The organism is Mesorhizobium sp. M0189 (assembly GCF_040322135.1).
Classification (GTDB): domain Bacteria; phylum Pseudomonadota; class Alphaproteobacteria; order Rhizobiales; family Rhizobiaceae; genus Mesorhizobium.
Genome location: NZ_JAMYSW010000011.1, coordinates 1 through 57,671, shown reverse-complemented (window position 1 = coordinate 57,671; position 57,671 = coordinate 1). Strand labels below are relative to the sequence as shown.

Below are 57,671 nucleotides of genomic sequence, written 5' to 3'. Positions count from 1 at the left end.
CAGACCCGCGATTTCGAACGGGCCTACAAGGCTTTCGTCGCCAAGGAGAAGCCGGTGTTCGAGGGGGATTGAGGATGATCGCTTCCATGGGCACGCTGGCAAGACAGCACCCCCCTCTGGCCTGCCGGCCATCTCCCCCTCAAGGGGGGAGATTGGATGTCAGGCCCGCTTTCGCCAATCTCCAACATCGCCGGGAGAGCAGTGGCAGCGAAGCCGCCAATCTCCCCCTTAGAGGGGGAGATGTCCGGCAGGACAGAGGGGGGCGCCGTGGAGCGCCAGGGCCGGAGAACTGTGGAGGCAGAAATGCCTGACCGTTCCTTCCTCACCTGGCCGTTTTTCGAGGACCATCACCGCGAGTTGGCAGAGCGGCTGGAGGCATGGTGCGCCAAGAACCTGCCGGTCGCGCATGACGATGTCGACGCAGCCTGCCGCGAGCTGGTGGCCAAGCTCGGCCGGGATGGCTGGCTGAAACCGACAGCGCTCGACACCGAAAACCCTGCAGCACTCGACGTGCGCACATTGTGCCTCACGCGCGAAACGCTGGCCCGGCATGACGGGCTGGCCGATTTCGCCTTCGCCATGCAAGGGCTCGGCACCGGCGCGCTCAGCCTGTTCGGCACGCCAGACCAGCAGCACTGGCTGGGGAAGACACGGGCCGGCAAGGCGATTTCGGCTTTCGCACTGTCGGAGGCGCGTTCGGGCTCGGACGTTGCCAATATGGAAATGACGGCCACGCGTGACGGCGATAGCTATATCCTATCCGGCGAAAAAACCTGGATCTCCAACGGCGGTATCGCTGACTTTTATGTTGTCTTTGTCCGTACTGGCGAAGCGCCCGGTGCCAAGGGGCTTTCGGCGTTCATCGTGCCGGCCGAGACAAAGGGCCTGACCATCGCCGAGCGGCTGGAGGTGATCGCGCCGCACCCGCTCGCCCGGCTGTCTTTCGACAATGCCCGCGTTCCAGCCTCGGCGCTGATCGGCAAACCCGGTGATGGTTTTCGCATCGCCATGTCGGTGCTCGACGTGTTCCGTTCGACGGTCGGGGCAGCTGCGCTCGGCTTTGCCCGGCGCGCGCTGGACGAAAGCATCAAAAGAGTGGCCGAGCGCAGGCTGTTCGGTGCAGCGATGGCCGAGCTGCAGATGGTGCAGGGCCACATCGCCGAGATGGCGCTGGATGTCGATGCCGCCGCCTTGTTGGTCTACCGCGCCGCCTGGACCAAGGACATGGGCGCGGCTCGGGTTACCCGCGAAGCCGCCATGGCCAAGCTGTTCGCTACCGACAAGGCGCAGGAGGTGATCGACAGGGCTGTGCAGCTGCATGGCGGCGACGGCGTCCGCAGGGGCCATATCGTCGAAAGACTGTATCGCGAGATCCGGGCGCTGCGCATCTACGAGGGAGCGTCGGACGTGCAGAAGGTGGTGATTGCACGGCAAGTGATGGGAGCGGCCTGAGACCGGAGTTTGTGTGGAAGAATTGATCGTCTTTGAGTTTCGAGCGACCGGATTTGAGCATTGGGAGGCTTTGATATGCACACCATCCTGCAGCCGGAAGGCTGGGCGAAACCCGTCGGCTACGCCAATGGCGTCGCCGCGCGTGGGCAGCTTGTCTTCGTCGGCGGGCAGGTCGGCTGGAACGGACAGGGCCGCTTCGAGACCGACGATCTTGTCGGCCAGGTGAGACAGACGCTTGCCAATATTGTCGCCGTGCTCGCCGAGGCTGGCGCCATGCCGCAGCATATCACCTCGATGACTTGGTACTTTACCGACAAGGCGGAATATTTGGCCAACCTCAAGGGGATCGGCGAGGTCTATCGCGAGGTGATCGGCCGGCATTTTCCGGCGATGGCCGCCATGCAGGTGATGGCGCTGGTCGAAGATCGCGCCAAGGTTGAGATCCAGGCCACGGCGGTTATTCCGGACTGATGGCAACACGCGGCAATTTTTTAAGCTTAAAACTTTCGCCTTGAAAAGCGCGGTACTTTGGATAGCATCCGATGTCTTACGACTGCCGTGCCGGGAGGGCTTTCCGGCAGTCCGGTTACTTGGCGTATCAAAACCGTGCGGGGCCAAACCCGTCCGATCACAACCAGAGGGAACGAAAATGAACTTCACCCGTCGCAACCTGCTTCTTGTTGCTGCCGCCATCGGCATCGCCGGCGGCCCGGCCTATGCCGAAGGCACGCTGAATGTCGGCGCCTATCCGACCAATCCGCCTTTTGAATACAAGAACGAGAGCGGTACATTCGAGGGTTTCGAAGTCGACATCATCAACGAAGCGGCAAAGCGTATCGGCATGACCACTGACATCGCCGACCTCGGTTTCCAGGCGCTGTTCGCCGCCACCACCTCGAAGCGCATCGACGTCGCCATTTCGTCGATCACCATCACGCCGGAGCGGCTGAAGTCGCAGTCGTTCACGCAACCCTACTATGATTCCGACATGGGCATCGCCGCGAAGGCCGATAGCCCAATCAAGGCCGAGGCCGACCTCAAGGGCAAGATCGTCGGCGTGCTGTCCGGCTCGACCGGCGAAACCTGGGTCAAGGCGCACCAGGAAGCGGACGGGTTCAGTGACGTCAAGGGCTACGACACGCAGCAGAATTTGCTGCTCGATCTCAGCTCCGGCCGCGTCGATGCGGCGGTCAGCGATATTCCGGGCCTGGAATATTCTTTCACCAGGATGAAGGATCTCGCCGTAAAAGAGCGCATCAAGACCGGCGAGCAGTACGGCCTGATGATGACCAAGGACCACCCGTTGCTCGGCAAGCTGAACGACGCGCTGACCGCGATGAAGACGGATGGCACGCTGGCCGCGATCCACAAGAAGTGGTTCGGCAGCGACGCACCGGCCGATTCCTCGACCGTCAAGGAAATGCCTATGCCGAAGGCCTGAGCGGCAGTTCGCGCTTAAATGTCGTGCCGGCTTTCGATGCCGGCACGATTTCGGATTTCGGGCTCGGGCTCGAGCGTCGCGGGACGCCAAACGTTTCGGGAATGCTGCGATGTCGCTGCTGGACACCTTCTTCAACGCCGACGTCATGATCTCCAGCCTGCCGGCACTGCTGCGCGGCTTCCTGAACACGCTGCTGCTCGGAATCATGAGCATCGGCATCGGTATTCCCGTCGGCCTCGCGATCAGCCTGGTACGGCTCTATGCGCCAAAGCCGCTTCGGCTGCTGGCTGTCGGCTACATCGACATTTTCCGGGCGATGCCGGTGCTGGTCGTGCTGATCCTGATCTACTATGCGCTGCCGTTTCTCGGCATACGCCTGTCGTCTTGGACTTCCGCGGTGATGGCGTTCGCCATCATCATGGCGGCCTATTCGGCCGAGGTGTTCCGCTCCGGCATAGAAAGCATTCCGCGCGGCCAGTTCGAGGCGGCGCAGGCGCTCGGCCTGCCGTTCTTGCTGACCTTGCGCAAGGTCGTGCTGCCGCAGGCGATCCGCGTCGTCATTCCACCGATGACCAGCAACTGCGTTTCGATGTTCAAGGACACCTCGCTCGCCTCCACCGTGGCGCTGCCCGAACTGCTGAAGGAAGCGACCAACGCGCAATCGCTCTATGCCAACCCCTCACCGCTGATCGGCGCCGCGCTGGTCTATCTCATCTTTCTCTGGCCGATGGTCCGTCTCGTCAGCCTCCTTGAACGCCGATTTCAAACCGAAAAGACCCGCTGAATCTGTCAGCGCACTTCGCAGGAGACGACCTTGAACCAGCATCAGATTTCGAAAACGGGCGATGCCGCAGCTTTCCCGGTCGAGACGATCCGCGCCATGTTTCCCGCCTTGCAGCAGGCCGGCGACTTCATCTTCATGGACAATGCCGCCGGGGCGCAGATCCCGCAAAGTGTGCTCGACGCGGTCACCAACCATTTGGTCGCGCATAATGTGCAGCGCGGCGGCCGCTACGGCCGCAGCGTCACCGTCGATCAAGCCGTCGCCGGCGCGCGCGAAAGCGTGGCCTTGCTGATCAACGCCACCAACCCGGCGGAGATCTGTTTCGGCATGAACGCCACTTCGTTCATCCGCCTGGTCAGCCTCGGCATCGGCCAGATGCTTTCTGAGCGACCAAACGGGGAGCGTGACGAGATCGTCATCACCGACATGGATCACGATGCCAATATCGCGACGTGGCTGGCGCTGGCACCCGCCGGCGCCAAGTTCAAATGGTGGCGGATGCGCGAGGACGGCAATCTGCATGTCGACGATTTGCGCCCGCTGGTCTCCGAGCGCACCCGCCTCGTGGCCTGCACGGTGACGGCGCATTCGATCGGCTCGATCGTCGACGTTGCTTCAGTGGCTGGGATCGCGCATGCGGCAGGCGCCGAAGTGTTCCTCGACTGCGTGCATTACGGCCCGCACGGGCTGATCGATGTGCAGGCATGGGACTGCGACTATCTGGTCTGCTCCGGCTACAAGAATTTCTCGCCGCATATGGGCTTCCTGTGGGGCCGCTTCGAAACGCTGAAGCGTCTGCCGACCTTCCGCGAGGACTTCATTCCCGACGAGCCGCCCTACAAGATCGAGGCCGGCACCTTCATCTACGAGAACGTCTCCGGCATGGATGCCGCGGTGCGCTATCTCGAATCGATCGGCCGCAATTTCGCTCCAGCCAATAACCGATCGCGCCGCGACAACATCGTCGCCGGTATGAATGCCATTCGCGATTACGAGCAGGTGCTGGCGCGCGAAATGCTGGCGGTGCTCAAAGATTGCGGCGCGACGATCTACGGCGTGGCCGAAGAGGCACGCCTCCGCGAGCGCGTGCCGACCTTCTGCTTCAACATCGGCACGCTGTCGCCGCAGAGGATCGTCGAGGAGATGGCCGAGATGCAGATCGGCATTCGCGACGGCCACATGTATGCGCCGCGCCTGATGAAGCGGCTCAACCTCAGCATGGACAGCGGCGCCGTCCGCGCCTCGCTGGTGCATTACAATACGATCGAGGAAGTCCGGCGCTTCGGCGAGGCGCTTCGCACCATCATTGCCCGGCTGTCCTGATCGGGCTGGCCGGCGGCGCCGGCGCGATCCTCGTGAAGGGCGAAGGCGGTCGCACCCGGGTTCTCCAAGCCGAGGCGCAACTGCATGCTTGGGATCAGGTAATCGCCGCCATTCTGCTGCCGATAAGGAATGGGCTGGATTGTCTCGAGCGTCCGCATCCTTTCGCGCAGTCGCTCCGCGACAGGCTCGAAATCGGCCTCCCCGAAACGGTCCACCCTGTAGACCACGAACGGCGGAAGCACGTCGTAGCCCGGATAGTATAGAATCCCGTGGTTGATCGGGAACAGCAGGTCGTCGATCGGGCCGTTGACGCCGCGGGCGGAATAATGCTCCTCCCAGCCGCCGGTAGTAACGATTAGCATCGCGCGCTTGCCGGCGAGCGTTCCCTCGCCAAAGCGGTCACCCCACCTCTTATCGCTGTGCTCGCCGACGCCATAGGCGAAGCCGTAGGCATACACCCGATCGACCCAGCCCTTGAGGATCGCCGGCATGGCGTACCACCACAGGGGAAACTGGAGGATCAGGGTGTCGGCCCATAGCAGCTTGTCGATCTCCGCTTTGACGTCATCGGTCAGAGTGCCGCTCGCAAAAGCTTTTTTGGAGGCGCCGGCCGGCAGGAAGCGTGCTTCGGGCGGCCACGACGGAAAGTCGGCACGGTCCACCTCGGATTTCCAGCCATCGGCATAGAGGTCAGACACCCGCACCTCGTGGCCTTGGGTCTCGAGCTCCCTGATGGCGACGTCACGCAGTGCGCCGTTGAGCGAATTCGGTTCAGGATGAGCAAAAACAAGCAGGACTTTCATGGGTCTACTCCGAAGAAGGACGATAGACACCAAAGGTAGCCAGCCGTCGGCTAATCCACTATATGTAGGAAATGTATAAGATAATGCCGAATAATGGATAAATCGGTCACCCTCGAGCGCATGCGCACCTTCGTTCGCGTCGCCGAGCGCGGCAGCCTCTCGGCGGTGGCGCGCGAGCTCGGAGTTGGTCAGTCGACGGTCACGCGGCATCTGCGGGAGCTCGAGGAGGCCGTCGGCGTGCCCTTGCTCAGCAGGACCACCCGGCGTGTCACGATGACCGATGAAGGCAGCCGTTACTATGCCGACAGCGTCCAGATCCTGCGCCTCGTTGAGCAGGCCGGCGATGAGGCGCGAGGCACGCGCGGCGCATCGGCTGGCACGATCCGGATATCCTGCACGGCGGCGCTCGGCGTCTTGCACGTCAGCCGGCTGATCTTCGCCTTTCAGGACCGTTATCCCGACATCGGCATCGATCTCAGCCTAACCGACGAGCGCATCGACCTTGTGCGGGAGGGCGTCGACATCTCGCTTCGCCTCGGTCCGCTCACCGACAGCTCGATGAAGCTGCGGGCGCTCGGTCAGTCCCGGCGTCTGCTGGTGGCGGCGCCGGCCTATCTGGCGGCCCGGGGCAGACCGGCTGTCCCGCAGGATCTGCCTGGCCATGAAGGCATTCGGATGTCGAACATCGCGGGAAGCGACACGCTCGCCCTGCAGGGGCCGGGCGGCGAGCGCTTTGCGGTGCCCTTTGGCGGCCGATTTCGGGTCGACCATGGGCTTGCTGCGCGCAAAGCCCTTGTCGCCGGACGCGGTATCGCACCCGCCCACCACTGGCTTGTCGACGATCTTCTGGCGGCCGGCCGGCTGGAAATTATCCTGCCGGGCTATTTTCCGCCTCCCGTCCCGCTGAGCATGCTGATCGTTCCGGAGCGTGCGGGCATTGCCCGGGTGCGGCTGCTGGTCGACTTTCTCGCCGAGCAGATCTCCGGCATTCCGGGGATCGAGAAGCGGTAGCCGGCCGGCAAACCTCGCCGGATCAGGCGGCCTTCTTTTTCGCCAATCTTGCCTTGATGCTGGCGACGTCGGCACGCGGCGTCGCCGCGAACAGCGTCCTGGTATAGCTGTGCTTGGGGTCGGCGAAGACCTCGTCGCGCGAGCCGTATTCGACCGCTTCGCCGAAATACATCACCATCACATCGTCGGCGATATAGCGCACCACCGACAGGTCGTGGCTGATGAAAACATAGGTCAGTTGAAACTCATCCTGCAGGTCGGCGAGCAGATTCAGAACCTGCGCCTGCACCGAAAGATCAAGTGCCGAGACCGGCTCGTCCAGCACCAGGAGGCTGGGGTTGAGCATCAGCGCGCGGGCAATGGCGATGCGCTGGCGCTGGCCGCCCGAAAACATATGCGGGTAGCGATTGTAGTGCTCGGGGCCGAGACCGACCTTTTTCAGCATCTTCATGGCGAGATCGCGCCGCTCGCCGGCCGTGCTGTCGGTGTTGATGAGCAGCGGTTCGCCAAGCACGTCGCCGATCTTCTGGCGTGGATTGAGCGAACCATAGGGGTTCTGGAAGACAATCTGCACCTTGCGGCGCATTTCCTTCGACAGGCCGTCCCTCGCGATGTCTACCTTCTTGCCGTCGATGAAAAGCTCGCCGGAGGTCGCCGGGTCGACCAGGGTGATGATGCGGGCGAGCGTTGACTTGCCGCAGCCGCTCTCGCCGACGATGGCCAGCGTCTTGCCCTTGTCGACGCTGAACGAAACACCCTTGACCGCGTGAACCGTACGGGAGGGGCGGAAAAGCCCGCCGCCGACATGATAGTCGCGCACGATGTTCTTGCCTTCGACTACCGTCACGCTCATGTGGCGGTTCCTCCCGCGGATCGGGCTGCGACTACAGATGGGGCCGGCTCGAACAGCATGTCGGAAACAGTAGGCAACCGGTCGCCGACGGCGTTTTCCGGCAGCGCCGACAGAAGCGCGCGCGTGTAATTGCTCTTGGGGGATTCGAACAGCGACAGCACGTCGGCCTCTTCCATCTTGCGGCCCTTGTATTGGACGATGACACGGTCGGCGGTCTCGGCAACCACCCCCATATTGTGGGTGATCATGATCAGGCCCATGCCGTATTTGGCCTGCAGGCCGACCAGCAGATCGAGGATCTGCTTCTGGATGGTGACGTCGAGGGCCGTGGTTGGCTCGTCGGCGATCAAAAGCTTGGGATTGCAGGCGATGGCGATGGCGATCATGACGCGCTGGCACTGGCCGCCCGACATCTGGTGCGGGAAGGAGCCCAGCCGTTCCTCAGGGTCGGCGATGCCGACCAACTTCATCAGTTCGATGGCGCGTGCCCGGCGCTGGGCGCGGTCCATGCCCATGTGAAAGCGCAGCACCTCCTCAATCTGGAAGCCGACGGTAAAGCACGGGTTGAGGCTGGCGACCGGCTCCTGGAAGATCATCGAGATGTCCTTGCCGACAATCTTGCGCCGCTCGGACGGGCCGAGCTTAAGCAGGTCGATGCCGTCGAAGGCCATGCGGTCCGCCCTCACCGTCGCCGTGTTGGGCAAAAGCCCCATCACTGCCAGCATTGCCACTGATTTTCCGGAACCGGATTCGCCGACGATCGCCAACACCTCGCGCGGTTCGACCGACAGGTCGATGCCTTGTACCGCCATGAATGGTCCAGCGGCGGTGTCGAAGGAAACGGTCAGGTTCTTGATCTCGAGAAGAGGCATTGGATTATGACCTCTTCAGCTTGGGATCGAAGGCATCGCGCAGGCCGTCGCCGATCAGATTGATGGCAAGCACAGTGATCAGAATGGCAAGGCCGGGGAAGGTCACTACCCAAGGCGCGCGCAGGATGAACTCGCGCGCCGAGGCGAGCATCGTGCCCCATTCCGGCGTCGGCGGCTGCGCACCGACACCGAGGAAGCCGAGCGCCGCAGCCTCGAGAATGGCGTTGGAGAAGGACAGGGTGGCCTGCACGATCAGCGGTGCCAGGCAGTTCGGCAAGATCGTCCTCACCATCAAGCGAAGATGACCGGCACCAGCCACCTTGGCGGAGATGACATATTCGCGGTTCTTTTCGGCCATCACGGCGGCGCGGGTGAGACGCGCAAAATGCGGCTGCAGCACCAGCGCGATCGCCAGCATGGCGTTGAACAGCCCGGGGCCGAGGATCGCCACCAGCACCAGCGCCAGAAGCAGCGACGGGAAGGCCAGGATAATATCCATGATGCGCATGATCAGCGTGTCGACCCAGCCGCGGAAATAGCCGGCGAGCACGCCAAGCACGATGCCGCTGGTGAGCGAGAAGACGACCACCACCAGGCCGATGAACAGCGAGAAACGCGCCCCGAAAATCAACCGCGAAAGCATGTCGCGGCCGACCGCATCGGTGCCGAGCAGGAACATCGATTTGCCGCCTTGCTGCCAGGCAGGGGGCGCCAGCAGCGCATCGCGAAACTGCTCGTCGGGCGAATGCGGCGCGACGAACGGCGCAAAGACCGCCACCAGCACCAACGCCGAAAACACGACAAGGCCGATGACCGCGCCGGTGTTCATCGAGAAGTAGTGCCAGAACTCGGCGAAGGCGCGTTGCCTGCCGCCTGTCGGGATGGAGGCAGCGGTGGCTTCGGCGGCGGATTCGTCGGTCATCTCACTGCACCCGGATGCGCGGATTGATGACGGCGTAGAGCACGTCGACGATCAGGTTCACCGCCATGACGATCAGCGCGATGATCAGCAATCCGCTCTGAACGACGACATAGTCGCGCTTGCCGATGGCGTCGATCATCCATTTGCCGATGCCGGGCCAGGAAAAAATGGTTTCGGTAAGAATGGCGCCCGCCATCAACGTGCCGACCTGCAGTCCGATGGTGGTGACCACCGGAATCAGCGCGTTGCGAAAAGCGTGCAGCCCGATGACACGGCGCGGCGCCAGGCCCTTGGCGCGCGCGGTGCGGACATAGTCCTCGCCCAGCACCTCGAGCATCGCCGAGCGAGTCTGGCGCGCTATGACGGCAAGCGGGATCGTCGCCAGCACGATGGACGGCAGGATCAAATGGCTGACGGCGGATTTGAAAGCGCCGCTCCTGCCGGAGATCAGGCTGTCGATGAGCATGAACCCGGTCGTCGGCCTGAAGAAATACTGCAGGCCGATGCGGCCGGAAACCGGCGTCCAGCCGAGATAACCGGAGAAGAAGATGATGAGCAGCAACCCCCACCAGAAGATCGGCATCGAATAGCCGGTCAGCGCGACACCCATCGTCGCCTGGTCGAACCACGAGCCGCGCTTGACCGCCGCGAAGATACCGGCAGGAATGCCGAGCAGGACGGCGATGATCAACGCCACCGTCGCCAGTTCCAGCGTGGCTGGAAACAGCGCCTGGAATTCGCCGAGCACTGGCCGCTTGGTGGCAATCGATATGCCGAAATCGCCGGTCAGGACCCTGCCGATATATTCCAGGTACTGGATGACATAAGGCCGGTTGTAGCCAAACTGCTCGATGAGCTGGGCGTAGCGTTCGGGGCTGACGCCGCGCTCGCCGGCCAGGGCCAGAATGGGATCGCCGGGCAGAAGCCGGACGAAAGCGAACGCCGCCAGCGATATGCCGAACACGGTCGGGATGATCAAAGCGAGCTTGTGGAGGAGATAACGGAGCATCTTGCTTCATAGAACGGCGGCGCAGGAAGTCCAGCGCCGCCGTTCAATTTCTCAGGACTTATTCGGTGACGTCGACGCCGTCAAACCGATGAATGCCGAGCGGGTCCATAACGAAGCCCGACACCTTCTTGTTCATCGGCATGAAGACCTTGGAGTGGGCGATGGTCAGCCACGGAGCCTCACGCTTGAACACCACCTGAGCTTCCTCGTAGATCTTGGTGCGCTCGGCCACGTCCGTCGTCGCCTTGCCTTTTTTCAGCAGGGCTTCGAATTCCTGGTTGCACCAGATCGCATAATTGGACTGGCCGATGGCATCGCAACCGAGCAGGAAAAAGAAGTTGTCCGGATCGCCATTGTCACCGGTCCAGCCCAGTTGGAAGGCGCCGTCGCGATCCTTAGCTTTGCCGCGCTGGCGATACTCCGTCCATTCGTAGCTGACGATCTCCGCCTTGACGCCGACGGCGGCATAGTCGGCCTGGATCAACTCGGCGACGCGCTGGGCGTTCGGGTTGTAGGGGCGGCTGACCGGCATAGCCCAGATCTTCATCGACAGATCCTTGACGCCTGCATCGGCCAGCATCTTCTTGGCCGCCTCCGGATCGTAGGGATCGTCCTTGATGTCCTTGTTATAGGACCACATGGTCGGCGGGATCGGGTTGATGGCCGGCGCGCCGGCGCCCTGATAGACCGCGTCGATGATCGCCTTCTTGTTTACCGCCATGTTGAGGGCCTTGCGGACCTCGACTTTGTCGAAGGGCGGCAGCGTCGTGTTGTAGGCGAGATAGCCGATGTTCAGGCCTTCCTGCTCGTCGACTTTGAGGTTCGCGTCACCCTGCAGCCCGGCAATGTCGGCCGGCGCCGGGTATGACATGATATCGCACTCGCCTGCCTTCAGCTTCTGCGCGCGCACGGCCGGATCGGGCGTGATGGCGAAGATCAGATCGTCGATCTTCTGGCGGCCGCCAAAGTAGCCGTCCCATGCCGCATAGCGTACGACCGCATCGACCTGATAGTCGACAAATTGGAACGGACCAGTGCCGACCGGCTTCTGGGTGAACTGCTGCCTGGTGCCGGCCTTGTCGAGCTGGTCGGCATATTCCTTGGAAACGATCGAAGCGAAATCCATGCCGAGGTCCGGCAGGAAGGCGACTTCAGGCTTGTTCAGCACGAACTTCACCGTCAGATCGTCGACCTTGACGATTTCCTTCAGGAGATCGGGGAAGCCCATGCCGGTGAAATACTCCCAGCCGGTGCCTTCCAGGTAGCTGTACCAGGGGCTTTCTTTCTTCCACTGGCGTTCGAAGGAAAAGATCACGTCGTCGGCGTTGAGGTCGCGCGTGGGCGTGAAATAATCCGTCGTTTGGAATTTCACACCCGGGCGAAGCTTGAAGGTGTATTCGAGACCGTCGTCGGAAACCGTCCAGCTCTCCGCCAGGCCGGGCGAGATGGTGGTCTTGCCATGCTCGAACTCGACCAGGCGCGAATAGATGGTGCGCGACGAAGCGTCGAAGTCGTTGCCGCCGCTCCATGGCGACGGGTCGAAGCCGGCCGGCGATGCCTCCGAGCAATAGACCAGTTGTTTTGCATTGGCCATGCCGCCGAGGACGCTTGCAGCCAGCAACGCGGCTGCAAAAGTCAGTTTCTTTTTCATTGAGCACTCCCTGATGTTCTTCCAAGCCCCTCTATCAGGCTCGCGAAGGTCGCATATAAGCACCGTTTTTCTGGCTTTGGAACTGCTTGTTTGCCTAACCCACGGGAAGCAGAAAAAAATTCCGGCATGCGGCGAATTGTGGAAAAAACGAGCCAAATCCGCAGATCACGACATTATTAGCGACTTCAATTTTTTGTTGATCGGCGATGCCGCCAATTCGGGGAATCGAGCCGTTCGGTTCAAGAGATGCGCGTCCAAAAACCGGTCGCGGCCGAGAGCTTTGATGGCAAGTCTTGCCGCACTGCCAGGTGGGCGAGGCTTGCACGGCCGCTGCTAGTGGCAATACATAGATAGATGGACAGCGCGGTGGATTCCCCAGGCTCCGGACATTGCGGCAAGCGTGGGATACCTTTGTTTGTCAGGGGCGGCGGTGGCACTCAAGCGTGCCGAACAATAAGAATGATTGAGGGAGCGACAGGTGGCGAAACCGGCAAAGACAACAACCGCGGCGAAAGCAAAGGCCGAGGCAATATCGAAAGCGGTCAAGCCAAAAGCGGCCGCCGCCAAGCCGAAGACTACCGCGAAGGCAAGTGCGAAGCCGGCGACGAAGATCACGGCTGGAAAGACTGCCAAGCCGGCAGCCGGCAAGGCGGCGCCTGCCGCAAAGTACCCCACCGTCAAGCCGGCGGCGAAGGCAGTGCCAGCGCCCAAACAGGCGGCAGCTTCAGCCAGAAGATTGCCGAAGGCGATCACCTCGCTGACCGCCGGCCTGCCTGAAAAACCGTGGCTCCAGAGTTACCCAAAGATCGTGCCGGCCGAGATCGGCGCCCTGCCCTCCAGCTCGATCGGTGACTTTCTCGTCGCCGCCTGCAAGCAGTTTGCGAACCGGCCGGCCTTCGTCTGCATGGGCAAATCGATCACCTATGCCGATCTCGAGCGACAGTCGGCTGCGTTTGGCGCCTATCTGCAATCAAAGGGGTTGCAGAAGGGTGCACGTGTCGCGCTGATGATGCCGAACGTGCTGCAATATCCGGTGGCGATGATGGCGGTGCTTCGCGCCGGCTATGTCGTGGTGAACATCAATCCGCTCTACACGCCGCGCGAGCTTGAGCACCAGCTCAAGGATTCCGGCGCTCAAGCCATTGTCATCCTCGAAAATTTCGCCTGCACCTTGCAGGCGGTGATCGCCAGGACCGCGGTCAAGCATGTCGTGGTCGCCACGATGGGCGACATGCTCGGCGGGCTCAAGGGAACGATCGTCAACTTCGTCGTGCGCCGCGTCAAGAAGATGGTGCCGGCATGGTCGCTGCCCGGCCATGTCAAATTCAACGCCGCATTGAAGGCCGGCGCCGGCGTGACCTTCAAATCCGCCGAGGTCGTGGCCGGCGACATCGCCTTCCTGCAATATACGGGCGGTACGACCGGCATCTCCAAGGGCGCGATGCTTTTGCACAGCAATGTCTTGGCGAACGTCGCGCAGAACGCGCTCTGGGTCGAAGACGCCTACACGGTCAAGCCGAAACCGGCGCATATGAACTTCCTCTGCGCGCTGCCCCTCTATCATATCTTTGCGCTCACAGTGAACGCGATGATGGGAATGCAGCAGGGCGCGCAGAACGTGCTCATCCCCAATCCGCGCGACATTCCCGGCTTCGTCAAGGAGCTGCAGAAATACCCGATCCACATCTTTCCTGGCCTCAACACGCTGTTCAATGCGCTGCTCAATAATGAGGATTTTCGCAGGCTCGACTTCAAGCCGCTGATCCTGACGCTGGGTGGCGGCATGGCAGTGCAGAAGGGCATCGCAGAGCGCTGGAAGGCGCTGACCGGCTGCCCGATCAGCGAGGCCTACGGACTCTCCGAAACCTCGCCGGGGGCGACCGCCAACAAATTCAGCGACGGAGTCTACACCGGCACGATCGGGCTGCCGCTGCCCTCGACCGAGATCGCCATCCGCGACGACGATGGCAACAATTTGCCGCTCGGCGAGGTCGGCGAAATCTGCATCCGCGGACCGCAGGTGATGGCCGGCTACTGGAACCGGCCGGACGAGACCGCCAAGGTGATGACCGAGGACGGCTTCTTCAAATCGGGCGACATGGGCTTCATGGACGAGCGCGGCTACACCAAGATCGTCGACCGCAAGAAGGACATGATCCTGGTTTCCGGCTTCAACGTCTACCCGAACGAACTCGAGGAGGTGGTGGCGCAGCATCCGGGCGTACTCGAGGTGGCGGCGATCGGCGTGCCGGACGAGCATTCGGGTGAAGTGCCAAAGCTGTTCGTCGTCAAAAAGGACCCGGCACTGACCGCCGAGATGCTGACGGCTTATTGCCGCGAGAACCTGACCGGCTACAAGCGCCCCAGATATATCGAGTTCCGCACCGAACTGCCGAAGACACCGGTCGGCAAGATCCTGCGACGAGCGTTGCGGGGCTAGGCGCAGCTTGAGCGATTGCATCGTCGGCTCTAACGCCGTGGATATAGGTTCGCGGCCAGACCCGGCAGAGTTCATCCGGGCGCACATGCGGATCGCCCCCGTGCCCGCGCTTCCCGAAATCCGGCTTTACACCGCCCATCCGGGAAGCGGCCTCAGGCGGCTTCTCGAATGGAACCAACATGGGACCGAAGAAGACGAACCTGAACCGGAGCCACCGTACTGGGCCTATGTCTGGGCCGGCGGCGCGGTGCTTGCCCGCTACATAATCGACCGGCCGGAGACCGTGGCCGGGCGTCGCGTGCTCGACCTCGGCGCCGGCTCGGGCCTCGTCGGCATCGCTGCGGCGAAAGCCGGAGCCAGCGCGGTCGTCGCGGCCGAGATCGATCGTAATGGTGTGGTTGCGCTCAGCCTCAATGCGACTGCGAACGGCGTCGCTATCATGATCGTTGGCGACGACATCACCGGCGGTCCGCCGCCGCCGGTGGACATCGTGGTGGTCGGCGACCTGTTTTACGCCCGCGATCTTGCCGGCCGGGTCGTTCCCTTCCTCGACCGCTGCCTTGCTGCCGGCATCGCCGTGCTGATCGGCGATCCGGGCCGCGCCTATCTGCCGCGCTCGCGGCTTCGCCTGCTGGCCGAATACGAGGTGCCGGATGTCGGCGAGGGCAGGAATGCGGCGATGAAACCGAGCGGCGTGTTCTCGTTCGGACCAGATAACTACGAGTCTAGACCGTCTCGCTGACCCGGGCCGCAAGAAAATCGGGCAGATCAGCCACCGAATCCAGGATGACGTCGGCGATCTGTGACAGCGATTCACGTGTGCCGGTGCCGGACAGCACGCCGATCGCCAGGCCGCAGCCGCCGGCGCGCGCCATCTCCAGATCGTGACGATTGTCGCCGACCATTGCGATCGTCGCCGGCCTGAGCCCTGTCAGATCCGAAAAGGCAAGGATCGTATCCGGCGCCGGTTTTGGATTGGCCACCGCGTCGTAACCATAGGCGGCTTCGAAAAGCTGCGCGACGCCCAGCGTGACCAAGGTCTTTTCCGCGCCGCTGGTCGAGTCGTTGGTGGCGACGCCAAGCCGGTAGGATTTTCTGTGAAGCAGCCCAAGCGTCTCGACCACACCCGGCAGCGCCACGGCCATCGCCGATCCTTGCGCCGAGGTGATGGCATTGAAGCGGGCGACGGCAAGCATCTGGTCCTCGTCGGACAGCCGCGGAAACCACAGTTCGACGACGTCCATGTTGGTCCCGGAGGCAAAGATAGAATCCGGCTTGAAGCGCCTGGTGGCGAAGTCGAAGCCCGCCGCCGCAAGCAGCCTGTCTGCCTTCCAGCGATCGCCTTCGGCCGCATCCATCGCCATGAAGTCGGCGATGCCCAGCCATGTCGCGTTGAAATCCACGAGCGTGCCGTCCTTGTCGAACAATATTCCCTTGATGTCCGCCAAGCTTTTCACTCCGGGCCGCGCAAGCGGTGAATGTATTCCACCAGTCCGGCAGTCGAGGCATCCCGCTTTGCGGCATTCTCCTTGCCTTCAACGACGGGCAGCAGCCCGGTCGCCAGTTCCTTGCCGAGCTCGACGCCCCACTGGTCGAAGGAGTTGATGTTGAACAGCGTGCCTTCGACGAAGACGCGATGTTCGTAAAGCGCAATCAGCCGTCCGAATGTATGTGGGTCGAGCTTCCTGTAGAGGATCGTCACTGAGGGGCGGTCGCCGGAGAAGACGCGGTGCGGAGCAATCCTGTCGACATCGGCGGGCTTCATGCCTTTCGCCAGCATCTGCGCGCGGGCTTCCTCCAGCGTGCGGCCCTTCATGAAGGCTTCCGACTGCGCCAGGCAATTGGCAAGCAGAAGGTCGTGGTGATGCTTCAGTTCCGGCTCGTGGCCGACGGCAGCGGCGAGGAATTCGACCGGAATGAAATCGGTGCCCTGATGCAGAAGCTGGAAGAAGGCGTGCTGGCCGTTGGTGCCGGGCTCGCCCCAGACCAGCGGGCCGGTCGGCGTCGTTACAGCGCCGCCATCCAGGGTGACGCTCTTGCCGTTCGATTCCATGTCGAGCTGCTGCAGATAGGCCGGCAGCCTGGACAGACGCTGATCGTAGGGGATGACGGCGCGAGCCGGATATTTGCAGATCACGCGATGCCACCAGCCGATCAGCCCCATCAGCGCCGGCAGGTTCTTCGCCAGCGGCGCGGTGCGGAAATGCTCGTCCATCTCATGGGCGCCGTCGAGAAAGGCGCGAAAATCCTTCGGGCCAATGGCGATCATCACCGGCAGGCCGATCGCACCCCAGACGGAATAGCGGCCGCCGACCCAGTCCCAGAAGCCGAAGACGCGGTCGGCTGCGATGCCGAATTTGGCGACCAGGTCGAGCGCCGTCGAGACGGCGGCGAAATGCTTGCCGACCGCTTCCTTGCCGAGCGCCTTCTCGACCCATCTGCGTGCCGTCTCGGCATTGGTCATCGTCTCAACCGTGGTGAAGGTCTTGGAGGCGATGATGAACAGGGTGGTTTCGGCGGAAAGACCCTTCAACGTGTCGTGGATATGGGCACCGTCGATATTGGACACGTAATGCGCGCGCGGCCCGTCATGATAGGGCGCCAGCGCCAAGGTCGCCATGGCCGGGCCGAGATCGGAGCCGCCGATGCCGATGTTGACGATGTCGGTGATCTTCTTGCCGGTCGCGCCGGCCGCCTTACCGGAACGCACCGCGTCGGCGAAGGCGCCCATCGCGTCGAGTACGCCGAGGACTTCCGCCTTCACGTCCTGGCCCTCGTCGAGCAGGATGCCTTTGCCGGTAAGGTTACGCAGCGCGGTATGCAGCACGGCGCGGCCTTCGGTGACGTTGATCTTCTTGCCAGCAAACATCGCGTCGCGCCGGCCTTCGAGGTCGGCGGCCTCAGCTAGGTTCTCCAGCAACTCCATCGTCCGCGCATCGACCGCGCATTTCGACCAGTCGAGCAGCAGGTCGCCGTCGCTGGCGGAGAATTTCTCGAAGCGCTGCGGATCGGCAGCGAAAGCCTCGCGCATCGAGCCCGATTTGGCCGCACGATGATCGCGCAACAAGTCGAGCTGCTTTTGAAAGGACGATTGATCCACTGCTTCGCTCCGGTCTCTTGAGATGCATCTTATCAGGCCGGATGTTTCCGGCGCGTGTCGTCGCGGCAAACTATCGGGTCGAATTCCATCCGTTTCAATGCGCAGCGATGCCGCAGAGCAGCGTGGGCCGGCGCAAAGGATCACTGGCATAAATCCCAGCGATCAGAAAAATTGATTGGCGCAAGACCTTGTGCCACCGGTACATTCGACTGGTCCAGCCAAGTGAAAAAAGCTGGCCATCGAGGAACATCTCCCATGCCACAGAGAAACGACACGGCCATATGGTCCGGCCTGTTCCGGATTTCGGCGGAATCCGGTCAGACCCTGCAGGCGCAGATCCGTCAGGCGATCGTCGCCGCCATCCTCGACCGGCAGATCGCGGCTTCCATGCCGCTTCCGTCCTGCCGGATTCTCGCCGAAAAACTCGGCGTAGCGCGTGGCACCGTGGTGCTGGCCTTCCAGCAGCTGGTCGACCAGGGCTTCCTGGTGGCGCGCGAGCGCCGCGGCCACTTCGTCAATCCCGAAGTGCTGGCGACGCCGGCCAAACCGCACCAGAAGGCGCCCGACCAAGCCAACGAGATCGACTGGAAGGCCCGCCGGCAGATCGCGGCGAGCGACATGCCACCGCCGGCCAAGCACGACAACTGGATCAAATCGTCCTACCCCTTCGTCTATGGCCAGTTCGACCCGGCGCTGTTCCCGACCGCCGAATGGCGCGAGTGCAACCGCATGGCGCTGGCGGTGCTCGAAATCCGCAACTGGGCGTCCGACATGGTCGACCGCGACGATCCCCTCCTGATCGAGCAGATCCAGGCACGGCTGTTGCCGCGGCGCGGCATCTTCGCCAATCCGGACGAGATCATCGTGACGCTGGGCGCGCAGAACGCGCTTTACATGCTGGCGACGCTGTTGATGACCAAGGGCTCGAAGGTGGCGATGGAGGACCCGGGCTATCCCGATGCACGTTCGATCTTCCGGCTGGCCGGCGCCGACATCCAGCCGGTTCCGGTCGACCACTCCGGCATCGTAACCTCGGCCATTCCCAATGATTCCGGCTTCGTCTTCGTCACGCCCAGCCACCATTGCCCGACCATGGTGCCGCTGTCGGCAGAGCGGCGGCAGGATCTTTTGGCGCGCGCCAACCGCTACAACCAGATCATCATCGAGGACGGATATGACAGCCAGCTCCTGGACGAGGCGCCGCAGCAGGCGCTGAAGAGCCTCGATCGGTCCGGCCGCGTCGTCTATGTCGGCTCGATGTCGAAGACGCTGGCTCCCGGCCTCAGGCTCGGCTACATCGTCGCCTCGGCCGGGCTGATCTCCGAGCTTCGGGCGCTGCGCCGCTTCATGCTGCGCCACCCGCCGGCAAACAACCAGCGCGCCGTCGCATTGTTCCTGTCGCTCGGCCATCACGAGGCGCTGGTGCGGCGGCTGTCGAGCGCCTTCGACGAGAGGCGCAAGCGTCTGGTCCATGCGATTTCCGCCTTCCTGCCGGAGTGGCGCTCGACCGATTCGGCCGGCGGCACGTCGCTCTGGCTCGAGGGACCGCGCGGCACCGATTCGCGCGGGCTGGCGGAGGCCGCGGCCTCGCGCAGCGTCATCATCGAGCCTGGCGACCGCTTCTTCGACCGCACCGAAAAGCCATCGCGTTTCATGCGCTTGGGCATTTCCTCGATCGCGTTGCAGCACATCGAACCCGGCATCCGCGAACTGGCGACGGCAGCTGGACGCAGGCCGGCAGCGGCCTGATCTCCCTTCCCCGACCGGAGCCTGGCGCATGTAGTGCGGCTCCGGTTCTTTAGCTCCTTGGCATATGCGACGGGACCGGCTGGCACATAGGCTGTGCCAATGCCGGCGGCATAGTCGCTGTATAAAGGGGACGAAGCAGGCCGATGGTGGACCAACCGCCGCGCCCGCTCCGCAGCTAAAGTTGGAGTGCCTTCATGCCAATGGCCCATGAGAAGCAGGACGTGTCCGCAGACCAGCGTTCGCGGCGGTCCGGCGGGCGCGAGGCGCGCCGCGCCATGCGGGCGGCACCGCTCGCCGACGACGTCAAGCCGGTGCGCGCCGGCCTCGAAGGCGGAAGCTACAGCCCGCTCAGCGGCAATGATTGCGAACGTATCCACGAGGCCGTGCTTACCCTTTTGGAGACGGTCGGTTTCGCCAACGCCATCCCCTCTTGCATTGAGGTACTGACCAAGGCCGGCGCAACGCTTGGCGAGGACGGCCGCCTGCGCTTTCCTCGCGGTCTGGTGGTCGAAACGATCAAGAAAGCGGCGCGGCATTTCACCCTGCACGGCCAGGATCCGAAGCACGACATGGTGATCCAGGGCAAGCGTGTGCATTACGGCACGGCTGGTGCTGCGGTGCATCTTGTCGATGTCGAAAAGCGTGAGTATCGCGAGTCGCTGCTGCAGGACATTTACGATGCGGCGCGTCTGGTCGAGGGGCTCGACAACATCCATTTCTTCCAGCGGCCGATGGTGCCACGCGACATCCCCGACCCGCTCGATATGGATTTCAACACGCTCTACGCCTGTGTCATGGGCACGTCGAAGCATGTCGGCACCTCGTTTACCGTGCGTGAGAACGTCAAGCCGGCGCTCGACATGCTCTATGCCATCGCCGGCGGCGAAGAGAATTTTCGCGCGCGGCCTTTCGTCTCCAATTCGAACTGTTTCGTCGTGCCGCCGATGAAGTTTGCCGAGGACGCCTGCGGCGTGCTCGAAGCCTGTGTCGAGGGCGGCATTCCGATCCTGCTGCTGTCGGCAGGCCAGGCAGGTGCGACGGCACCGGCGGCGATTGCCGGTGCCGTGGTGCAGGCGGTCGCCGAAGTGCTGGTCGGCCTAATCTATGTCAACGCCATCAAGCCGGGCCACCCGGCAATCTTCGGCACCTGGCCGTTCGTCTCGGACCTCCGGACCGGCGCCATGTCGGGCGGTTCGGCCGAGCAGGCGGTGCTGACCGCGGCCTGCGCGCAGATGGCACAATTTTACGACCTGCCGGGCGGTTCGGCCGCCGGCATGACGGATTCGAAACTGCCTGACATTCAGTCAGGCTACGAAAAGGGCATAACCGACGTGATGGCCGGTCTTGCCGGCCTCAACCTGGTTTACGAATCGGCCGGCATGCACGCCTCGCTGCTCGGCTTTTGCCTTGAGAGCCTGATCATCGACAACGACATGCTCGGCCACTGCCTGCGCTGCGTGCGCGGCATCGAGGTGACGGACGAGTCGCTGTCCATCGACACCATCGCCGATGTCTGCCTGAAGGGCCCGGGCCATTATCTCGGCAACGAGCAGACGCTGCGGCTGATGCAGACCGAATATTTCTATCCGGCCGTCGGCGACCGCTTTTCGCCGAAGGAATGGAATGAGAAAGGCAGGCCCGACATCTTGCAGCGGGCGATCATCGAGAAGAAACGCGTGCTTGCCGAACGCTTCCCGCGCCATGTGCCGAAGCCCGTCGACGACAAATTGCGCGCCCGTTTCGGCGATATGATCAAGCTGCCGCGCGGCAGAATGGGCGGCTGAGCGTTAGCCGCTCGCCGCCAGCAACAAGACGCCGGCCAGCACCGATCCGGCAAGCGTCGGCAGCATGCCGATTTTCAGCTTCAGAATGGCGATCATCGAGGCACAGGAAAGCAGCGCCGCGCGCCAGTCTATCGATGAAAGCACCGGCACGTCCATTCCAAGCCCGACATTGCGCACTTCGCCGAAGATGACGTGCAAGCCGAACCATAGAGCGAGATTCATGATGACGCCGACGACGGCGGCGGTGATTGCGCCGAGCGCCGCCGACAGCGCCTTGTTGCCGCGCAGCGCTTCGATGTAAGGCGCGCCAAGGAATATCCACAGGAAACATGGGGTAAACGTCGCCCACAGCGTGAACAGCCCGCCAAACAACCCGGCAAGCAGCGGCGCCAGCGAGCCCGACTGGCGGAAGGCGGCGACGAAGCCGACGAACTGCAAGACCAGGATGAGCGGGCCCGGCGTGGTTTCGGCAAGTCCGAGGCCGTCGACCATTTCACCGGGTGCCAGCCAGCCGAAGTACTCGACCGCTGCCTGCGCCACATAGGCAAGGGCCGCGTAGGCGCCGCCGAAGGTAACGACCGCCATGACACTGAAGAAGCCACCGATTTGCGTCCAGACGCTGGCCGAGCCGGTGACAGCCCAGACCAGCAGAACAGGCCCGAGCCAGATCGGCAGCCAGATCGCCAAGATGCGCGGCGCGTGCCATCGCGTCGGCCTGACGTGGGTCAGTTCACCGCGCTCGAACATCAGATCGACCGCGCCCTTGATCTCGGGAACATCGCCCTTGCCATGCGAAGCGCCGGAAAAAAATGCCGGCGCACTACGGTTGCCGATCCAGCCTGCCAGGCCGGCAAGCAGGACGATCAGCGGAAACGGCACGTTCAACGCGTAGATGGCGATGAAGGCGGCGAGTGCGATCGACACCATGACGGGGTTTTTCAGCGCGCGTCTGCCGATCCGGATCACCGCCTCGATGACAATGGCGAGCACGGTCGCCTTGACCCCGAAAAACAGCGCCGCGACGAGTGGTACATCGCCATAGAGCGCATAGAGGCTGCTCAGGACGAGCATGACAAGCGCGCCCGGCACGACGAAGAGAATGCCGGCAACAAGGCCGCCGACCGTTTTGTGCAGCAACCAGCCGATATAGATGGCAAGTTGCTGGGCCTCGGGGCCAGGCAGCAGCATGCAGTAGTTCAACGCATGCAGGAAACGCTGTTCGCCGATCCAGCGCCGTTCCTCGACCAATTCCTTGTGCATGAGTGCGATCTGCCCGGCCGGGCCGCCAAAGCTGAGCACGCCGATTTTCGCCCAGACTTTCACGGCCTGCCGGAAGCTCGGCACAACCGGCTCTTGGATCTCCGGCGGCTTTTTCGAAAGGACGGCGCTCACGAAGGTTTGCCCGCGCCGAGATTGCCCGTACCGGCGGCCGGCCAGTTATGCGTCTCCTCGGTCGCATCGCGGCACCAGCGGAAGAACGCATCGTAGAGCAGCATGCCGGCCTCGAGCTGTTCCAGGTCGTCGCGAAACATCCGCGACAGGCCAAGCGAGGCGGCCAGGAACCCGGCCGCCTGTGGGACAAGATCGAGGCTCGCAGTATCGGCGGCGCGTATGATCGTGGCGAGACGATCGAGCGCTTCGGATTTTAGTCCGAACTCCTCGATCATGGTGTCGAAGGTGCAGCGTTCGCCGCGGTGGCTCCAGAACACGTTCTCGATGTCGAAAGGCACGGCCTGAAAGCGATCGGCGACCGCCGCCACTTCGGCCGGCTCGACGAAGAGAAAGACCGCGTGAGGATCGATGAAGCGCCGAATCAGCCAGGGGCAGGCGATGCGGTCGACCTTCGGGCGCGTACGCGTCACCCAAACGGTGCGGCCCTTGGCATCGGCGGGCGGTATCTTGCCGGTGTGAACCAAAAGCCCCTTGGCATCGCGCCATGCCTCAAACCCGCCTTCGAGCGATTCGGCGGCAATGCCCTCGTGCCGCAGCCATGCGGCCACGCCTTGCGAGAGCTTTTTTCCCTGTTGGCAGACCACCGTCACTTGCTGGCCAGTGAATTCGCCAGCCCAGGTGGCGATAGTCTTGAAGTCACACCGGATTGAGCCCGGCAACAGGCGCGGATCGGCGTTGTAGTCATCATTGATGCGGACATCGATGATTGCGGGCGCACCCGGCAGCCCAATCAGACGAGACAGTTGCGATACAGTGATAGCGGTTGTTGACGGCATGGCGTCCACCTCCTTGAAAGAGAAGCTTGGACGCGAACGTTGGGCTGACGCCTCACGGGGTCGTCGCGATGCACCCCTTACGATGATCGTGGATTTGTCACGCCCGCTTGTCAAGCATTCCCGTTCTCGCGGGAGCAATCGCTTTTGACAAATGACCGCGTCCAACTCTGTGGCGGGCATTTCTCCCCGTTAGCGGGCTGTTAACGGGGAGAAATGAGGTGACCGTAACGCTGGCGACCTGACGGCTCGTGCGACGGACCCTGGTCAGTGATTGTCCCTCGGCACGCCGCTTGTATGAGCCACATCCTGGTACTTCACCGCCGGCTTCAGCACCATGCCTTCGGAAAACTGGTCGACCATGCCGCGCTGGATTTCCTGCCACGGCGTCTGGTGCTTCGGATAATGATAGCCGCCATTGTTCTGCAGCTCGGCGCGGCGCCGCGTGATCTCGTCGTCGCTGACGAGGATGTCGGCGGTACCCTTGCGCAGGTCGATGCGGACGCGATCGCCGGTCTTCAGCAGCGCCAAGCCGCCGCCGATGGCGGCTTCCGGCGAGGCGTTGAGGATCGACGGCGAGCCCGACGTGCCTGACTGACGCCCGTCGCCGATACAGGCCAGCGCGTGGATGCCCTTTTTGATCAGATAGGCAGGCGGCTGCATGTTGACGACTTCGGCGCCGCCGGGATAGCCGATCGGGCCGGCGCCGCGCATGAACAGGATGGTGTGCTCGTCGATGCCCTGTGCCGGGTCGTCGATACGGGCGTGATAATCCTCGGGGCCGTCGAAGACCATGGCGTTGCCCTCGAACGCTTCCGGGTCCTTCGGGTTCGACAGATAGCGTTCGCGGAATTCAGGCGAGATGCCGCTGGTCTTCATGATCGCCGAATCGAACAGATTGCCCTTGAGGTTGATGAAGCCGGCATTGGCTTTCAGCGGCTCGGCAACCGTGCGGATGACGTCGAGGTTCTCGTTCACGGCGCCGCCGCAATTGTCGCCGATGGTCTTGCCGTTAGCGGTCATGGCTTCCGGATAGGGCAGCATGCCGCCCTTCATCAGTTCGGCGATCACAGCCGGCACGCCGCCGGCATGGTGATAGTCCTCGCCGAGATATTCGCCGGTCGGCTGCAGATTGACGATGAGCGGAATGTTGAGGCCAACCTTCTGCCAATCGTTGTTGTCGAGCGGCACGCCGAGGTGGCGGGCGATGGCGTTGAGGTGGATCGGCGCATTGGTCGACCCGCCGATCGCCGAATTGACGACGATGGCGTTCTCGAAGGCCTTGCGGGTCATGATGTCGGAGGGCTTCAGATCCTCATGCACCATGTCGACGATGCGCTTTCCAGTCTCATAGGCGATCTGGCCGCGTTCGCGATAGGGGGCGGGGATTGCGGCCGAGCCCGGCAATTGCATGCCGAGCGCCTCGGCCAGCGAATTCATCGTGGTAGCGGTGCCCATCGTGTTGCAATAGCCGGTCGACGGCGCCGAGGAGGCGACGATGTCCATGAACTCGTCATAGCCGATCTCGCCGGCCGACAGGCGCTGGCGCGATTCCCAGACGATGGTGCCGGAGCCGGTGCGCTTGCCCTTGTGCCAGCCGTTGAGCATCGGGCCGACCGAAAGCGCGATAGCCGGAATGTTGACGGTAGCCGCGGCCATCAGCATGGCCGGCGTCGTCTTGTCGCAGCCGATGGTGAGCACCACGCCGTCGAGCGGATAGCCGTAGAGCACCTCGACCAGGCTGAGATAGGCAAGGTTGCGGTCGAGCGCAGCTGTCGGCCGCTTGCCGGTTTCCTGGATCGGGTGGCAAGGAAACTCGAAAGGAATGCCGCCCATCGAGACGATGCCCTCGCGCACGCGCTTGGCCAGTTCGATGTGATGGCGGTTGCAGGGCGACAGGTCCGAGCCGGTCTGGGCGATGCCGATCAGCGGCTTGCCGGACATCAGTTCGGCCCGCGTCAGCCCGTAATTCAGGTAGCGCTCCAGATAAAGTGCTGTCATGCCCGGATTGTCGGGATTGTCGAACCACTCTTGCGAGCGAAATTTTTTCTTGCTGGTGGGGGCGCCTGCCATCGTGGTCTCCGTATTTGTATGACAAATCGATATGACAACGCGCGGGAGCAGGCAAGGGGCACGCGCCATCCGAATCCGCACTTTGGTGCGATAGACACACATCTGCCTCCGCGCTAGACGGGATCGTGGTTTGTCAGTCCGCTATCCCGGAAAAGTTGGAGCGTGTCGCCGCGGACCCCGCCCGGTCCTTCGGGCCACCCTCCGCTCAAAGGGGAGGGATATCCGCATCACTCGAACACGATGCTCGGCACTGCAGCCTCGGCCGCGCCGCGCTCTTCATTGACGCGGTGCCAGACCTTGGCGGCGATGTCGCGATAGATTTTCGCCTCGGCGCTATCGGGCTTGGAGACCACCACCGGCGTGCCGGCATCGGAGCTTTCGCGGATGCCCATCTCGAGCGGCACTTCGCCAAGGAAGGTGACGCCGAGGCGCTCTGCCTCACGGCGCGCGCCGCCATGGCCGAAGATGTCGTAGCGTTTCCCCGTATCGGGGGCGAGAAAATAGCTCATGTTTTCGACGATGCCCAAAAGCGGCACGTCGACCTTTCTGAACATGTTGAGGCCTTTGCGCGCATCGATCAGGGCCAGGTCCTGTGGCGTCGAGACGATGACGGCGCCGGCCAGCGGCACCTGTTGGGCCATGGTCAGCTGGGCGTCGCCGGTGCCGGGCGGCATGTCGACGACGAGCACGTCGAGCGGTCCCCATTCGACCTCGCGCAGCATTTGCGTCAATGCCGACATCACCATCGGCCCGCGCCAGATCATCGGCGTCTCCTCATCGACGAGGAAGCCCATCGACATGACCTTGAGGCCATAGTTCTGCATCGGCTTCAGGATCTTGCCGTCGACGGTCTGCGGCCGGCCATGAATGTTGAGCAGACGTGGCATGGACGGGCCATAAATATCGGCATCGAGCACGCCGACCCGCAACCCGTTGGCGGCCAGGCCAAGGGCGATATTGACGGCGGTGGTCGACTTGCCGACGCCGCCCTTGCCGGAAGCAACAGCGATGATGGCGTCGATGCCTGGTACGCCGCGCTTGCCATGGCTGTGCGAGGCGGGCGCCTGCGGCGCGGGACGAGCAGGTGCGGCCGGCGGAGCGGGCCTCTGAGCCGGTCTTTGCGGAACCGGCGCCTCCATGCCGCCGCCCTTCTTTTCCGCCGTCAGCGCGACCACGGCGCCGGCGACACCGGGGATCGCCTTGACGACACGCTCGGCGGCCGCACGCAGCGGCTCCATCTCCTGGGCACGGGCGGCGGGAACGGTGATCGAGAAGAACACCTTGGCATCGGCAATGAAAATCTCGGAAACCATGCCGAGGTCGACGATATTGCCGGTGAAATCCGGCCCGTTGACCGTCTTCAGGCGTTCGATGACGATTTCCTTGGTGACGGACATCAGATCTTCCTTATGCAAGCTCGCGCCTGAGATAGTGCAGTTTCCGGAGAGAACCAAGTCGTGGAGCAACAGCCGGCCTGGTGTGCCCCGGAAAACGGACCGACGCTGTCAGATTTGCCTGATCGACGGTCGCCAACCATCCGCTACGACCTATCCGAAGGAGCAGCATGAGCACGACATCAAGGGAAGGAGACGATCATGCTCGCAAACAGCAACGCAACGGCCAATCTCGCAGTGAAGGACTTGGCCAAGGCCAGGGCTTTCTACGAAGGGACGCTCGGCCTGAAAGAGGTGCACAATGAAGGTGGCGAACTGATCGTCTATAAAAGCGGCGATACCAGCATCAACGTGTACCGTTCGAATTTCGCTGGGACCAACAAGGCGACGGCTGTGACCTGGACGGTCGGCGACGAGCTCGGCAAAATCGTTGAGGCGTTGAAATCGAAGGGCGTGGCCTTCGAGCATTACGACATGCCCGGCCTGACGCTGGAGGGTGACGTTCATGTCGGTCAGGGCATGAAGGTCGCATGGTTCAAGGATCCGGACGGCAACATCCTGAACCTTGTGGACAGGTAGATACGGCGTTCACGCACCGCCGCCGCGCAGTGCTGCGGTGCTCTCACCTTGCCAGGCCGACCGCGAGGTAGGTGAGGGCCGCAATCACCGCGGTTGCCGGCAGGGTGATAATCCAGGCAACCACGATGTTGCCGGCAATGCCCCAGCGAACGGCTGAGACGCGGCGTGCGGCGCCGACGCCAATGATGGCGCCGGTGATCGTGTGTGTGGTCGATACCGGAATACCGAGCCAGGTGGCGGCGAACAGGGTGATCGCACCGCCGGTCTCGGCGCAGAAACCCTGCATCGGGTTCAGCCGGGTGATCTTCGATCCCATTGTGTGGACGATGCGCCAGCCGCCGAGCAACGTGCCCAGCGCCAGCGCCGACTGACAGGTGATGACGACCCACAGCGGCACGTAAAAATTCGCGCCGAGCATGCCTTGCGAATAAAGCAGCACGGCGATGATGCCCATGGTCTTCTGCGCGTCGTTGCCGCCATGGCCGAGCGAATAGAGCGAGGCGGAAAAGAACTGCATGACGCGGAAGGTGCTGTCGACGGCGAACGGCGTCTGCCGCACGAACAGCCAGGAGACCGCGAGGATCAAGACGAGCGCCAGCAGAAAGCCTGCCGCCGGCGACAGCACGATGGCCGCCGTCGTCTTGCCCAATCCGGCCCAGACGATGGCGCCGGTGCCGGCCTTGGCAACGCCGGCGCCGACCAAACCGCCGATCAGCGCGTGCGAGCTGCTGGACGGGATACCGACGAGCCAGGTGACGATATTCCAGACGATGGCGCCGACAAGTGCTGCGAAGATCACTGCCGGCGTGACGATGCTGGCGTCGATGATGCCGGTTCCCAGCGTCTCCGCCACGTGAAGACCGAAGAACATGAAGGCGATGAAATTGAAGAAAGCCGCCCAGAACACCGCATAATGCGGCCTCAGCACGCGGGTGGAGACGATTGTCGCGATGGAGTTGGCGGCATCGTGCAGGCCGTTGAGGAAATCGAAGAACAGTGCGACGGCGACAAGGCCGACCAGCACCGGAAAGGCTATCGCGGCTTCCACTATACGTTCTCGATGACGATGCCGCTGATTTCGTTGGCGACGTCCTCGAAGCGGTCGACCACCTTTTCCAGCTGGCCGTAGATCTCGCTGCCGATCAGATAGGCCATCGGATCGCTGCGGCCGTGCCGCTTGAACAGGTCCTTCAGGCCCTGTTCGTGCAGGTCGTCGGCCCGGCCTTCGGCGCGCATGACCTCCTCGGCGATGGCGTTGAGGCGCACCGTATGCGCCCCGACCTTGCCGAGCAGTGGGATCGCCTCGGCCACCAACTTGGCGGCCTCGACGATGACGGCCCCCATTTCCTGCATCAGCGGGTCGAATTCCTTCTTTTCGAACAACCTTACCGTCTTGACGGTCTTGTGCATCATGTCGATGGCATCATCCATCGACTGGATCAGGTCCTTGATGTCGCCGCGATCGAAGGGCGTGATGAAGGAGCGGCGCACGGCCAGCAGAACTTCCGCGGTGATCTGATCGGCTTCGTCCTCGAGATCGATGATCGTCTGACACCAGCGGTCGATGTCGTTGCCCTGCAAAAGCTGCTGCAGTGCCTCAGCGCCGCCGACCACAGTGCGGGAATGCCGCTCGAACAGGTCGAAGAAGCGATCTTCGCGCGGCAAAAGCTTGCGGAACCAGCCCAGCATGTTTCGGTCTCCCGTCGTGTCCAGTCCACGACCCCGTCCCATCCACATAGCGCCGCGTTCCATCGCGGGAAACAGTAAGCCGGCTGAAAGATGTGGATGCGGGCGATTTGCACAGGCGGCTTGCGGCCGAAGGCGATTTCCCCGACCTTGCGCGCTAAGATCGGACATAGCGTCCGTGACAGGCTCCCGACGGCATGATCGACAAGCTGGAATTCTTCATAGCACTCGCCAGGGAAGAACATTTCGGCCGCGCGGCGGAGGTGTGCGGCGTCACCCAACCGACGCTTTCGGCCGGCATCAAGCAGCTGGAGGGCCAGCTCGGCGTGATGCTGGTGCTGCGCGGCTCGCGCTTCCAGGGGCTGACGCCGGAAGGCAAGCAGGTGCTGGTGTGGGCGCGCCGCATCGTCGGCGACAGCAGGACCATGCGCGAGGAGATGCGGGCGGCACGCCACGGCCTGTCAGGACGCATCCGCATCGCCGCGATCCCTACGGCGCTGGCCATGGTGGCGCGATTGACCACGCCGTTTCGGGCAAAGCACCCCGGCGTCACCTTCTCGGTGCTGTCGCGGACCTCGATCGAGGTGCTGTCGCTGCTCGGCAATTTCGACATCGACGCCGGCATCACCTATCTCGACAACGAGCCGCTCGGACGCGTCACCAGCGTGCCGCTCTACGACGAGCGCTACCAGTTGATCACCGCTGTCGGGAACCCCTATTTCGACCGCGACAAAGTGACATGGGCGGAACTCTCCCAGCTGCCGCTCTGCCTGCTGACGCCGGACATGCAGAACCGCCGCATCATCGACCAGCATCTGGCCGAAGCCGGCGTGCAGGTGCGGCCGACACTGGAATCCAACTCGATGATCGTGCTGTTTTCACATATCCGCACCGGCAAATGGTCGTCGATCATGCCGCTTAACCTTGCGGAAACGTTCGGCTTTTCCGAGCCGATCCGGGCTATCCCGATCGTCGAGCCGGATGCCAGCCACACCGTCGGGCTGGTGGCGGCGCCGCGCGAACCGCACACGCCGCTGGTCTCGGCGCTGTTGGACGAGGCAATGGCGCTGGCGGACGATTTCCGCGCCCGCCGCTAGGCTAGATAACGCTGGTGATCGAGATCGATAGAAAATTTCTATCGAGCAACGGATCGGCTTTATTGATTTAGCGGGTTTCCTCTGATTTCCTAAGCACTTAGCGGAAGACCGCCACGACCAGGGAGGGCGCTGCATGACGATGCAGCCTGCAAGTACCGAGATCGCATCGCGCACGGCGGCGATCATCCACGAGCTGAAAGGCCTCGAAGGCCCGCTGTTGCCGATCCTGCACGGCATACAGGAAGAGTTCGGCTATGTGCCGCAGGACGCGCTGCCGGTGATTGCCGAGGCGCTGAACATCTCCAGGGCCGAGGTGCATGGCGTCGTCACCTTCTATCACGATTATCGCAGCCAGCCCGCCGGCCGCCATGTGCTGAAGCTCTGCCAGGCGGAAGCCTGCCAGTCGATGGGCTCGGATGCGATTGCCGCCAAGCTCAAATCAATGCTGGGCATCGGTTTCCACGAGACAACCCGCGACGGTTCGGTGACGCTGGAGCCGGTCTATTGCCTTGGCCTTTGCGCTTGCTCGCCATCGGCGATGCTGGACGGCGAGGTGGTCGGGCGGCTCGACGACGAAAAGCTCAATGAAATCGTTGCCGAGGTGCGCTCATGATCCCGCGTATCTATATTCCCGGCGATTCCGGCGCGCTGGCGCTGGGTGCGGAAAGGGTCGCCAAGGCGGTTCGGGCGGAGTTGGCCGAGCGCGGCATCGAGGCCAAGATCGTGCGCAACGGCTCGCGCGGCGCCTATTTCCTCGAGCCGATGGTCGAAGTGGCGACGGCCAATGGCCGCGTCGCCTATGGGCCGGTGAAGCCATCCGACGTCAAAAGCCTGTTCGACTGCGGCTTCCTCACCGGTGGCCATCACAAGCGCTGGCTGGGCGCACCGGACAAGATCCCGTTCCTGGCCAAACAGACGCGGCTGACCTTTGCACGTTGCGGCGTCACCGATCCGCTGTCGCTCGATCACTACAAGGCGCATGGCGGGCTGAACGGCCTGCAGAATGCGGTGGCGATGACACCGGCCGACATCGTCAAGCAGGTGACCGAGTCCGGGCTGCGCGGTCGTGGCGGCGCCGGCTTCCCGACCGGCATCAAATGGAAGACGGTCCTCGATACGTCGGCCGACCGCAAATACATCGTCTGCAATGCCGATGAAGGCGATTCCGGTACGTTCGCCGACCGCATGATCATGGAAGGCGACCCCTTCGTGCTGATCGAAGGCATGGCGATCGCCGGCATCGCCACCGGCGCGACCAAGGGCTTCATCTATATCCGCTCGGAATATCCGCATGCGGTGGCGGTGATGCAGAAGGCCGTCGAGATCGCCCGCAGGGCCGGCGTGCTCGGCGTCAATGTGCTCGGGTCACCCAATTCATTCGACATGGAAGTGCGCGTCGGCGCCGGCGCCTATGTCTGCGGCGAGGAGACCGCCCTGCTCGACAGCCTCGAAGGCAAGCGCGGACAGGTGCGGGCCAAGCCGCCGCTGCCGGCGCATAAGGGCCTGTTCGGCAAGCCGACGGTGATCAACAACGTCATTTCGCTGGCCTCGGTACCGGTGATCATGGACAAGGGTGCCGCCTTCTACAAGGATTTCGGCATGGGCCGTTCGCGCGGCACCATCCCGATCCAGATCGCCGGCAACGTCAAATATGCTGGTCTCTACGAGGCGGCGTTCGGCATGACTGTGGGCGAGATCGTCGACGATATCGGTGGCGGCACGGCAACGGGTCGCCCAGTCAAAGCGGTGCAGGTCGGTGGCCCACTCGGCGCCTATTTCCCGCGCGCCCTGTTCGACACGCCGTTCGACTACGAGGCGTTCGCGGCCAAGGACGGGCTGATCGGCCACGCCGGCATCGTCGTTTTCGACGACAGCGCCGACATGCTGAAGCAGGCGCGCTTCGCCATGGAATTCTGCGCCATCGAGAGCTGCGGCAAGTGCACGCCCTGCCGCATCGGCTCGACGCGCGGCGTCGAGGTGCTGGACCGGCTCGCTGAGAACATCGAACCGGAAAAGCAGATCGCGCTGGTCACCGACCTTTGCAACACGATGAAGTTCGGCTCGCTTTGCGCTCTCGGCGGCTTCACCCCATATCCGGTGATGAGTGCACTCAACCATTTCCCGGACGACTTTCGGCCGACGCCGGTCGCCGAAGCAGCGGAATAGGAGCGGACAGGCATGAACGCGGCATTCGACATCAAATCGCTGGTCCAGGAAATCGACTACGGCACACCCGCCTCCGAAGCGGAACAGCAGGTGACGCTGACCGTCGATGGCAAGCCGGTGACGGTGCCGGCGGGTACCTCGATCATGCGCGCTTCGATGGAAGCGGGCGTTGAAATCCCGAAACTCTGCGCCACCGACATGCTGGACTCGTTCGGCTCCTGCCGGGTCTGCCTCGTCGAGATCGACGGGCGCGGCGGCACGCCGGCCTCGTGCACGACGCCGGTTGGCGAAGGCATGGTCGTGCATACCCAGAGCGACCGGCTGAACGCCATTCGTCGCGGCGTGATGGAGCTCTATGTCTCTGACCATCCGGCTGCGTGGGGCGAGACGGCCGGCACCGGCGCCAGCGAGTTCGACAAGGTCGTCAGGACGGTCGGCCTGACCGAGAACCGCTATGGCGTGGACGGCCGCAACCACGTCGAGCAAGAAAACGGCGTGGCGCCCGGCCATGGCTCGCTGACCATCGACTACATCGCCCGCGATGAATCGAACCCCTATTTCACCTATGATCCGGCGCAATGCATCGTCTGCTCGCGCTGCGTGCGCGCCTGCGAAGAGGTGCAAGGCACCTTCGCGCTGACCATCGAGGGCCGCGGCTTCGAATCCAGGGTCTCGGCCGGCATGCACGAGGCGTTCGTCGATTCCGAATGCGTGTCGTGCGGGGCCTGCGTGCAGGCCTGCCCGACCGATGCGCTGAGGGAGAAAACCGTGCTGGCGAAAGGCCTGCCCGAGCGCTCGACCGTCACCACCTGCGCCTATTGCGGCGTCGGCTGCTCATTCAAGGCCGAGGTCAAGGGCGACGAGGTCATTCGCATGATGCCCTACAAGGCAGGCAAGGCCAACCACGGCCACTCCTGCGTCAAGGGCCGCTTCGCCTATGGCTATGCGACACACAAGGACCGTATCCTGAAGCCGATGATCCGCGAGCGGGTCAGCGATCCGTGGCGCGAAGTGTCGTGGGAAGAGGCGCTCACCCATACGGCGAATGAATTCCGCCGCATCCAGTACCAGTACGGCCGCACGTCGATCGGCGGCATCACCTCGTCGCGCTGCACCAACGAGGAGACCTACCTCGTCCAGAAGCTGGTCCGGCAGGGCTTCCGCAACAACAATGTCGATACCTGCGCCCGCGTCTGCCATTCGCCGACCGGCTATGGCCTGGGCCAGACCTTCGGTACCTCCGCCGGCACGCAGGATTTCGATTCGATCGAGCAGACGGACGTCATCCTGCTGATCGGCGCCAATCCGACCGATGCGCATCCGGTGTTCGCCTCGCGCATGAAAAAGCGCATGCGCCAGGGCGCCAAGCTGATCGTGCTCGATCCGCGCCGCACCGATATCGTGCGCTCGGCCCATGTCGAAGCGCAGTTCCATCTGCCGCTGAAGCCGGGCACCAACGTCGCCATGCTGACCGCACTTGCCCATGTCATCGTCACCGAAGGCCTGTTCGACGAGGCGTTCATCCGCGAGCGCTGCGACTGGGACGAGTTCCAGGACTGGGCATCGTTCGTGGCACTGCCGGAAAACAGCCCGGAGGTCGTCGGTCAGCTCGCCAATGTCGATCCCGACGACATACGCGGCGCGGCGCGGCTCTATGCGCGCGGCGGCAACGGCGCGATCTATTACGGCCTCGGCGTGACCGAGCACAGCCAGGGCTCGACCACCGTCATCGCCATTGCCAACCTCGCCATGGCGACCGGCAATATCGGCCGGCCGGGCGTCGGCGTGAATCCGCTGCGCGGCCAGAACAATGTGCAGGGCTCCTGCGACATGGGTTCGTTCCCGCACGAACTTCCCGGCTACCGCCACATTTCGGGCGACGCGGTGCGCGCCATCTATGAGAGCCTGTGGGGCGTCAAGCTCGACGACGAGCCCGGCCTGCGCATCCCCAATATGCTGGACGCGGCCGTCGACGGCTCGTTCAAGGGGCTCTATGTACAGGGCGAGGACATCCTGCAGTCGGACCCCGACACCAAGCATGTCGCCGCGGGTCTCGCCGCGATGGAATGTGTCGTCGTGCACGACCTCTTCCTCAACGAGACGGCCAACTACGCGCATGTGTTCCTGCCCGGCTCGACCTTCCTCGAGAAGGACGGCACCTTCACCAATGCCGAGCGCCGCATCAACATGGTGCGCAAGGTGATGGAGCCGAAATGCGGCTATGCCGACTGGGAGACGACGCAGGAGCTCGCCAAGGCGCTCGGCCTCGGCTGGAACTACACGCATCCCTCCGAGATCATGGACGAGATCGCCAAGACGACGCCGAGCTTCTCCGGCGTTTCCTTCGACCTTCTCGACCGGGTGGGCTCGGTGCAGTGGCCCTGCAACGAGAAGTCGCCGGAAGGCACGCCGATCATGCATATTGGCGGCTTCGTGCGCGGCAAGGGCAAGTTCATCCGCACCGAATATGTCGCGACCGACGAGAGGACCGGGCCGCGCTTCCCGCTGCTGCTGACCACCGGCCGCATCCTGTCGCAGTATAATGTCGGCGCGCAGACCAGGCGCACCGACAACGTCGTGTGGCACAGCGAGGATCGGCTGGAGATCCATCCGCATGATGCCGAAAATCGCGGCCTGCGCGATGGCGACTGGGTGCGGCTGACCAGCCGCTCGGGCGAGACGACGCTGCGCGCGCTGATCACCGACCGGGTGTCGCCGGGCGTCGTCTATACGACCTTCCACCATCCCGACACCCAGGCCAACGTCATCACCACCGACTTCTCCGACTGGGCGACCAACTGCCCGGAATACAAGGTGACCGCGGTGCAGGTGGGTGCATCCAACGGCCCGTCGGAATGGCAGCGCGACTATGACGAGCAGGCAAAGCAAAGCCGCCGCATCGCCTCGCTGCAAGCAGCGGAGTAGCGTTTTGGCGTCGTGCCGGAGCACCCCCCTCTGGCCTACCGGCCATCTCCCCCTCAAGGGGGGAGATTGGATGTCATCTCGGCTTTCGCCAATCACCAGCGTCGAAGGGTGCCTTACGTCTGAACTGCCAATCTCCCCCCTTGAGGGGGAGATGGCCGGTAGGCCAGAGGGGGGTGCCGCGTGATGCCCAAACGTCGTGCTGTCACCCAGATCAGCCGCCTCGCGCGCCGCGCCGGCGGCACCGCGGCCGCCAACCGCATGGTGCCGGAAGAGACGCCGGTAGCATTCTCCTTTGCCGGCACCACGCATGCGGTGATGATGGCAAGCCCGGCCGATTTCGAGGATTTCGCGCTCGGCTTCTCGCTGACCGAAGGCATCATTGCCTCGCCAGACGAAATCGAAGCCATCGAGGTCGAGGATCACGGCGCCGGCATCGATATCCAGATCCGGCTGAAGGACCAGGCCAACACCCGTTTCGAGGCGCGTCGCAGACGGCTCGCCGGCCCGGTCGGCTGCGGGCTGTGCGGCATCGAATCGATCGAGGAAGCGATGCGCTCGGTCGATCCGGTCGGTGCGTCGAAACTTACACTTCAGGCCGATGACATCGTCCGCTCGGTCAAGCTTTTGTCGAAGGTGCAGCCGCTGCACGCCGAGACCGGCGCGGTCCACGCCGCCGGTTTTTACCTCCCCGGCAAGGGCATCGTCATGGCGCGCGAGGATGTCGGCCGTCACAATGCGCTGGACAAGCTGGCCGGCGCGCTGGGCAAAGCCGGTATCGACGGCAGGTCGGGGGCCGTCGTCGTGACGTCGCGCGTTTCGGTCGAGATGGTGCAGAAGACCGCGGCGATCGGTGCTGCCTTCATCATCGCCGTCTCGGCGCCGACGGCACTTGCCATCCGCACCGCAGACGACGCCGGCATGACGCTGGTGGCGCTGGTGCGCGGCGATGATTTCGATATTTTCACCCATCCTGACCGCGTGGTTTCCGGAGTTGCCAAGCATGTCGCATGACGAAGGCCACCTCATGAGCACCAGCGAAAAGCTGGTTCGCATGGCCAACCAGATCGCTGCCTTTTTCCACTCCAAGCCGCGCGAGCAAGGCATTGCCGGCGTCGCCGAGCACATCAACAAGTTCTGGGAGCCGAGGATGCGCCGGCAATTGTTCGAGATGCTCGACAGCGGCGGCGAAGGCTTCAACGAGCTTGTCGTCGCGGCCGCCCCACACATCAAGCGGCCGGGCGCGCCGGAGGGCGCAGGTTTTAGCGTCGGCGGAGCGAGCACCGAGACTACGGCTGCGTCACAGAAGTAGGCGCCGCGGGCCTACATTCACACCCTCTAAGGTTTCATCTGCCGCAAGTCTCGCGGCTCTGCTATGATCCGGCGATAAGAAATCGTCGGGTCGGGCGGACAAACCTCGTGAGGCCGATCGAAACTCGCTACGCGCTCAGCGGCGACGTGCGGATCGCCTATCAGGTGGTCGGCCAGGGATCGCTCGATCTCGTCTTCGTGCCGGGTTTCATTTCCAATCTCGACCTGCACTGGGAAGACGAAGGCTACAGCCGGCTGTTGGCGTTCCTTGCGGAACACCGCAGTCATACATCGTCTCTTATGCAAGGTGGCGGCAGCCGGGGCAGCGCAAGCCTCCATGACTACGGAGAGGGAAACCCCCTACTCACTCTCACCCTCCAGCGCCGGCACCGACACCCCGGCAAGCTCCGCCGCCAGCAACCGCGCGGCACCGGCGCGCGCGATCCTCAGCATCAGCGCCTTGCGCGTCGCCGCCGCCATCCGGTGCTCGGGCGCATCGCGCAGGACCTCGGCACCATAGCCGTCGGAGAGAATGAAGCCGCACTCTTCCGGAAAGATCTCCGCGGGCACGCCGGGATGGGTGGCGAAGAAGAAGCGGTCGGAATGCAGCCGGTAGTCCGGCCATTTGCGGTCGACCCTGAAATCCTCGATCGAGGATTTGATCTCGATGATCCAGATATCGCCCTGGCGGGTCAGCGCTACGAGATCGGCGCGGCGCCCGGTGGCCAGCGACAGTTCGGGCAAGACATGCGCGCCCATCTGCTTGAGCAGCCGCTGCACGCCACGCCTGACCAGCATGGCACGCTCCGACTGGCGACCGTCGAGAAGGGGGTTGAGGGGTAGAGGTGAGATGATAGGCATGGCCGCACCATGTCAGATTTTGTTCACGGTTTGAACCCGGTTTTTGGGGCGATTATCCGGTTGACAAACCCAACCAGAACGGGACACCGCCGGTGCAGAACCCTGAAGCGCAAGCGGCCCACCGTGGGTGTTTTCCTACGGGTATTTACGGCCTGCAAGCTGTCTGGCACGACCCTCGGCAGTGGTTGCCTTGCGGGTTAGTGGGCCGCACATTACCCTTTCTCCACCTGGTGTGTTTATATAATAAGCACGCACACAGTATTTATTTGGAGTGTCCGGAAGACAAAGTTCACGCTTGTGGCCTGACCCCGGCTCAACATAGATTCTACAGGTTTTTTTACTCGTGTCATAAGGAACGTTCGCCTGGCTAGTGCATGCCGATGCACTGACGGCAATGGCTATAACGATGGCTATGCGGATCATGTTTTCCCCCAACACAACCGCATTTGAATCATGTTTTGTCGCCGCTGCCAAGGCGGGTCGCCAACCAGATAATCGCCTTTGTGCTGGGGCCAGTGCTGGTCTAGGAGCTCTTGTCTGTCGGATTAAGCCACTCACGCGCCTTCCGGTTTTTCAAATCAAATCGGTATAAGGAACAGGCGAGCACCGCTGGAAGACCAATGCCTCCGACAATAACCAGCGCGATAGGGCCAAACCAGCGGTAGGCTAGAACCCCAACCAAACTGAGGATCATGGCTCCAATGAAACTACTAATAGGCGCGGGCGTCACGGCTGATTTGTAGCGGAGCTTTGGTCAGCGGTCATCCGGGTTTGTCAAATATATAGCCGCCTTCTGGGCGGCGATTATCTGGTTGACAACCCCCTCTAACTAACCGGCATCATGCCCTCCAGAGCAATGATCCTCGTCTTTGCACAGCGTTCGCGGATGGCTTTGAGGCGGCCGTATTCCGGAGAGTCGTACCATGCGAGGAGCGAGGCCATGTCGGGAAATTCGACGATGACAAGGCGATGAGGCTCCCAATCGCCTTCCAGCACTTTGGTGGCTCCGCCACGAGCGATGTACCTTCCCCCGTAGCGGGCTTCGGTTGCAGGCACGTCCCGGCGGTATTCCTCGAAAACGGCGGCGTCGGTTATGTCGACATCGGCAATAAGATAGGCTGCCATTGACCTTACTCCCCTTAGGAAAGGCATTGAAGCAGGTCCATTAGCGGTCCCGCAACTAAGCCAGCGGTACTACGCCTCGGAAACGACTCGCGTTCTCCCGGATTGGGGCGCTTTACTACATTCGTGGGGGTAGCTCTGGGAGGAGACGAACCATGCCGATGTATCTCACGCGATTCAGCTACAGGCCCGAAACGTGGGCGCGCTTGATGGACAACCCCGAGGACAGACGCGAGGCTGCCCGCTCCTACATCGAGTCGGTGGGCGGAAAGCTGCACGGGTTCTGGTATGCCTTCGGAGAACACGACGGCTGGAATCTGTGGGAGGCGCCGGACAACGTCTCCATGGCATCGGTCATGCTTGCCATTGGTGCGGGAGGCGCGCTCAGCTCCTACGAGACCACCGTGCTGCTAAGTGTCGAAGAGACGATGGAAGCGCTTGGCAGGGCGAAGTCGATCCGGTATCGCCCACCGGGATCGTGACGGCCGCCCGTGCTTTGCGGAGTGTCGAAGGCTAGGTAACGCTTGCTATCGAACGGCGCACGCTCCTAAACTTTTGCGCAAAAGAGTCCGCTGCACCCTCTTGGCAGCGCCGGCAGCTTGCGCTTTCAATGTCGGCCACGGGATTTTTACGAGGAGCATTAGATGACGGACGATGACGGACGCAAATCGGCGACACCGGAGGAAATCCGCTCGGCCGTTAGAGGATGGGCGGTGCTTGGGGCAATCATCGTTGCCGTGTTTGGTGCCGCCTACGTCATGATCGATAGTTGAATGGCCGACGATCCTGGTCGCCCCGATGGACTGCCTGAAAAGATCGGCACGGTCCTTGGTGCAGTGGTGGTGATCGGCACGTTCGGGCTTCTGGCTTGGACGGTGCTTCGCGGCGTTCTTTATTGAACCGGCCTATTGAACCAGGCTTGTCAGGATTATCTCCTGCAGCGGCCGCGTCTCAGGCGAGATCAGGCCGATCTCCTCGTAGTAACGGATGGCCTTGGCTGGCCGGCCAGAGCGCCAGCCAGCGTCACCGACATTCATGGTGATTCCCCGTCTCGGGGTTCTTGTTCTTGGCCCATTGATTTTGCAGCATAATCCTGCGGGGGCTGTTGCCGAAATGCCATAGTCGCAGGTTTACCAGCACGCAAGCCCAAGGATATAGGCATCGCCCGCTTGGCAAGCAAAGCAAATGCCAGCATGAATGAAGATGAAAAAAGCGGCCGACTCGAGCCGCTGTTGTTTGGGCAGGCATCGGACCTTTTCATGCGCATGAAGTCACTTGCAATCGTCGCGGCCCTGGCGCTGTCGACGGCTGTCGCCGGTTGCAGCACCATCGGCTCTCAGATCTTCACCAACAACTATGGCGCGGTGACCGATGCCGGCTATCATCTGCCGCGCATCCCGATCGAAAAGGTGCCGTTCAAATACCGCCGGCAGATCGTCGACTACGACACCAGGGAAAAGCCGGGCACCATCATCGTCGATACGCAGAACAAGTTCCTCTATTTCGTCATGGGCGACGGCGAAGCGATGCGCTACGGCATCGGCGTCGGCCGTGAAGGTTTCGAATGGCACGGCACCGCCCGTATCGCACTAAAGCGCGAATGGCCGACCTGGACGCCGCCTTCGCAGATGATCAGGCGACAGCCGGAGCTGGCCAAGTTTGCCGGCGGCATGGAGCCGGGGTTGAAGAACCCGCTCGGCGCGCGCGCCATGTACCTGTTCAACAAGGGCGGCGACATGGGCTACCGCCTGCATGGCAGCCCGGAATGGAATTCGATCGGCAAGGCGATGTCGTCGGGCTGCATCCGGCTGATGAACCAGGACATTATCGACCTCTACGACCGCACCTCGGTCGGCGCCAAGGTCATTGTGCTGTAAGACCATGATCCCGAAAAGCGGGACCCGGTTTTCGGACAAGATCATGGTCAAACAAGAAGAGCTTTATACGCGGACCGTCTAGGCAACACACAGACGTCGCAAACAGAAAACCGGGCACTTTGGCCCGGTTTTTTGTTGTCGATCGACGTTGACGATGGAACGGCGCGTCAGGAGACCTGTTCGACGTGCTGCACTTCCGGCACAAAGTGCCGGAGCAGGTTCTGGATGCCGTGCTTCAGCGTCGCCGTCGAGGACGGGCAACCGGCGCAGGCGCCCTTCATGTGCAGGAATACGGTGCCGTTCTCGAAGCCGCGGAAGGTAATGTCGCCGCCATCCTGGGCCACCGCCGGGCGCACCCGCGTGTCGAGCAGCTCCTTGATGGTGACGACCAGCTCCTCGTCGGCCTTGTCGTAGAATTCGCCGGTCTGGCTGGTCTCGGCGGCGGGGCCGGCCTTGGCCATCACCGGGGCGCCGGACATGAAATGCTCCATGATGGCGCCGAGGATAGCCGGCTTCAGATGCTGCCAGTCGGGACCGTCCTTGGTCACGGTGATGAAATCATAGCCGAAGAAGACGCCGGTGACGCCGGGGATCTCGAACAGACGGCCGGCCAGCGGCGAAGCCGTCGCGGCGCTGTCGGCATCACGGAAATCGGCGGTGCCTTCTTGCAGCACTTCCTTGCCGGGCAGGAATTTCAGCGTCGCCGGGTTTGGCGTCGACTCGGTCTGGATGAACATGGCCATCTCCGTGCCCGTTTCGGGCAGCTAGTTTGGAATAATTCTAATTAGGCTTTATCCGCCCGACATTCAAGCGAAAGGCATCGCGGGGAACGGCTGGCTGGTGGAATGTTTTGCTAGCTCGCTGAAACAATTGGAGATGTGTTGAGATTCAGGTCAGGCCGAGCCGAAAATGATGGTTTCCGAGAACCGGAGCGGAGCGTACTTTTGGTACGTGAGCACTGGAAGCGCAGGAAGCCGCCATTTGTAGGCCGGCCTCACCTGAATATCGGCACATCTCAGGCGAGGCTGTCGATCTCCTCGTCCGACAGGTTCTGCGGCACCACAGTCACTGGAATCGGAAAGGCGGCGCCCTTGCCGGCAACCGCGCCGACCAGCGGCCCAGGCCCTTCCTTGCCAGCGCCTGCCGCCAGCACCAGGATGGCGATGTCCTGGTCTTCCTCGATCAGCTTGTGGATCTCTTCCGTCGGCTTGCCTTCGCGCACCACCAGTTCCGGCTCGATGCCGAGCTTCTGGCGCACCTTGTTGGCGTAGCTGTCGAGCGCGGCGCGCGCCGTGGCGGTCGCCTCCTCGCGCATGATCTTCTCGACGCCCAGCCAGTGCTGGAAATCATCCGGCTCGATGACATAGAGCAGCACCAGCACGCCGCCCGTGCTTTGCGCCCGCTTCGAGGCGTAGGCGACGGCGCGCTCGCATTCCGGCGTGTCGTCGATGATCGCCAGGAACTTGCGGCGATGACCGGCTTCGCGGCTGAGGCGTTTGGAGACCATATTCACCCTGCTCGATGGTTTTCGGCCGCAATCTGCCACCGCCACAGCCCGCCCGCAAGCGACCGGCGGCTGTGGCGATGTTGGTGCAGCTTAAAGCGCGTCGCGTTCGACCGGCCTCATGCGACGCGCTTCAGGTTCTTGTTTTATGCATGTCGTTATCGCAAAACCGCTGCACACTTTTGCGCGACATAAATTAGCCTTGCAGCAGGCCGATAATGTCGCGCACGGTCTTCATCGTCGCTTCGGCCAATGTGCCGGCACGCTCGCCGCCATCCCGCAGCACCGCGTCGACATAGGCGCGGTCGCCGGAGATGCGGCGCATCTCGCCGGCGATCGGCGCCAGCTTTTCCACCGCGAGATCGGCCAGCGCCGGCTTGAACACCGAAAACTGCTGGCCGCCGAATTCCTTCAGCACCGCCTCTTTCGATATTTCGGCGAGGCCGGCATAGATGCCGACGAGGTTTTCCGCTTCCGGCCGGCCGGCAAGCCCGTCCAGTTCGCCGGGCAAAGCCTCCGGGTCCGTCTTGGCCTTGCGGATCTTCTTCGAGATGGCGTCGGCATCGTCGGTCAGGTTGATGCGCGACAGGTCCGACGGGTCGGACTTCGACATCTTTTTCGAACCGTCGCGCAGCGACATGATGCGCGCCGCCGGGCCGCCGATGACCGGCTCGGTCAGCGGAAAATAGCCGTTCACCGTCTCTTCGCCCACCTGCATCTCGACGCCGACACCAAGCGCCGCGATACGGTCCGAAAAATCGTTGTTGAATTTCTGCGCAATGTCGCGGGTCAGCTCCAGATGCTGCTTCTGGTCGTCGCCGACCGGCACATGGGTGGCGCGGTAGACGAGGATATCGGCGGCCATCAGGGAGGGGTAGGCGAGCAGGCCGAGCGAGGCGTTCTCGCGGTCCTTGCCGGCCTTGTCCTTGAACTGCGTCATCCTGTTCATCCAGCCAATGCGCGCCACGCAGTTGAAGATCCAGGCAAGCTCGGCGTGCTGCATCACCCGCGACTGGTTGAAGACGATGTGCTTGGTCGGATCGATGCCGGAGGCGAGAAACGCCGCGGTGATCGAACGCGTCTGGTCCTGAAGATCCTCATAGACGAGCTGCGCGGTCAGCGAATGCAGGTCGACGACGCAGTAGATGCAGTCGGAGGTGTCCTGCAGGGCGACGAATTTCTTGATGGCGCCGAGATAATTGCCGAGATGCAGATTGCCGGTTGGCTGGACGCCGGAAAAGACGAGTGGCTTGAAGGCGGGCTGGTTGAGGCCGGTCATGGTGTATCCCTGGCTTGTGGAGGGCCGTTTCGCGCGCGGCGAAAGTCTTGCGACGGCGCGCTTATGGACGAGAGCGAGGAGACGATCAAGAGGGGTGTTGGCTAGGCCGCGCGGGGCTTTGACCGTGGCCGAGCAAGACGCCACAGAAGGCTGTTTGAAGGGGATGGCGCCGACCAGAATCAAAAACCCGCCTTGCGGCGGGGTCGTCGGTGCGAATCAGCACCATACGGAAATTAGTAGCATAGCTGCAGGCACAAAGCAAGAACAAAATTGGACCTGACGAATTTTCCGCCTCACGAATCCGGAGATTGCTCCTTGACCGGCTGGGAGCCTTTACGCCCGATATTGCGGCGGATCATGCCGAAATCCGCACCCCCGGTGGCAAACGCAGTGACGAAGTAAAGCAGCGCCCCGCCGGCGACGAGCGCAAGCAGCGTTACCGCCTTGATCACCAGCGGCGAGCCCGAGCCGAGACTTGCGGCGAACCAGTGCTCGGCAAAATAGAGCGCCGCCGCCATCACCGCCGCCGACAGCACCAGCCGCGGGATGCGTTTCATGAGCGGCAAGTCGCGGCCCCAGTGGCCGCGCCGGATCAGCACGGCCAGCAGCATCGCCGCATTGACCCAGCCGGCGACGGCGGAGGCAACGGCAATGCCGGGCGCGCCCATCGTCGGAAACAGCGTCAGTGCCGTCGTAATGTTAACCGCCACCGAGATGGCGGCGAAAATCATCGGCGTGCGCGTGTCCTCGCGGGCGAAATAGCCTGGGGTGAAGGCCTTGATCAGCACGAAGGCCGGCAGACCGAGGCCGAAGATCGCCAGGATTGCCGCGACCGTCGGCGTCGAATTGTTGGCGGCGAAGGCGCCGCGCTCATAGACCAGCCGCACGATCGGCTCGGACATGACCAGCAGGGCGGCCGCCGCCGGCAAGGTCATGAACAGGGTGAACTCGACCGAGCGGTTCTGCAGATTGGCCGCCTCGACCAGATTGCCTGACTTCAGCGCCCGCGACAGTTCCGGCAAAAGCACGATGGCGACGGCGACGCCGACAACGCCCAGCGGCAGCTGGTAAACGCGGTCGGCATAGGCCAGCGACGACACCGCGCTGTCCTGCGCCGACGCGATCGCCGTGCCAATCAGCTGGTTGATCTGGGTGATGCCGCCGGTGATCGCCGCCGGCAGTGCCAGGATCAGCAGCCGCTTGACGCTGGGCGTCATCTTCGGCCGGCGGAAGCCGATCGAAATGCCGGCATGGCGCACCGCCGCCCAGACGATCGCCAGCTGCACCAAGCCGGCCGCCAGTACGCCCCAGGCCAGCCCGAAACCGACGGTGCGGGCGTCCGAACCCTTGTACCAGGCATAGGCAAGCACGGCGATGAGGATGATGTTGAGGAACACCGGCGCCACCGCGGCGGCGAAATAGCGGCGCAGCGAATTCAGCATGCCGGCCATCATGGCGCCGAGCGACATGCAGATCAGGTAAGGGAACATGACGGTCGCCAGTGCCACCGTCATCTCGAATTTTCCGGGCGTGTCGGCAAAGCCCGGCGCCACCAGGTAGCGCACGATCAGCGGCATCGCCAATTCCATGGCGATGGTCAGCGCCAGAAGCGCGGTGAACAAGACGCCGAACACCTCTTCGGAAAAACGCTTGGCGCCGTCGGTGCCGTGCGTCTCGATCTCTTTGGCGAACAGCGGCACGAAGGCGGCGTTGAAGGCGCCTTCGGCGAACAGCCGGCGAAAGGTGTTGGGAAACTGGAAGGCGGCGTTGAAGGCGTCGGCGATCGGCCCGGTGCCGAGTGCGGCAGCCATCAGCATCTCGCGGCCAAAGCCGAGGGCGCGGCTCATCAGCGTGCCGGAAGCGACCGTGGCGAATTTCTTGACAAGGCTCATGCGCTTGAAGACTGCCTGTGGGATTGGGGCAAATGGAAGGTAACAGTCACTCGGCGGCCGTTTTGGTCTTGCCGCGCTCGGACGCCGTGCCCTCGAGCACCGCGATCAGCCTGTTGCGGATGGTCGCCGTACGCGACGGGCTGTCGATCTTCTGGCCGGTGAGATCGGTGACGTAGAACGTGTCGATGACCTTTTCGCCGAAGGTGGTGATGTGGGCCGAGGCGATGTCGAGCGACAGGTCCGACAACATGCCGGTGATCTCCGACAGAAGGCCCGGCCTGTCCAGTCCTTCGACCTCGATCACCGAGAACCGGTTCGACAGGGTGTTGCGGATCTCGGCGCGTGGCGGGATGCGGAAGACCTTGGCGCCGCGCCGTGGCTTGGTGCGCTTCTCGATCATTTCGGGCAGCCAGCTCTTGCCCGACAGCACGTCTTCGATCAGCCGGCCGACGCGCTCGGCACGGCGACGCTCGTCCTCGTCGCGGTCGAACTCCCTCGAGATCAGGATGGTGTCGAGCGCGCGGCCATCCGAAGTGGTGAAGATCTGCGCGTCGACGATGTTGCCGCCGGCCGCCGCGCAGGCGCCGGCAATCACCGAAAGCAGGCGCGGATGGTCCTGCGCCAGCACCGTGATCTCGGTCACCGCCTCGAACTGGTGAGTCTTGACCATGGTGGCGAGCTTCTTGCCGGCGTGATCGGCCTCGCGGATGAATTCGGCATGGCGCAGCTGGTCGGGAAGATCGACCGCCAGCAGATAGTTCTCGTAGTGCTGGCCGACATAACGCTTGCGGGCCTTTTCCGGCCAGTCGGCAAGCGCCTCGGCCAGTTGCTCGCGCGCCGCCGCCGTCCGCTTGGCGCGCGACACCTCCGAAAACCCGCCGGTCAACAAAAGCTCGGTCTCGTAGTAGAGCGTGCGCAGCAACTGGCCTTTCCAACCGTTCCAGACCCCCGGCCCGACGCCACGGATATCGCAGACGGTAAGCACCAAAAGCATCTTCAGCCGTTCGACCGACTGCACGATGGCGGCAAAATCCTCGATCGTCTTGCGGTCGTTGAGATCGCGGGTCTGCGCCGTCATCGACATGACGAGGTGGTTCTCGACCAGCCAGGCGACCGTTTCGGTGTCGGCCGGCGAGAGCCCCATATGCGGGCAGATGCGCCGCGCGATCCTGGCGCCGGCTTGCGAATGGTCCTCAGGCCTGCCCTTGGCGATGTCGTGCAGCAGCACGGCGACATAGAGCGCCTCGCGGCTCTTCTTCAGCCCCGGCATCAGCGCGTGGGAAAGCGGATGCACCTTTTCGCCGTCGCCGCGCTCGATCTCGGCCAGCACGCCGATGCAGCGGATCAAATGCTCGTCCACGGTGTAGTGGTGATACATCGAGAACTGCATCATGGCGACGATCTTGCCGAAGTCCGGGATCAGCTTGGCAAGCAGTCCGGCCTCGTTCATTCGCCGCAGATTGAGCTCGGCGTTGCGGTCCGAGGTCAAGATGTCGAGGAACAGCCGGTTGGCCTCCTCGTCGCGCCTGAGCGCCTTGCCGACGAGGCCGAGAGAGCGGGTCAAAAGCTTCAGCGCATCGGGGTGGAATTCCAGGCCGTGCTTGTCGGCAAACCAAAACAGCCTGAGCAGGTTGACCGGATCGCGCTCGAACACCTCGTCGTCGGCAATGTTGATGCGGTGGTTGTCGACGATGAAATCGGCCGTGCCGGCGAGCTTGCGCTTGCGCCGCGAGAAGGTGAGGAAGATGCGGTTGAAGCCCGGCACATGCTTGGCCTGCTCCTCTTCCAGCGCGGCGCAGAAAATGCGGGTCAGGTCGCCGACATCCTTGGCGACGAGGAAGTAGTGCTTCATGAAGCGCTCGACCGCCGACAGGCCGGGATGGGTGGTGTAGCCGAGCCGCTCAGCGATGTCGCGCTGGATGTCGAAATGCAGCCGCTCCTCCGCCTTGCCGGTGAGGAAATGCATGTGGCAGCGCACCGCCCACAGGAAGTCCTCGGCCTTCTGGAATTCCCTGTATTCGGCGTCGGTAAAGACGCCCTTGTCGACCAGTTCCTCGCCGGTGCGCACCCGGTAGAAATATTTGGCGATCCAGAACAGCGTCTGCAGGTCGCGCAGGCCGCCCTTGCCGTCCTTGACGTTAGGTTCGACCAGGTAACGGCTCTCGCCGGCCTTGGCGTGACGCTCGTCGCGTTCGGCAAGCTTGGCCTGGACATATTCGGGGCCGGTGGTGCGCACCACCTCGTGGTCGAAGCGCTGCAGAAGCTCGTCATAGAGCTTTTGCTCGCCCCACAGGAAGCGCGCCTCCAGGATCGAGGTGCGGATGGTGATGTCGGTGCGCGACAGCCTGAGGCACTCGTCGATGTTGCGCGTCGCGTGACCGACCTTCAGCCCGAGGTCCCACAGCATGTAGAGCATATATTCGACGATCTGCTCGCCCCACGGCGTCTGCTTGTAGGGCAGCAGGAACAGGAGATCGATGTCGGACCCCGGCGCCAGCGTGCCGCGGCCATAGCCGCCGACGGCGACGACCGCCATGCGCTCGGCCGACGACGGGTTTTTCACGCGGTAGACATGGGTGGCAGCGAAATCGTAGAGCGCACGGATGATCTCATCCATCAGATGCGACAGCCGGGCGGCGCAGGCGGTGCCGCTGCCGTCGTCCATCAGCATGCGTTCGGCGACAGTGCGCCCGTCGGCGAGCCGGCTTTTGAGCAGCTTGAGGACGCCGCCGCGCGCGGCCTTGCCCGAACCGTCGCCTGCCGTGGCCGCGGTCAGTTCGGTCATCTCGCGGCGCAAGGCTTCGCCGTCGATCAGTTCCTCGAGCTTCAGGGATATTCTTGCCATAAATGCCGTTCGGCCTCGCCGTTTCGGCGGCGTCTATAGCGCGTTTTCGCGGCGCTGGGTATGGGGCGGACGGACGCGTTCTCCGCGGCCGCCGACGGGACGATCGTCTCGTGCCCGCAGCCGGTTCGGTTTGGGCCTGGCCGCGAAAAATCGAAAATCGGCCCTTGACCTTCCAGTTACTGGAAGCACTACCTCCGCTGCAACATCGAAATACAGGGGCTTTCGGCATGACGCATTCCGACCACGATCATCACAGCCATGGCAGCTGCTGCTCGGCAAAGAGCGCCTCGCCTGCCGCGGACGCCGTCGTCCGGGATCCGGTCTGCGGCATGACCGTCGATCCGGCCGCCGGCAAGCCGACCGCCGGGCATGACGGCCATCGCTATCATTTCTGCAGCGAAAGCTGCCGTTCGAAATTCGTCGCCGAACCTGAAAAATATCTGACCGCAACCGATCCCGTCTGCGGCATGAGCGTCGATCGCGCCACGGCCAAGCACTTTTTGCGCCACGAGGGCCAAGGCTTCTATTTCTGCTCCGCCGGCTGCAAGCCGAAGTTCGAGGCCGAGCCGGCAAAATATCTCGGCGACAAGCCGGCGCCGCAGGCGATGCCCAAGGGCACGCAATACACCTGCCCGATGCATCCCGAAATCATCCGCGACAAGCCCGGCTCCTGCCCGATCTGCGGCATGGCGCTGGAGCCGATGGGCGTGCCGACCGGCGACGAGGGGCCTAACCCCGAACTGGTCGATTTCACCAGGCGCTTCTGGGTGAGCGCGGTGCTGTCCGTGCCGTTGCTGGTCATCGCCATGGCACCGATGCTCGGCCTGACATTCCAGGCCTTCATCGACGACCGCGCGAAGGTCTGGCTGGAGCTGGCGCTGGCGAGCCCCGTGGTGCTGTGGGCGGCATTCCCGTTCTTCCACCGCGGCTGGGATTCGATCCTCAATCGCAGCCCCAATATGTGGACGCTGATTTCGCTCGGCGTCGGTGCCGCCTATCTCTACAGTGTCGTCGCCACACTGTTTCCAGGCCTCTTTCCGCACCAGTTCCGCGGCCATGACGGCACCGTGCCGGTCTATTTCGAGGCGGCGGCGGTAATCGTCGCGCTGGTGTTCCTCGGCCAGGTGCTGGAATTGCGTGCCCGCGAGAAAACCGGCTCGGCGATCCGTGCGCTGCTCGACCTGGCGCCGAAGACGGCGCGGCTGATCGGCGCGGACGGTTCCGAAAACGACGTGCCGCTCGATATTGTCAAGGCCGGCGACCGCCTGCGCATCCGCCCAGGTGACGCTGTACCGGTCGACGGCATTGTGCTTGAAGGGCGCTCTTCCGTCGACGAATCGATGATCACGGGCGAGCCGCTGCCGGTCGAAAAGACCGAAGGCGACAACCTCACCGGCGGCACGCTCAACAAGAATGGCTCACTGATCATGCGCGCCGAAAAGATCGGCGCCGAGACGACACTGGCGCGCATCGTCGAACTGGTCGCCAAGGCGCAGCGGTCGCGCGCGCCGATCCAGGGGTTGGCCGACCGCGTCTCGTTCTACTTCGTCCCGGCCGTTGTTCTCGTTGCGATCATTGCGTTTGTAGCCTGGGCGATCGTCGGACCGGAACCCAGCCTGGTGTTTGCCATCGTCTCGGCGGTCTCGGTTCTGATCATCGCCTGTCCGTGTGCACTCGGCCTTGCGACGCCAATGTCGATCATGACCGCCACCGGGCGCGGCGCGCATGCCGGCGTGCTGATCAAGGAAGCGGCGGCGCTCGAGCGCTTTGCCTCGGTCGATACGCTGATCGTCGACAAGACGGGAACGCTGACCGAAGGCCGGCCGCGACTGACCGACGTCGTTGCCGTCGAAGGCATGGCGCAAGACGAGTTGCTGGCGCTCGCCGCCGGGCTGGAAAAAGGCTCGGAGCATCCGCTGGCCGAGGCGATCGTTGACGGCGCCCGCGGACGCGGGGTGAAGGTCCCCGACGCGAGCGGTTTCGAGGCTGTCACCGGCAAGGGTGTTTCCGGCACGGTTTCGGGACAGAAGGTGGCGCTTGGCAATGCCGCGATGATGGCCGATCTCGGCATCGATACGGCTTCGGTCCTGGCCAGTGCCGAGGCGCTGCAGTCCGACGGCAAGACCGCGATGTTCGTCGCTGTCGCAAGCAAGCTCGCCGGCCTCGTCGCCGTCGCCGACCCGATCAAGGCGACCACCGCCGAGGCGATCAAGGCGCTGCATGACAGCGGGCTGAAGATCGTCATGGCGACCGGCGACAATGAGCGCACCGCCAAGGCCATCGCCGCCAAGCTCGGCATCGACACGGTGCATGCCGGGCTTTTGCCCGAACAGAAGAACGCGCTGGTCGAGGAGTTGCGCGCCGGCGGTGCCGGCGTCGCCATGGCCGGCGATGGCGTCAACGATGCGCCGGCACTTGCCGCCGCCGATGTCGGCATCGCCATGGGCACCGGCGCCGATGTTGCGGTCGAAAGTGCGGGGATTACGCTGGTCAAGGGCGATCTCAACGGTATCGTCAGGGCCAGGACGCTGGCCCGCGCGACGATCCGCAACATCCGCCAGAACCTGTTTTTCGCTTTTCTCTACAATGTGCTTGGCGTGCCGGTGGCTGCCGGCGTGCTTTATCCGCTCACCGGCACGCTGTTGTCGCCGATGATTGCGGCGGCGGCGATGAGCCTGTCTTCGGTTTCGGTCATCGCCAACGCATTGCGGCTCAGGACATTGAAACTCTGAGTAAAACTTCCAGATACACCCTGTTCAAAAAAGGAGACGATGAATGACCTTGGCCAAGAAGATCGTGCTGCTGATGATGGCGGCGGGAATGCTGCTTGCTGTTTTCCTCGAAAGCGTTCCTGCACAAGCCGAGGAGATGAAGCACGACATGGGCGCCATGGGCGCGCAGAGCCCCTCGACCGAGGGCTACAAGGCGGCGATGGACAAGATGCATACCGACATGATGGCGATCGAATATTCCGGCAATGCCGATGTCGATTTCGCCCGCGGCATGATCCCGCATCACCAGGCTGCCATCGACATGGCCAAGGTCGAGCTCGCCAATGGCAAGGATCCGGAAATCCGCAAGCTGGCCGAAGCGGTGATCGCCGCGCAGCAAGCCGAGATCAAGCAGATGCAGGACTGGCTCGCCGCCCATCCGGTGAAGTAGGCGTCACGCTGTCGGGGAATCCAGGCGAGAGGCTTCACCTGGATTTCTGCTTCACCTGGATTTCCCTTGGCGGCTATGGTGCTATCCGGGCCTCGGACTGGAGCATGCCATGCCATCGACGATACGAACGACCACCCTGCCCTGCGGCGAAGCCGTGCCGGTGCTCGGCCAGGGCACCTGGAAGATGGGCGAAGACGGCCGCCGCCGTACCGACGAGGCCAATGCCCTGAAGCTCGGGCTGGATCTCGGCATGACGCTGATCGACACCGCCGAAATGTATGCCAGCGGCGGTGCCGAGGAGGTGGTGGCGGAGGCCATCGCTGGTCGCCGCGACGAGGTTTTCCTGGTCTCCAAGGTGCTGCCGTCCAATGCCTCGCGCGCCGGCGTGAAACGGGCCTGCGAGAACAGCCTGAGGCATCTCGCCACCGACCGCATCGATCTTTATTTGCTGCATTGGCCGGGCAGCGTGCCCTTGACGGAAACGGTCGAGGCATTCGAAGCGTTGAAGGCAGCCGGCAAGATCCGCCATTGGGGCGTCAGCAATTTCGATACCGGCGAGATGGAAGAGCTGGTCCGATTGCCGGCCGGCGGCAACGTCCAGACCAATCAGGTGCTCTACAATCTGTCGCAGCGCGGCGTCGAGTTCGACCTCGCCCCGTGGAGCCGGCAACGCGGTATGCCGCTGATGGCCTATTCGCCGGTCGATCAGGGGGTATTGGCGCGCAATGCCAGGTTAGATGCCATCGCCGCTCGCCACGGTGCGACGCCGGCGCAGATCGCGCTTGCCTGGGTGATGGCGCAGGACGGGGTGATCGCGATTCCCAAAGCTAGCCGCCCGGAGCATATCCGGCAGAATGTCGCGGCGTTGGACATCGAGCTCACGAGCGAAGATTTCGCCGAAATTGACCGCGCCTTCCCACCGCCGAGGCGGAAGTCGGGCCTGGCGATGATCTAGAGGCATCAGACAAGCGGGACGTTGAGGCTGCCGATCTCCCCCCTCGTGGGGGAGATGCCCGGCAGGGCAGAGGGGGGCGTGAAGGATCGCCTGCTTTGGGCTCAACGCTTGCCCAGCCGAGAATTGGCATGAGTGCGCGATTTCGGTCGGTCGAAGGTTGGCGGGACAGCGCCCCCCTCTGCCCTGCCGGACATCTCCCCCACGAGGGGGGAGATTGGCGGTTCCAGCGACGCCGCTCCGACCGCAAAAACAACTACTTCCCCACCATCCCCTTCAGCCGGTACAGCGCTTCCAGCGCCTCGCGTGGCGTCATCTCGTCGGGATTGATCTCCGCTAGCGCTTCACCCAGCCCATCACTCCTGGCCGGCTTCGACGCTTCCCGCTTCGCCGCCACGGAAAACAGCGGCAGGTCGTCGACCAGGCGGTTGGCCTTGCCCGAAACCTCGCCGGCTTCAAGCTGGTGCAGCACTTCTTTGGCCCGGCCGACGACGGCTTCCGGCAGGCCGGCCAGCCGCGCTACCTGGACGCCGTAGGAACGGTCGGCGGCACCCTTGCCGACCTCGTGCAGGAAGACCACGTCGCCCTCCCATTCCTTGACCCGCATGGTGACGTTGGAGAGCCGCGGCAGTTTTCCGGCCAACGCCGTCATCTCGTGGAAATGCGTGGCGAAGATCGCCCGGCAGCGGTTTTTCTCGTGCAAATATTCGACCGCCGCCCAGGCGATCGAGAGGCCATCGAAGGTGGCGGTGCCGCGGCCGATCTCGTCGAGGATGACCAGTGCGCGTTCGCCGGCCTGGTTGAGGATCGCCGCTGTCTCGACCATCTCGACCATGAAGGTCGAGCGGCCGCGCGCCAGATCGTCGGAGGCGCCGACCCGCGAAAACAGCCGGTCGACGACGCCGATATGGGCTGATGCCGCCGGCACGAAGGAGCCGGTCTGGGCAAGGATGGCGATCAGCGCGTTTTGCCTGAGAAAGGTCGACTTGCCGCCCATATTGGGGCCGGTCAGCAGCCAGATCGCGCCGGCCTTGGCATCGCCTTGCGGCGACAGATCGCAATCATTGGCGACGAACGGGCCTTCGCCGGAACGCCGCAGTGCCTGTTCGACCACCGGATGGCGTCCGCCCGAAATCTCGAAGGCAAGGCTCGCATCGACCAGCGGCCGGCACCAGGCCTCGCTTTCGGAAAGCAAGGCAAGGGCTGCCGAAACGTCGAGCGCGGCGAGCGCTTCGGCGCCGGCGCGGATCCTGTCGGCCTGGCCGACGACTTCCGCCGTCAGCGCCTCGAAAGCGGCAAGCTCGATCGCCAGCGCCCGGTCGGCGGCATTGGCGATCTTCGATTCCAGCTCGGCGAGTTCCGTGGTGGTGAAGCGCATGGCGTTGGCCATGGTCTGGCGGTGGATGAAGCGCGCCTTGGCGCCGTCGCTGCCGGTCATCAGCGCATGGTGGTTGGCGGTGACTTCGATGTAGTATCCCAGCACATTGTTGTGCCTGATCTTCAGCGAGCGGATGCCGGTCTCGTCGATCAGCGAGCGCTCCAGCCCGGCGATCACTTTTCGCGACTCGTCGCGCAGTGCCCGCATCTCATCGAGTTCGGCGTGGTAACCGGAACGGACGAAGCCGCCGTCGCGCTTGAGCAGCGGCAGCTCGTCGCTGAGCGCCTGTGCCAGATGCGTCGCCAGCGCGCCGGGCAGTGCCTTGATGGCCGCTAGCGCCGCCGCCAGTTCGGCGGGCAAGGCGGTTTGCCCGAACAGTCCGGCGATGGCGCCGGCCGCTTCGAAACCGGCGCGCAGCGCGCCGAGATCGCGCGGACCCCCGCGGTTGAGCGCCAGCCTGGACAGCGCGCGCGGCATGTCGGCGACGCTCTTCAGGCTGGCCCGCACCGCCTGGCAGAGGCGCGTCTCGGAGCGGAAGAACGACACCGAATCCAGCCTTGCAGCGATTGCCGCCGGGTCGGTCAGCGGCGCCATCAGCCGGTCAGCGAGCAGCCTTGCGCCGCCACCGGTCACCGTGCGGTCGATCGCCTTGAACAGCGACCCCTCGCGGCTGCCGGACAGCGTGCGCAGCAGCTCCAGATTGGCGCGCGTCGCCGGGTCGATGAACAGTGTCGATCCCTGCTCCTCGCGCTCCGGCCGCGACAGCGGCGGCCGCTCCGCTTTCTGCGTCTTCTCGACATACGCGATGACGCCTGAGATCGCCGACAGCTCGGCGCGCGAAAACGAGCCGAAACTGTCAGGCGTCGCCACCTCGAAGAAGCGGGCGATGCGGCCGGCGGCCGAAGCCGAATCGAACAGCGACGGCGGCTGCGGGCTGGCGACGCGGCCGAGCACGTCGAACACCGGTTTCAGCTCCGGGTCGTAAAACACCGGTTCGGCGACGATCAGCTCGCGCGGATCGACACGGAAGACGTCGGCGAGCAGCCGGTCGGCGGTGGTTTCAGCGACGCGGAAGACACCGGTCGAGATCTCGATCCAGGCCAACGCGAAGGAATGCTCGGCGCCGCCCTTGACCCGTCCCAGCGCCATCAGAAAACTCGATTCCGACGGCGCCAGCAGTTTGTCCTCGGTGATGGTGCCTGGCGTCACCAGCCGCACAACATCGCGGCGCACCACCGATTTGCCGCCGCGCTTCCTGGCCTCGGCTGGATCCTCGATCTGCTCGCAGACGGCGACGCGGAACCCCTGGCCGATCAGCTTCTGCAAATTATCGGGGGCGGGGTGCACCGGCACGCCGCACATCGGGATGTCGAGCCCCTGGTGCTTGCCGCGCTTGGTCAGCACGATGCCGAGCGCCCGGCTTGCCTTCTCGGCATCGTCGAAGAACAGCTCGTAGAAATCGCCCATGCGGTAGAACAGCAGCGAATCCGGGTTCGCCGCCTTGATCTCGATGTACTGCTCCATCATCGGCGTCGCCGGCGCGAAGGCCGGCGTGGCGTTGTCGCTTCGAATGGGCGTCTCGTCGTTCAAAAAGCTGCTTCCAAAATTTTCCAAGCCATGCTTGGCGGTTTACAGCGGCGAAGTGTAGCCTTAATCCCGAACCTTCCACAAAAGAAAGCATGCGCACCCATCTCAAGCGGTGCCGTACGGGCGAGGAAACCAAGAGTACCATGGCCAAGAAAACCGAAAGCAACGGGCCCTCAGTCAGCGCCCAGGAGGCGCTGGAATTCCACGCCATGGGCCGTCCGGGCAAGCTGGAGATCGTCGCCACAAAACCGATGGCGACGCAGCGCGATCTCAGCCTCGCCTATTCGCCGGGCGTCGCGGTGCCGGTTCTCGCCATCGCCGAGGACCCGAGCCGCGCCTTCGACTACACGGTTCGCGGCAACATGGTCGCCGTCATCTCCAACGGCACCGCTATCCTCGGCCTCGGCAATCTCGGCGCGCTGGCCTCGAAGCCGGTGATGGAAGGCAAGGCGGTGCTGTTCAAGCGCTTCGCCGATGTCGATTCCATCGACCTCGAGGTCGACACCGAGGATGCCGACGAATTCATCAACTGCGTGCGCTTTCTCGGCCCCTCCTTCGGCGGCATCAACCTCGAGGACATCAAGGCACCGGAATGCTTCATCATCGAGCAGCGGCTGCGCGAATTGATGGACATACCGGTGTTCCATGACGACCAGCACGGCACCGCCATCATCTCGGCCGCCGGGCTGATTAACGCGCTGGAAATCACCGGCCGCGACATGAAGACCACGAAAATGGTCTGCAACGGCGCCGGTGCTGCCGGCATCGCCTGCATCGAATTGATGAAGGCGATGGGCTTTGCGCCTGAGAATATCATCCTTTGCGACACCAAAGGCGTCGTCTTCCAGGGCCGCACCGAAGGCATGAACCAGTGGAAATCGGCGCATGCCGTCAAAACCGGCGCGCGCTCGCTGGCCGAGGCGCTGGACGGCGCCGACGTGTTCCTCGGCCTCTCGGCCAAGGGCACGCTGACCACCAGGATGGTGCAGTCGATGGCCAAGAACCCGATCATCTTCGCCATGGCCAATCCCGACCCCGAGATCACACCGGAGGAGGTCGCCGAGATCCGCACCGACGCCATCATGGCGACCGGACGGTCCGACTATCCCAACCAGGTCAACAACGTGCTTGGCTTCCCCTACATTTTCCGCGGCGCGCTCGATGTGCGGGCGACCACCATCAACGACGACATGAAGATCGCCGCCGCCCGGGCGCTGGCGGAGCTGGCGCGCCAGGACGTGCCCGACGACGTCGCCGCCGCCTATCAGGGCAACCGGCCGAAATTCGGCCCCAACTACATCATCCCGGTGCCGTTCGACCCGCGGCTGATCTCGGCGATCCCGATCGCGGTCGCCAAGGCGGCGATGGACTCCGGCGTCGCGCGCAAGCCGATCCTCGATCTCGACCGCTACGCGCAGGAGCTTTCCGCCCGCCGCGACCCGATCGCCTCGACGCTGCAGCGCATCTACGACCGCGTGCGCCGCCAGCCCAAGCGCATCGTCTTTGCCGAGGGCGAGGAGGAGCAGGTGATGCGCGCCGCCGTCTCCTATGTGAACCAGCGGCTCGGCACCGCCATCCTGCTCGGCCGCGACGACATCATCAAGGAAAACGCCCGGAATGCCGGCATCGACCTCGGCAAGCAAGGCATCGAGATCATCAATGCGCGGCTGTCGCGGCGCAACTCCGTCTACACCGATTATCTCTACGAGCGCATGCAGCGCAAAGGCTTCCTGTTCCGCGACTGCCAGCGGCTGATCAACAACGACCGCAACCATTTCGCCGCCTGCATGGTGGCGCTGGGCGATGCCGACGGCATCGTCACCGGCGTTACCCGCAACTATTCGACGGCGCTCGACGACATCCGCCGCGTCATCGACGCAAGGCCCGGCCATTGCGTCATCGGCGTGTCGATCGTGCTGGCGCGGGGTCGCACCGTGCTTGTCGCCGACACCGCCGTGCACGACATGCCGAACGCTGAACAGATCGCCGACATCGCCGAGGAGGCCGCCGGCTTCGCCCGCCGCATGGGCTACGAGCCGAGGCTCGCCATGCTCGCCTATTCGACCTTCGGCCATCCGCAAGGCGAGCGCTCCGAGCGCGTCCAGGAAGCGGTGCGCATCCTCGACAAGCGGCGCGTCGATTTCGAGTATGACGGCGAAATGGCCGCCGACGTGGCGCTCAACGCCCGTGCCATGGCGCAATATCCGTTCATCCGCCTCACCGGTCCGGCCAATGTGCTGATCATGCCGGCTTTCCACTCGGCCTCGATCTCGACCAAGATGCTGCAGGAACTCGGCGGCTCGACCGTCATCGGCCCGCTGCTGGTCGGCCTGAACAAGCCGGTTCAGATCGTCTCGCTGAATGCCAAGGATTCGGACATCGTCAATATGGCGGCGATCGCGGCGTATAGCGCTGGGGCTTGAGGGGCACGTAGCGGCAGCGCCCTTTCCTTCTCCCCTTGTGGACCTGTTGCGCAGTCATGAGCAAAAGCTTGCGGCGGCGGGGTTGCGGCGGTTGTTCGCTTGTTTGCGGGGGATTTGACGTCTTGTTTGGGGTTTCAGGCGG

49 protein-coding genes and 1 pseudogene (1 of these 50 running past the window's edge) are annotated in these 57,671 nt (G+C 63.4%); 26 read left to right on the top strand and 24 right to left on the bottom strand.

What is annotated here, in order from left to right:
- The 6 genes from NKJ09_RS20055 to NKJ09_RS20030 all read left to right on the top strand — a co-directional run.
- Positions 1-72, top strand: the 3' portion of a protein-coding gene (locus tag NKJ09_RS20055) for an enoyl-CoA hydratase family protein (RefSeq protein WP_023717871.1). 741 nt of this gene lie to the left of the window's left edge; the window shows 72 of its 813 coding nt (coding positions 742-813); its start codon lies off the left edge, out of view; its stop codon occupies positions 70-72.
- A gap of 231 nt (positions 73-303) precedes the next feature.
- Entirely contained in the window at positions 304-1,452 is a 1,149-nt protein-coding gene (locus tag NKJ09_RS20050; protein ID WP_023717872.1) for an acyl-CoA dehydrogenase family protein, read from the top strand.
- Positions 1,453-1,527: 75 nt separating this feature from the next.
- Complete coding sequence (locus tag NKJ09_RS20045; protein ID WP_023717873.1) at positions 1,528-1,923, top strand: RidA family protein; 396 nt, start codon at positions 1,528-1,530, stop codon at positions 1,921-1,923.
- A 178-nt stretch (positions 1,924-2,101) separates the two neighbouring features.
- A complete protein-coding gene (locus NKJ09_RS20040; protein ID WP_023717874.1) occupies positions 2,102-2,893 on the top strand; it encodes an ABC transporter substrate-binding protein in 792 nt (263 codons plus the stop codon).
- 109 nt (positions 2,894-3,002) lie between these two features.
- Entirely contained in the window at positions 3,003-3,677 is a 675-nt protein-coding gene (locus tag NKJ09_RS20035; RefSeq protein WP_023717875.1) for an amino acid ABC transporter permease, read from the top strand.
- A gap of 30 nt (positions 3,678-3,707) precedes the next feature.
- Positions 3,708-5,000, top strand: coding sequence for a cysteine desulfurase-like protein (locus tag NKJ09_RS20030; protein WP_023717876.1), 1,293 nt, complete (start codon positions 3,708-3,710; stop codon positions 4,998-5,000).
- On the opposite strand, the gene NKJ09_RS20025 is transcribed toward NKJ09_RS20030, so the two are convergent.
- The gene (locus NKJ09_RS20025; RefSeq protein ID WP_352483288.1) at positions 4,931-5,803 is read right to left on the bottom strand and encodes an NAD(P)H-dependent oxidoreductase; all 873 of its coding nucleotides are present in this window, start codon (positions 5,801-5,803) and stop codon (positions 4,931-4,933) included. The genes NKJ09_RS20030 and NKJ09_RS20025 overlap by 70 nt on opposite strands.
- Positions 5,804-5,896: 93 nt before the next feature.
- Here NKJ09_RS20025 and NKJ09_RS20020 point away from each other — a divergent pair, with 93 nt between their 5' ends.
- Positions 5,897-6,814 carry a LysR family transcriptional regulator gene (locus NKJ09_RS20020; protein WP_352493741.1) on the top strand — a complete coding sequence of 306 codons (918 nt, stop codon included), beginning with the start codon at positions 5,897-5,899 and terminating at the stop codon, positions 6,812-6,814.
- A 22-nt stretch (positions 6,815-6,836) separates the two neighbouring features.
- Here the strand turns inward: NKJ09_RS20020 and NKJ09_RS20015 are convergent, their stop codons facing one another.
- From NKJ09_RS20015 to NKJ09_RS19995, 5 genes are read right to left on the bottom strand one after another with little or no spacing between them, the layout of a single operon-like run.
- Entirely contained in the window at positions 6,837-7,667 is an 831-nt protein-coding gene (locus tag NKJ09_RS20015) for a dipeptide ABC transporter ATP-binding protein (RefSeq protein WP_023717879.1), read from the bottom strand.
- Positions 7,664-8,539, bottom strand: a complete 876-nt coding sequence (locus NKJ09_RS20010) for an ABC transporter ATP-binding protein (protein ID WP_352493740.1) — start codon at positions 8,537-8,539, stop codon at positions 7,664-7,666. Before NKJ09_RS20010 ends, NKJ09_RS20015 begins: the two co-directional genes overlap by 4 nt.
- A gap of 4 nt (positions 8,540-8,543) precedes the next feature.
- Positions 8,544-9,461, bottom strand: coding sequence for an ABC transporter permease subunit (locus NKJ09_RS20005; RefSeq protein ID WP_023717881.1), 918 nt, complete (start codon positions 9,459-9,461; stop codon positions 8,544-8,546).
- 1 nt (position 9,462) lies between these two features.
- Positions 9,463-10,470: an ABC transporter permease subunit gene (locus NKJ09_RS20000; protein WP_023676822.1), complete on the bottom strand. Its 1,008-nt coding sequence runs from the start codon at positions 10,468-10,470 to the stop codon at positions 9,463-9,465.
- Positions 10,471-10,528: 58 nt separating this feature from the next.
- Positions 10,529-12,121 (bottom strand): ABC transporter substrate-binding protein, encoded by a 1,593-nt coding sequence (locus NKJ09_RS19995; RefSeq protein WP_023717882.1) that lies wholly within the window; start codon positions 12,119-12,121, stop codon positions 10,529-10,531.
- A 478-nt stretch (positions 12,122-12,599) separates the two neighbouring features.
- Between NKJ09_RS19995 and NKJ09_RS19990 the strand changes: the two genes are divergently transcribed.
- Both NKJ09_RS19990 and NKJ09_RS19985 read left to right on the top strand, forming a co-directional pair.
- A complete protein-coding gene (locus tag NKJ09_RS19990) occupies positions 12,600-14,561 on the top strand; it encodes a long-chain fatty acid--CoA ligase (protein WP_023717883.1) in 1,962 nt (653 codons plus the stop codon).
- Positions 14,562-14,646: 85 nt separating this feature from the next.
- Positions 14,647-15,303, top strand: a complete 657-nt coding sequence (locus NKJ09_RS19985; protein ID WP_084642516.1) for a class I SAM-dependent methyltransferase — start codon at positions 14,647-14,649, stop codon at positions 15,301-15,303.
- On the opposite strand, the gene NKJ09_RS19980 is transcribed toward NKJ09_RS19985, so the two are convergent.
- Positions 15,287-16,009: an HAD family hydrolase gene (locus NKJ09_RS19980; RefSeq protein ID WP_023717885.1), complete on the bottom strand. Its 723-nt coding sequence runs from the start codon at positions 16,007-16,009 to the stop codon at positions 15,287-15,289. The two genes, NKJ09_RS19985 and NKJ09_RS19980, sit on opposite strands and share 17 nt — an antisense overlap.
- Positions 16,010-16,014: 5 nt before the next feature.
- The gene (gene pgi, locus NKJ09_RS19975) at positions 16,015-17,661 is read right to left on the bottom strand and encodes a glucose-6-phosphate isomerase (protein WP_352763356.1); all 1,647 of its coding nucleotides are present in this window, start codon (positions 17,659-17,661) and stop codon (positions 16,015-16,017) included.
- Between the two features lie 255 nt (positions 17,662-17,916).
- Between pgi and pdxR the strand changes: the two genes are divergently transcribed.
- Together pdxR and NKJ09_RS19965 are read left to right on the top strand one after the other, a co-directional pair.
- Positions 17,917-19,410, top strand: a complete 1,494-nt coding sequence (pdxR, locus tag NKJ09_RS19970; protein ID WP_352467513.1) for a MocR-like pyridoxine biosynthesis transcription factor PdxR — start codon at positions 17,917-17,919, stop codon at positions 19,408-19,410.
- Between the two features lie 194 nt (positions 19,411-19,604).
- Entirely contained in the window at positions 19,605-21,194 is a 1,590-nt protein-coding gene (locus NKJ09_RS19965) for a trimethylamine methyltransferase family protein (RefSeq protein ID WP_352483296.1), read from the top strand.
- A gap of 3 nt (positions 21,195-21,197) precedes the next feature.
- On the opposite strand, the gene chrA is transcribed toward NKJ09_RS19965, so the two are convergent.
- The 4 genes from chrA to NKJ09_RS19945 all read right to left on the bottom strand — a co-directional run bounded on the left by chrA (position 21,198) and on the right by NKJ09_RS19945 (position 26,892).
- Positions 21,198-22,586, bottom strand: a complete 1,389-nt coding sequence (gene chrA / locus NKJ09_RS19960; RefSeq protein WP_352493738.1) for a chromate efflux transporter — start codon at positions 22,584-22,586, stop codon at positions 21,198-21,200.
- A complete protein-coding gene (locus NKJ09_RS19955; RefSeq protein ID WP_352493737.1) occupies positions 22,583-23,422 on the bottom strand; it encodes a chromate resistance protein ChrB domain-containing protein in 840 nt (279 codons plus the stop codon). The genes chrA and NKJ09_RS19955 overlap by 4 nt, the downstream gene beginning before the upstream one ends.
- A 264-nt stretch (positions 23,423-23,686) precedes the next feature.
- Positions 23,687-25,492, bottom strand: a complete 1,806-nt coding sequence (locus tag NKJ09_RS19950) for an IlvD/Edd family dehydratase (RefSeq protein ID WP_352493736.1) — start codon at positions 25,490-25,492, stop codon at positions 23,687-23,689.
- Positions 25,493-25,719: 227 nt separating this feature from the next.
- A complete protein-coding gene (locus NKJ09_RS19945) occupies positions 25,720-26,892 on the bottom strand; it encodes an Mrp/NBP35 family ATP-binding protein (protein WP_352483316.1) in 1,173 nt (390 codons plus the stop codon).
- 195 nt (positions 26,893-27,087) lie between these two features.
- On the opposite strand from NKJ09_RS19945, the gene NKJ09_RS19940 reads away from it, so the two are divergent.
- Positions 27,088-27,465 carry a VOC family protein gene (locus NKJ09_RS19940; protein ID WP_352493735.1) on the top strand — a complete coding sequence of 126 codons (378 nt, stop codon included), beginning with the start codon at positions 27,088-27,090 and terminating at the stop codon, positions 27,463-27,465.
- A 43-nt stretch (positions 27,466-27,508) separates the two neighbouring features.
- On the opposite strand, the gene NKJ09_RS19935 is transcribed toward NKJ09_RS19940, so the two are convergent.
- Together NKJ09_RS19935 and NKJ09_RS19930 are read right to left on the bottom strand one after the other, a co-directional pair.
- Positions 27,509-28,513: an inorganic phosphate transporter gene (locus NKJ09_RS19935; protein ID WP_352493734.1), complete on the bottom strand. Its 1,005-nt coding sequence runs from the start codon at positions 28,511-28,513 to the stop codon at positions 27,509-27,511.
- Positions 28,513-29,154 carry a DUF47 domain-containing protein gene (locus tag NKJ09_RS19930; protein WP_023717896.1) on the bottom strand — a complete coding sequence of 214 codons (642 nt, stop codon included), beginning with the start codon at positions 29,152-29,154 and terminating at the stop codon, positions 28,513-28,515. Before NKJ09_RS19930 ends, NKJ09_RS19935 begins: the two co-directional genes overlap by 1 nt.
- A 194-nt stretch (positions 29,155-29,348) precedes the next feature.
- Between NKJ09_RS19930 and NKJ09_RS19925 the strand changes: the two genes are divergently transcribed.
- The 6 genes from NKJ09_RS19925 to NKJ09_RS19900 all read left to right on the top strand — a co-directional run bounded on the left by NKJ09_RS19925 (position 29,349) and on the right by NKJ09_RS19900 (position 36,648).
- Positions 29,349-30,248 (top strand): LysR family transcriptional regulator, encoded by a 900-nt coding sequence (locus NKJ09_RS19925; RefSeq protein WP_023717897.1) that lies wholly within the window; start codon positions 29,349-29,351, stop codon positions 30,246-30,248.
- Positions 30,249-30,381: 133 nt separating this feature from the next.
- Positions 30,382-30,861, top strand: coding sequence for a formate dehydrogenase subunit gamma (locus tag NKJ09_RS19920; protein ID WP_352493733.1), 480 nt, complete (start codon positions 30,382-30,384; stop codon positions 30,859-30,861).
- Positions 30,858-32,414, top strand: a complete 1,557-nt coding sequence (locus NKJ09_RS19915) for a formate dehydrogenase beta subunit (RefSeq protein ID WP_352493732.1) — start codon at positions 30,858-30,860, stop codon at positions 32,412-32,414. The genes NKJ09_RS19920 and NKJ09_RS19915 overlap by 4 nt, the downstream gene beginning before the upstream one ends.
- Positions 32,415-32,426: 12 nt before the next feature.
- Positions 32,427-35,339: a formate dehydrogenase subunit alpha gene (gene fdhF / locus NKJ09_RS19910; RefSeq protein WP_352483303.1), complete on the top strand. Its 2,913-nt coding sequence runs from the start codon at positions 32,427-32,429 to the stop codon at positions 35,337-35,339.
- 183 nt (positions 35,340-35,522) lie between these two features.
- Positions 35,523-36,350, top strand: a complete 828-nt coding sequence (fdhD, locus tag NKJ09_RS19905; protein WP_502901321.1) for a formate dehydrogenase accessory sulfurtransferase FdhD — start codon at positions 35,523-35,525, stop codon at positions 36,348-36,350.
- Positions 36,340-36,648 carry a formate dehydrogenase subunit delta gene (locus NKJ09_RS19900; RefSeq protein WP_352483304.1) on the top strand — a complete coding sequence of 103 codons (309 nt, stop codon included), beginning with the start codon at positions 36,340-36,342 and terminating at the stop codon, positions 36,646-36,648. Before fdhD ends, NKJ09_RS19900 begins: the two co-directional genes overlap by 11 nt.
- A 26-nt stretch (positions 36,649-36,674) precedes the next feature.
- Here the strand turns inward: NKJ09_RS19900 and NKJ09_RS19895 are convergent, their stop codons facing one another.
- The 3 genes from NKJ09_RS19895 to NKJ09_RS19885 all read right to left on the bottom strand — a co-directional run bounded on the left by NKJ09_RS19895 (position 36,675) and on the right by NKJ09_RS19885 (position 38,633).
- Complete coding sequence (locus NKJ09_RS19895) at positions 36,675-36,935, bottom strand: hypothetical protein (protein WP_198030469.1); 261 nt, start codon at positions 36,933-36,935, stop codon at positions 36,675-36,677.
- A 72-nt stretch (positions 36,936-37,007) separates the two neighbouring features.
- Positions 37,008-37,508, bottom strand: coding sequence for an MmcB family DNA repair protein (locus NKJ09_RS19890; RefSeq protein WP_352493730.1), 501 nt, complete (start codon positions 37,506-37,508; stop codon positions 37,008-37,010).
- An 825-nt stretch (positions 37,509-38,333) separates the two neighbouring features.
- Positions 38,334-38,633 (bottom strand): DUF1330 domain-containing protein, encoded by a 300-nt coding sequence (locus NKJ09_RS19885; RefSeq protein WP_023717905.1) that lies wholly within the window; start codon positions 38,631-38,633, stop codon positions 38,334-38,336.
- Between the two features lie 152 nt (positions 38,634-38,785).
- On the opposite strand from NKJ09_RS19885, the gene NKJ09_RS19880 reads away from it, so the two are divergent.
- The 3 genes from NKJ09_RS19880 to NKJ09_RS19870 all read left to right on the top strand — a co-directional run bounded on the left by NKJ09_RS19880 (position 38,786) and on the right by NKJ09_RS19870 (position 39,529).
- Positions 38,786-39,112, top strand: coding sequence for a GYD domain-containing protein (locus tag NKJ09_RS19880; RefSeq protein ID WP_352483306.1), 327 nt, complete (start codon positions 38,786-38,788; stop codon positions 39,110-39,112).
- A 162-nt stretch (positions 39,113-39,274) separates the two neighbouring features.
- Positions 39,275-39,403 (top strand): hypothetical protein, encoded by a 129-nt coding sequence (locus NKJ09_RS19875; protein WP_352483307.1) that lies wholly within the window; start codon positions 39,275-39,277, stop codon positions 39,401-39,403.
- Positions 39,404-39,529: a hypothetical protein gene (locus NKJ09_RS19870; protein WP_352483308.1), complete on the top strand. Its 126-nt coding sequence runs from the start codon at positions 39,404-39,406 to the stop codon at positions 39,527-39,529.
- A 54-nt stretch (positions 39,530-39,583) separates the two neighbouring features.
- On the opposite strand, the pseudogene NKJ09_RS19865 reads toward NKJ09_RS19870, so the two are convergent.
- Positions 39,584-39,667: pseudogene (locus tag NKJ09_RS19865) on the bottom strand (Cu(I)-responsive transcriptional regulator); the annotation flags it as partial.
- Between the two features lie 222 nt (positions 39,668-39,889).
- Here NKJ09_RS19865 and NKJ09_RS19860 point away from each other — a divergent pair.
- Positions 39,890-40,507: a L,D-transpeptidase gene (locus NKJ09_RS19860; RefSeq protein WP_023717909.1), complete on the top strand. Its 618-nt coding sequence runs from the start codon at positions 39,890-39,892 to the stop codon at positions 40,505-40,507.
- Between the two features lie 167 nt (positions 40,508-40,674).
- Here NKJ09_RS19860 and NKJ09_RS19855 read toward each other — a convergent pair whose 3' ends face one another.
- From NKJ09_RS19855 to NKJ09_RS19835, 5 genes are all read right to left on the bottom strand, one after another.
- Complete coding sequence (locus NKJ09_RS19855) at positions 40,675-41,244, bottom strand: NifU family protein (RefSeq protein ID WP_023676386.1); 570 nt, start codon at positions 41,242-41,244, stop codon at positions 40,675-40,677.
- Positions 41,245-41,522: 278 nt separating this feature from the next.
- Positions 41,523-42,014: a universal stress protein gene (locus tag NKJ09_RS19850; RefSeq protein WP_023717912.1), complete on the bottom strand. Its 492-nt coding sequence runs from the start codon at positions 42,012-42,014 to the stop codon at positions 41,523-41,525.
- Positions 42,015-42,207: 193 nt separating this feature from the next.
- Positions 42,208-43,290, bottom strand: a complete 1,083-nt coding sequence (trpS, locus tag NKJ09_RS19845) for a tryptophan--tRNA ligase (protein WP_352493729.1) — start codon at positions 43,288-43,290, stop codon at positions 42,208-42,210.
- A 293-nt stretch (positions 43,291-43,583) separates the two neighbouring features.
- Positions 43,584-45,182 (bottom strand): murein biosynthesis integral membrane protein MurJ, encoded by a 1,599-nt coding sequence (gene murJ, locus NKJ09_RS19840; RefSeq protein WP_352493727.1) that lies wholly within the window; start codon positions 45,180-45,182, stop codon positions 43,584-43,586.
- Between the two features lie 46 nt (positions 45,183-45,228).
- A complete protein-coding gene (locus NKJ09_RS19835; RefSeq protein ID WP_352483311.1) occupies positions 45,229-48,027 on the bottom strand; it encodes a [protein-PII] uridylyltransferase in 2,799 nt (932 codons plus the stop codon).
- A gap of 227 nt (positions 48,028-48,254) precedes the next feature.
- On the opposite strand from NKJ09_RS19835, the gene NKJ09_RS19830 reads away from it, so the two are divergent.
- The 3 genes from NKJ09_RS19830 (at position 48,255) to NKJ09_RS19820 (ending at position 52,144) form a co-directional block, all read left to right on the top strand.
- On the top strand, positions 48,255-50,759 hold the full coding sequence (locus tag NKJ09_RS19830; RefSeq protein ID WP_352493726.1) for a heavy metal translocating P-type ATPase: 2,505 nt from the start codon (positions 48,255-48,257) through the stop codon (positions 50,757-50,759).
- A gap of 43 nt (positions 50,760-50,802) precedes the next feature.
- Positions 50,803-51,189, top strand: coding sequence for a CopM family metallochaperone (copM, locus tag NKJ09_RS19825; RefSeq protein WP_023676379.1), 387 nt, complete (start codon positions 50,803-50,805; stop codon positions 51,187-51,189).
- A gap of 109 nt (positions 51,190-51,298) precedes the next feature.
- Positions 51,299-52,144, top strand: coding sequence for an aldo/keto reductase (locus NKJ09_RS19820; protein WP_023717917.1), 846 nt, complete (start codon positions 51,299-51,301; stop codon positions 52,142-52,144).
- A gap of 253 nt (positions 52,145-52,397) precedes the next feature.
- On the opposite strand, the gene mutS is transcribed toward NKJ09_RS19820, so the two are convergent.
- On the bottom strand, positions 52,398-55,046 hold the full coding sequence (gene mutS / locus NKJ09_RS19815; protein WP_352763390.1) for a DNA mismatch repair protein MutS: 2,649 nt from the start codon (positions 55,044-55,046) through the stop codon (positions 52,398-52,400).
- Positions 55,047-55,249: 203 nt separating this feature from the next.
- Between mutS and NKJ09_RS19810 the strand changes: the two genes are divergently transcribed.
- Positions 55,250-57,529 (top strand): NADP-dependent malic enzyme, encoded by a 2,280-nt coding sequence (locus tag NKJ09_RS19810; RefSeq protein WP_023717919.1) that lies wholly within the window; start codon positions 55,250-55,252, stop codon positions 57,527-57,529.
- The last annotated feature ends 142 nt before the right edge of the window (positions 57,530-57,671 follow it).

Coding starts and splice junctions, on each gene's coding strand:
- NKJ09_RS20045 (WP_023717873.1), top strand. CDS start 1,528: ATGCACACCATCCTGCAGCCGGAAGGCTGGGCGAAACCCGTCGGCTAC.
- NKJ09_RS19850 (WP_023717912.1), bottom strand. CDS start 42,014: ATGGTCTCCAAACGCCTCAGCCGCGAAGCCGGTCATCGCCGCAAGTTC.
- murJ (WP_352493727.1), bottom strand. CDS start 45,182: ATGAGCCTTGTCAAGAAATTCGCCACGGTCGCTTCCGGCACGCTGATG.
- pdxR (WP_352467513.1), top strand. CDS start 17,917: ATGCCACAGAGAAACGACACGGCCATATGGTCCGGCCTGTTCCGGATT.
- NKJ09_RS19890 (WP_352493730.1), bottom strand. CDS start 37,508: ATGCCTATCATCTCACCTCTACCCCTCAACCCCCTTCTCGACGGTCGC.
- NKJ09_RS19920 (WP_352493733.1), top strand. CDS start 30,382: ATGACGATGCAGCCTGCAAGTACCGAGATCGCATCGCGCACGGCGGCG.
- fdhF (WP_352483303.1), top strand. CDS start 32,427: ATGAACGCGGCATTCGACATCAAATCGCTGGTCCAGGAAATCGACTAC.
- trpS (WP_352493729.1), bottom strand. CDS start 43,290: ATGACCGGCCTCAACCAGCCCGCCTTCAAGCCACTCGTCTTTTCCGGC.
- copM (WP_023676379.1), top strand. CDS start 50,803: ATGACCTTGGCCAAGAAGATCGTGCTGCTGATGATGGCGGCGGGAATG.
- NKJ09_RS19915 (WP_352493732.1), top strand. CDS start 30,858: ATGATCCCGCGTATCTATATTCCCGGCGATTCCGGCGCGCTGGCGCTG.
- NKJ09_RS20025 (WP_352483288.1), bottom strand. CDS start 5,803: ATGAAAGTCCTGCTTGTTTTTGCTCATCCTGAACCGAATTCGCTCAAC.
- NKJ09_RS20005 (WP_023717881.1), bottom strand. CDS start 9,461: ATGACCGACGAATCCGCCGCCGAAGCCACCGCTGCCTCCATCCCGACA.
- NKJ09_RS19875 (WP_352483307.1), top strand. CDS start 39,275: ATGACGGACGATGACGGACGCAAATCGGCGACACCGGAGGAAATCCGC.
- NKJ09_RS19900 (WP_352483304.1), top strand. CDS start 36,340: ATGTCGCATGACGAAGGCCACCTCATGAGCACCAGCGAAAAGCTGGTT.
- NKJ09_RS19820 (WP_023717917.1), top strand. CDS start 51,299: ATGCCATCGACGATACGAACGACCACCCTGCCCTGCGGCGAAGCCGTG.
- mutS (WP_352763390.1), bottom strand. CDS start 55,046: ATGATGGAGCAGTACATCGAGATCAAGGCGGCGAACCCGGATTCGCTG.
- NKJ09_RS19885 (WP_023717905.1), bottom strand. CDS start 38,633: ATGGCAGCCTATCTTATTGCCGATGTCGACATAACCGACGCCGCCGTT.
- NKJ09_RS20050 (WP_023717872.1), top strand. CDS start 304: ATGCCTGACCGTTCCTTCCTCACCTGGCCGTTTTTCGAGGACCATCAC.
- NKJ09_RS19880 (WP_352483306.1), top strand. CDS start 38,786: ATGCCGATGTATCTCACGCGATTCAGCTACAGGCCCGAAACGTGGGCG.
- NKJ09_RS20035 (WP_023717875.1), top strand. CDS start 3,003: ATGTCGCTGCTGGACACCTTCTTCAACGCCGACGTCATGATCTCCAGC.
- NKJ09_RS19810 (WP_023717919.1), top strand. CDS start 55,250: ATGGCCAAGAAAACCGAAAGCAACGGGCCCTCAGTCAGCGCCCAGGAG.
- NKJ09_RS19870 (WP_352483308.1), top strand. CDS start 39,404: ATGGCCGACGATCCTGGTCGCCCCGATGGACTGCCTGAAAAGATCGGC.
- NKJ09_RS19950 (WP_352493736.1), bottom strand. CDS start 25,492: ATGGCAGGCGCCCCCACCAGCAAGAAAAAATTTCGCTCGCAAGAGTGG.
- NKJ09_RS19925 (WP_023717897.1), top strand. CDS start 29,349: ATGATCGACAAGCTGGAATTCTTCATAGCACTCGCCAGGGAAGAACAT.
- NKJ09_RS20020 (WP_352493741.1), top strand. CDS start 5,897: ATGGATAAATCGGTCACCCTCGAGCGCATGCGCACCTTCGTTCGCGTC.
- NKJ09_RS19985 (WP_084642516.1), top strand. CDS start 14,647: ATGCGGATCGCCCCCGTGCCCGCGCTTCCCGAAATCCGGCTTTACACC.
- NKJ09_RS19940 (WP_352493735.1), top strand. CDS start 27,088: ATGCTCGCAAACAGCAACGCAACGGCCAATCTCGCAGTGAAGGACTTG.
- NKJ09_RS20015 (WP_023717879.1), bottom strand. CDS start 7,667: ATGAGCGTGACGGTAGTCGAAGGCAAGAACATCGTGCGCGACTATCAT.
- NKJ09_RS19860 (WP_023717909.1), top strand. CDS start 39,890: ATGCGCATGAAGTCACTTGCAATCGTCGCGGCCCTGGCGCTGTCGACG.
- NKJ09_RS20010 (WP_352493740.1), bottom strand. CDS start 8,539: ATGCCTCTTCTCGAGATCAAGAACCTGACCGTTTCCTTCGACACCGCC.
- NKJ09_RS19835 (WP_352483311.1), bottom strand. CDS start 48,027: ATGGCAAGAATATCCCTGAAGCTCGAGGAACTGATCGACGGCGAAGCC.
- fdhD (WP_502901321.1), top strand. CDS start 35,523: ATGCCCAAACGTCGTGCTGTCACCCAGATCAGCCGCCTCGCGCGCCGC.
- NKJ09_RS19995 (WP_023717882.1), bottom strand. CDS start 12,121: ATGAAAAAGAAACTGACTTTTGCAGCCGCGTTGCTGGCTGCAAGCGTC.
- NKJ09_RS20040 (WP_023717874.1), top strand. CDS start 2,102: ATGAACTTCACCCGTCGCAACCTGCTTCTTGTTGCTGCCGCCATCGGC.
- NKJ09_RS19930 (WP_023717896.1), bottom strand. CDS start 29,154: ATGCTGGGCTGGTTCCGCAAGCTTTTGCCGCGCGAAGATCGCTTCTTC.
- NKJ09_RS19965 (WP_352483296.1), top strand. CDS start 19,605: ATGCCAATGGCCCATGAGAAGCAGGACGTGTCCGCAGACCAGCGTTCG.
- NKJ09_RS19895 (WP_198030469.1), bottom strand. CDS start 36,935: ATGACTGCGGTGTTCCGCAAGGAACGCCAACAGCCGGCTGTAGCCTTC.
- NKJ09_RS20000 (WP_023676822.1), bottom strand. CDS start 10,470: ATGCTCCGTTATCTCCTCCACAAGCTCGCTTTGATCATCCCGACCGTG.
- NKJ09_RS19955 (WP_352493737.1), bottom strand. CDS start 23,422: ATGCCGTCAACAACCGCTATCACTGTATCGCAACTGTCTCGTCTGATT.
- NKJ09_RS19855 (WP_023676386.1), bottom strand. CDS start 41,244: ATGTTCATCCAGACCGAGTCGACGCCAAACCCGGCGACGCTGAAATTC.
- NKJ09_RS19830 (WP_352493726.1), top strand. CDS start 48,255: ATGACGCATTCCGACCACGATCATCACAGCCATGGCAGCTGCTGCTCG.